Below are 57,671 nucleotides of genomic sequence, written 5' to 3'. Positions count from 1 at the left end.
GGTAATTGAGCGTCGTATTGTTGCTCTAAGCGTTCAAAAAAAGCTGACTCGCTCATCTACTTCTTTTTAGGCAACGTAATGGTTGATAAACGGCAAATAGAGACTAAGTTATCATCCTCATCAGTCACGCGGATATCTATAAGTTGCGTTGTACGCCCACGGTGTAGAAATGACGCTTTTGCGTAAATATAACCTTCTGTTACACTCTTTAAATGGTTTGCTGTAATCTCCAATCCACGTACAAAAAACTCTTCAGTATTTATAAAAATATGAGACGCGAAACTGCCAACACTCTCTGCTAAAGCTGCAGTAGCACCACCATGTAACACACCATCTGGCTGATGTACTCTAGGTGTTACGGGCATACGTGCCGTCAGCGTCTCTTCAGTAAAATCTACAATTTCAATCTCTAAGGTTTCCATCAGCGTATTTTTTCTTGCTGCGTTGGCCTTTTTGAGCAATTCGTCTTTAGATATTTGCATAGTAATGCCTACTTTTAATGTCGGAATGCAAAAATACTGAAAGTGCAAGGAAAAACGAATTTGGAAGAGAAAGAAATCATATACACAACTAGCAACTCATATACTACGTTAAATACAATGTCTAACAACACAAAAAATGTCTGGTTGGTTTTTCATGGTATGGGTTATCTAAGTAAGTATTTTTTAAGATATTTTAAAGACCTAAATCCTGACGAAAACTACATCATAGCTCCGCAAGCGCCAAGTAAGTACTACATTCAACCAAAAATGCATGTTGGCGCTAATTGGCTCACACGTGACAATACGGAAGTTGGTATGCAAAATATACTCAACTATTTAGATGCTGTCCTAGAAGCTGAACAAATTCCAGAGGATAAAAACCTTATTGTCTTCGGTTATTCTCAAGGTGTCAGTATTGCGACTCGATTAGTTGTTAAACGTCAGTTACAACCGTGTCAATTGGTATTGCACTCTGGCGGAATCCCAAAAGAATTAGTAGCGAAAGATTTTGATTATCTACCTGAAGACACCAAAATAAAACTGATTTACGGGACTAAAGATGAATATTTAGATGCCGAAAGAATTGAAATAGAACGTCAACGTGCTAAAGAATTATTCGGAAATCGGTTAGAGGTTTTACCTTTTGATGGGAAGCATGTGGTTAACGTTAATTTTATAAATGCGTTAGTATGATAGTGCCTACGTTAGAAAATAATCGTGTAAAACTTAGCTTACTCGATTTGAGCAATTACGAGCATCTTTTATCTATCGCTCAGCAAAAAGACCTTATCTACTACTCGCCTTCGGATATATCTACACCAGATAAATTACGCAATTATGTGCAGGTAGCTGTAGATGGATATTACCATAAAACTATTATTCCGTTTATTGTTTATGATAAAGAAAAACAAGCCTACGCAGGTTCTACCAGATTTGGATTAATTAATTGGAAAAACAAAATCTTACATATTGGTTGGACATGGATTGCTCATGAATTTCAAGGTACCAAATTAAATGCCAATATGAAGTTTTTAATGTTACAGTATGCCTTTGAAACTTTAGAATTTGAGAAAGTAGAGTTTAGGATTGATGAACGTAATCAGAAATCACGTCGTGCAGTAGAAAAACTAGGTGCTACACTTGAAGGTATCTTAAGAAAAGATACTGTAATGAAAGATGGCTTTCGACGAAGTACGTGTTGTTATGGTATTTTAAAAGAAGAATGGCCGACAATTAAGTCGACCATCTTTAAAAATTTCTAGCTTGGTTGTTGAAGCGTTTTATTCTTCGCTTTAAGAATGGCTAATTGCTTTTCTAAAAACATTATAGCTTTTTCTGCTTTTTGGCTTGCTTTTACTTTTAATTCTTCAATCTCATCACTTAATTTTTCTTTACCTGAAGCTGCTGCTTTGGAAACATCTTCTTTTACTTCTTTAAAATCTGAAACGATTTGCTCTTTAACGTCTTTACCTTCTTTTTTTAATTTAGCTCGCGTATCGCTTCCTTTTTCTGGAGCGATTAACATACCAATACCTGTGCCTATTGCAGTTCCTAATAATAATGCTGGAATATGAATCATAGCTTTTGTTTTTTTTATTGTTGTGTATACTTATAAGACGCTAGAAACTTTAATTTGTTACAAATAAAGACTTTAGCTTTTACTTTTCCTTTTTAAACACAAAACTCTGTCCGCCTTGAGTGAAGTCAATAGTATCATCTTCTAAATTAAAAACCAAGGAAATTCGCGCAGGGTCGAACTTAAAGGTATGATTAGCATAGTTATCTAAAGGAAATGCACCTTGACCATCGCCTTGACCCATTAAGACACCGTCTTTTACGAAGAATTCAATTTTAATAGGAAAGTTTTCGTTTGAAAAAATACCCGTGTATTTCTCTAGTTCTTCTGCTGTAAGGTTAATGGTTTTCTTAATCTCAAGCGGTTCGTTATTAAGAATTTTTCGTACTTCTTTGCTAGGCACAACGTTTAAACCTGTATCGTTATTCTGAAGAATAATAAAGGTTTTGTCATTATCCAATTGACGCTCTATAAATGTAAGATTTCCTGCCCATGACCCCGAGTGGTTAGCTATTCTTCCATATTTCTCAGATTTACCAACGCCCCATCCGAATCCATAGCCAGAGCCTTTTCCGTCTTTAGTGTCTGCTTCATTAAAAATTTGTGCTTTATCGGCATCGTTAACCAATTTATCTGTATACAAAGCTCTATCCCATTTTAGTAAATCGTCTAAAGTAGAATTGACCATACCATCACCTACAATTCCATCGAGATAGTAAAACGGAATCTGATTACCAAAATGCTCTGGTCGCACTTTATTTCCACTATTATCTGCGATATAGCCCAAAGCAATATTGTCGATATCTCTTGGCTCATAACGACTTCTATACACAAAAGTGTTGGTCATCCCAAGTGGTTTAAAATTAGTTTCTGCCAAATGGTCTGTAAAGGATTTCCCTGAAGCACGTTCAATAATACTCGCCAAAAGTGCATAACCTGTGTTGCTATACTGAAACTTTTCGCCTGGCTGAAAATTGGCCTCTGGCCTATGCTCTGCCACAAGTTTTACAATATCTTCATTGGTGGCAAATTTTGATTTATCCCATTTTTGCTGAAACAATCCCATATAATCTGGAAGACCGCCTGTGTGGTTTAATAAGTTTCTAACCGTAACATCACCGTAAAAATCTAACTCAGGAATGTACTTCGAAATTTTATCATCATAATCCAATTTCCCAGCTTTTTGAAGCGTTACAATTCCCATGGCTGTAAATTGCTTGGAAACAGATGCCAACTCAAAAATAGTATTGTTATTAATTTTTTGCTGAGTTTCTTCATTAGCAATACCATAACTCTTTTTGAAAATCACTTCGCCTTTGTCGGCCACTAAAACATTACCGTTAAATTGCTTTTTGGCATATAACGCGGTAAACAAGCTATCTAAACGCTCAGGGCGTTTGTCTTGAGCGATAAGTGTTTGAAACAAAGCAATAGTAAGTAGTAGTAATAATGACTTTTTCATTGATTTTAATTTGAAGATGAATGCAACGCTAAGTTAAGACTTTATATAATAATTTTAATCTTGGGAATTTCTTTTGCGCTTATCGTGTTTGCGTATGATTAGTAGCGTGTTTAAGAACCTAATTTAGCAAATAAAAACCGAATAGACACGAACGAAGTGAACTGTGCATAGCAAAAATCCGCTAGACACGAGCACGAAGTACGAACTGTGCGAAAGCAAATTTTCGTAAGTAGGCGAGAACAAGACATTGATTATACACGGTGTTGTAGCCAGTTATTTTATTCGATTTATTGGATTTTCAATTTGTAATTCTATGTTCTTGAGTTGGTTTTGCCAAGTCGATTTTTCTATAAAAGAGATATATTCTATCATTACCTATCATCTTTTTTAATTATTTCTGAAGCTGTTACTTTATCAGTATATAGGATATGTGTATATTCATTTTGCTCTTCAGGAAATTTCTTATATAAAAACATATCATGGGATAAGGTAGTATTATAGATATTATTCTCTCTTTCAATAGTGCGAATTTTTAAACCTGTACCGTCATTATTTAACATGCTGCCTTCACTAAATACATGATTAATGGACATGATTTTTTTAGAATTAAAATTAAGAGAATCTTTTAACAAGTAACCTCCAATTCTTACTTTGTCAAAAAGGGGTGTAAAAGAATTATGTACATTTCCTGTTAGAGTGACGATTTTGGTATTCGGATATTTATTATGGATGTTACGTATTTCCCTGTACATGGACGAATCTCTGGGTGAAGACGGGTAAGAATTATCAATGAATTTTAAAATGATTCTTTCATTTTTAATGCTCTTATGTACTAAATCAAGCCATGCTACACCATTTCTACCATCAAAATTTTTTCTGCGGAAGAAATCCAATTCTTTTAATTGGGAAATTGACATATCGTCTGACAAGTTATTCATAAGTGAAGAACGAATTTCCATAGCCATTATCACATTGTCTTCGTGTTTAGTAATAAGTTCACATAACCCATAAGCAAATTCAGCAGGTTCATTGGTTCCGTGCATTTCCCCAATCATTAATATTTCAAAATTTGCAATTTCATCATATATCTTGTTGCTCAACTTTGATAAGCTCTTAATTGGTATCGCATTCTCTTTCAAATCCTTTTGCTCTTCTGTCATTTCTGCAGAATTTTCAATAGTATTTGATGTTTCATCAGATGTTGTTTGTTTTTCTGTATTTTCTTTACAAGAAGTTAATCCAAGTAGAATAATAAATAGAAGTAAGACTTTTTTCATTTATAATGATATTTTAATTCTACAAACGTAGAGATTTCATTTAACTTCTACAAATGTAGAATAAGATTTTTTTAAGTCTTGATTTTCAATTGGCTACAATGTTAAGACATGAATCGTTAATAATGATATATATCGATTGATAAGCGAAGCTAGATTTTTGCATTCTAAATATCAATAAGCAAAAGTCATGACTTATAAACAGTTATCAACAATAACGCACACTAATCAAACACATGGTCTTTGTAATCTGCCTACCATTTTGGGATATCAACTTTAGGTTTCCGGCAGATGTAAAGATGTTAAAAAGAAGAAAAAAATACCAAAATTTCGTTGATACTTAAATCTGTCCTAAAATAAATTTGTTAGTTAATAAGCTTAGCCACAATATCTTTTACAGGAAGTATTTCCTTAGTATGCTCTATACTTGGTCCAGCCACCCAAACGGTTTTGTAAGTCGCTTTCTTGGCAGCTTTTTCTGTGGCTTTCATACCAATTGAAAACCGTATCATCTTCACCCATTTTTTGAGTTTTCGGTTTTTATTTAAAACAGATTCTAGCCAAGTTTGCTTAGTTCCTATTTTCTGAACATAAGGTGTATTAATCACCGTACACGGTGTACCAGAAATGCGCTCTGTCATTACAATATCGTCTGCGCCGTAATCTACACAGGCTTGCTTGTACTCGTCAGTTACTCCTGCCTCTATTGAAGCTATAAATGGGCTACCAACGGAAACACCTTCCGCGCCGTAACTTAACATTTTATCAATATCTGCTTTACAACCTACACCGCCTGCAGAAATCACAGGAATGGACAATTCTTTACTTAGTAATCCTGTTAACTCTTCTGGCGTCATATTACCGCGGTGACCACCAGCTTCGTTATTAACAGCAATGGCTGCATCTGCACCTAAACCTTCTACCTTTTTAGCAAATTTTAAATCTACTACATCACAAAATACTTTAATTCCAGCTTTGTGTGCTTGTTTAATGGTTTCCTCTGGGCTTCCTAATGATGTAATGATAAAGTCGCAACCTTCTTCGCATAGGACTTCTAATTGCCCTTTATACTTTACGTTAGATTTATTTACAATTAAATTAAATCCAAATGAACCGCCTTCAACCTTGTTAGCATGTAACTCTTTTATCGCTGCTCTTAACTCTTCTAATGTTCTATAATTTAAAGCTGGAATACAACCTGCAATACCTGCATTCATAGCTTCTGTTACCATAGCTACGTTAGAAACTAAAAACATAGGTGCTTGGATTATTGGGTATTTTATGTTGAGTAATTGGGTAAGTTTTGTTTGCATATTTATTTCTCACGGAAGTGAGGATTTTTAAATGTTACACACTATTTATTTTAATTATGAAGACCTTTCGACTGCGCTCAAGGTGACAGAGTTAATTTATTTACAAATATAAATTAAATTTTATTATGCATGCATAATAATTTTATTCTAAGAAGCGGTAATATCCACACTTTAAATAAGCGCCTTCAGCAAAGGTTACTGGATGGTCAATATCATGTTTGGTTTTGAGTTGTGTTTCAAACAATCTCGGCTGCGCATTCAGTACACGTTGATTTAAATCAAAAAAAGACTGCGCTAATATTCTAGATGAACAAGAGGCTAAAACCAATACCCCTTTTTTAGCTGTGAGACGAATACCTAAATCGGCTAGTTGTGCGTACTTCTTTTTAGCTAAATCAATTTCAGATTTTTGTTTTACAAAACTTGGTGGGTCAATCACTACAACATCATATCGTTTTCCACGTTTAATGAGGTCTTCCATTTCTTGAAACGCGTCTCCTGAAATGGTTTTATGAATGCCTTGGTAGTCATTCAACTTTCCGTTTTCTACAGCCATGTCTAAAGCCTGCTTGCTAATATCTAAACTCGTCACCTCATCAGCGCCATTAGCCAGAGCATGTACCGAAAAACCTCCGGCATACGAGAACACATCTAAAACCGTTTTACCTTTGCTCAGCTCACCTACACGTCTGCGATTATTGCGATGGTCTAGAAAGTAACCTGTTTTATGACCTTTGATAACATTTGCTGAAAAATTAATGCCATGTTCCACAAAATGAACGACTTCATTTTCTAGGACGCCATAAACCACATCACCATCTTTCAAATTATAATTATTGCTATTTTGAAGATTACGACTCAGACGAATTACAATGGTTTTTGCTTCAGAGACATCTTGTAAACTTTTTAAAATGGGTTCGAGATACGGTAACCAAATTTCAGAATATAATTTAATGACTAAAACCTCAGCATATACATCAGCTATCAAACCAGGAAAACCGTCATTTTCTCCAAAAAGTAAACGGTAACTATTGGTATTGGTTGCTAATAATTCAGCTCGTAAGGCAAAAGCCTTTTCAATTTTATCATGAAAAAATTCAGCATTTATTTCTGCCTTAGTCTGTGCATTATGAATGACTTTTATTCGGATAGGCGATTTCTCATCATACAAACCTATACCAACAACTTTATTTTTATTCTTGCTGAAAATAATAGCTAAATCACCCGTCTTTGCATCTTCATTAACCTTAACAATACTATTAGAAAACACCCAAGGGTGACCTTTTACAACAGACTGTTCGCCTTTTGCATTTAATTTTACGGCCAAGCGCTTAGGCTGATAATTAGATTTTATTTTTAATGAAAAAGACATTTCTTTTAGTTTGAATGCAAAGTAAAACTAATAAACGAAAAAAGCGTAATCGTTTGGACTACGCTTGTGACTTAGTGAGCATTTATTTTAGGCTTTAAGAACCAGCCTAAAACGGGCTTTCCCATCATGCAGATGCTTAATTGCTTTATTAACGTCTTCCATTTTAAATTCTTCAACCGTAGGGTAAATATCATGACGCACACAGAATTCTAGCATTTTTCGTGTAAGCGCTATACTTCCTAATGGACTTCCTCCAACAGATTTTTCGCCAGAAATCATACTAAAGGCTGGTATTTCCATAGGCTCTAATACGGCACCAACCGTATGTAATTTACCTTGTGGCGCTAATGTGGTTAAATAGGCATCCCAATCTAATTTTACATTGGTTGTATTTAAAATAAAATCTAAAGTTCCTGCGATACGTTCTAACTCATCGGAGTTTGTCGAATCTACAACATTATGAGCACCCATTTTTTTAAGAGCATCTTCTTTACTCTTATTAGATGTAAATGCTGTAACCTCACATCCCCAAGCTTTTAAAAACTTTAGAGCCATGTGTCCTAAGCCTCCAATACCAATCACACCAACCTTGTCTGTTGGTTTAACGCCTGATAAAACAATTGGATTAAAAACCGTTATTCCACCACAGAATAAAGGTCCGGCTTTTGACATATCGATGCCTTCTGGTAAGATTGTTGCCCATGACCAATGACCACGAACCACATCTGCAAATCCACCATGACGACCTACAATTGTGGCCTCTGCCGTATTACACAAATGTTGCTTTCCATCCATACATTGATTGCAATGCATACAAGATGCACTGTACCATCCCATGCCTACCTTATCTCCTTTTTTTAAGCCTTTGACCTCGCTACCAACATTGATAACCTCACCTACAATCTCGTGCCCTGGAACCAACGGATACTCGGACATGCCCCAATCGTTATTAATCATACTTATATCGCTATGACATAAGCCACAATAATCCACCTTAATATCTACTTGCTCTTTACCGATATCACCGAGCTCGTACTCGAATGGTTGTAATTCTCCTTTTGCTTCTTTTGCTGCGTATGCTTTTACTTTCATGTGTTTAATTTTTGTATTAGTTTCTTTTAATATAAGGATATGCTGAAATGTATGTATTAATATCGTGTTAAGATTAGTAATAAAAAAACGCAACCGAATTAACGGTTGCGCTTTTAATTTTATGAGATGCTGAAATAAATTCAGCATAAGTTCGATAACGCAAATCACAGATTTGCTATCTCACTTACTTTACTTCCTCAAAGTCTACATCCTCCACATCACTACTCTCATCAGCTGGCTGACCTTGTGTACCAGCATCTGGTCCAGGTTGAGCGCCACCTTGAGCTTCGGCTTGTGCTTTGTACATCTCTTCAGAAGCGACTTTCCAAGCTTCATTTATTTTCTCTAAAGCTGGCTCGATAACAGCGATATCTTTAGTCTCGTACGCTTTCTTTAATTCTTCTAGCGCATCTTCGATTGGCTTTTTCTTATCATCTGATAATTTATCACCAAACTCAGACAACTGATTCTCTGTTTGGAAAATCATAGCATCCGCTTGATTTAACTTTTCAGCTGTTTCTTTTGCCTTAGCATCTGCATCTGCATTAGCTTCTGCTTCAGCTTTCATTTTTGCAATTTCTTCTTCTGTCAATCCAGAAGAGGCTTCGATACGGATATCTTGTTTCTTTCCTGTTGCTTTATCTTCAGCAGACACTTTAATGATACCATTGGCATCGATATCAAAGGTTACTTCAATCTGAGGTACGCCTCGTTTTGCTGGTGGAATTCCATCTAAGTGGAAACGACCGATTGTTTTGTTATCTGCTGCCATAGGACGTTCACCTTGTAATACGTGAATTTCTACCGATGGCTGATTATCTGCTGCAGTTGAGAATACTTGTGACTTTTTAGTTGGGATTGTTGTGTTAGCTTCAATCAACTTTGTCATTACATTACCCATAGTTTCAATACCAAGCGATAATGGTGTAACATCTAATAAAAGAACATCTTTAACATCACCTGTTAATACACCACCTTGAATACCTGCTCCTAGAGATACAACTTCATCTGGGTTTACACCTTTACTTGGCGCTTTTCCGAAGAATTTCTCTACAGCTTCTTGTACTGCTGGGATACGTGTAGAACCACCAACTAAGATAATCTCATCAATATCTGATTTTGATAAACCTGCAGCTTTTAACGCTGACTCACATGGCTCTATAGTTCTTTTAATTAAATCGTCAATTAACTGCTCGAATTTAGAACGTGTTAATGCACGTACCAAGTGCTTTGGTCCACTTGCCGTTGCAGTAACGTATGGCAAGTTAATTTCAGTTTGAGACGAAGACGATAATTCAATCTTAGCTTTTTCAGCCGCTTCTTTAAGACGTTGTAAAGCCATTGGGTCTTTACGTAAGTCCATATCTTCATCTTTGATAAACTCTTCTGCTAACCAATCGATAATTCTTTCATCTACATCGTCACCACCTAAGTGCGTGTCACCATCTGTAGATAATACTTCGAATACACCATCTCCTAACTCAAGAATAGAAACATCGTGTGTACCACCACCAAAATCGAAAACTACGATTTTTTGGTCAGTACCTTTTTTGTCCATACCGTAGGCTAAAGCTGCTGCTGTAGGCTCGTTGATGATACGCTCTACTTTAAGACCTGCAATTTCGCCAGCTTCTTTAGTCGCTTGTCTTTGTGCATCGTTAAAATATGCTGGTACGGTAATAACTGCTCTAGATACATCTGCACCTAAATAATCCTCAGCAGTTTTCTTCATTTTCTGAAGAATCATAGCAGATAATTCTTGTGGTGTGTATAAACGACCATCGATATCTACTCGTGGAGTATCATTATCTCCTTTAACCACTTTATAAGGTACGCGTTCTGCTTCATTCTTAGATTCAGAATACTTATTACCCATAAAACGTTTAATAGAATAAACTGTTTTTTGTGGATTTGTTACGGCTTGTCTTTTTGCTGGGTCACCAACTTTAATTTCACCACCTTCGACGAAAGCAATGACCGAAGGCGTTGTACGTTTACCTTCTGCATTAGGGATTACAACAGGCTCATTACCTTCCATTACTGAAACGCAAGAGTTGGTTGTTCCTAAATCAATTCCAATAATCTTACTCATAATTTGTTTATAGTTTTAATAGTTTCTACCTCGGTAGAAATTGTAATGTGATTCATTAAATAATTCGATTTCTATAAGTCAATGATTATGCCATCGAAAAAAATATGACATGATGTCACATTTGTGAATTTGAATTCGAAACGGAACTTGAAATTTGAAAAATGTATTATCCAATTTCGACTTCGATTTCATATTCGACTTTATTTATGGTATGACATTTGATACATCTAAGAAAAACCTTAGAAATTATGAAACGTATACTTACACTTATTACCGCATTTACTCTAGTATTTACAGCATGTGAAGGTCCGCAAGGTCCTCCAGGATTTGATGGCTTTGATGGTCAAGATGGACGCGATGGGATAGCCATTCCTCCATCTTTTGAGATAGTGGTAGATTTTAACGCTGCGAATAATTACGAATATGTAGAAGCTTATGGTTTTGACGTATCACAAACAGATATTACACTTGTTTATATTTTATGGGATACTCTTGATGATGGTACAGAAATTTGGCGTTTGATGCCGCAGACTGTAATTTTTGAAGATGGTAATGATTTAGTGTATAATTTTGATTTTACACTATTTGATGTAAGATTCTTTTTAGAAGGTTCTGATTTAGATGGTTTGGCTAATGTATGGACCCAAGACCAAGTTTTTAGAGTTGTTGTAATACCAGCAAATAATGTGGGTCGTGCAGATTATTCCGATATTAATAGCGTTATAGAGACATACAATATTGAAAGTTTTCCTAGACGATAATTAATAACTACAGAAACATTAAAAGTCTGAATAAAAATTCAGGCTTTTTTTATTACAACAAGCTGTATATTTGCCGCGAAACTAAATCGATTTCGTTGATGGAAAGTATTTCTGTTTTTGATATGCTAAGTATTGGTGTTGGGCCATCAAGCTCTCACACTTTAGGGCCATGGCGTGCTGCAAATACTTGGATAGACAAATTGCAACGTTTAGAGCAATTTACTATGGTAGATTCTATTTCTGTAGAACTCTACGGTTCTTTATCATTAACAGGTAAAGGTCATGCAACCGATGTTGCCGTAATTATGGGGTTGTTAGGAACGGACCCAGTAACTTTCCCCATACATGAGATAAGCCATCAGGTTGAAATTGTTAAAAGTTCAAAAACACTTCATTTAAATTCAGAAAAACCAATTCCTTTTGATTTTGAAAGCGCTATTAGGTTCAACAGAAAGTTTTTAAAATTTCATCCTAACGGAATAACGTTTAGAGCCACACTCAGAAATGGTAAAAAAGTATCTGACACCTATTACTCTATCGGTGGCGGATTTATAGTTCAACAAGAACGAAAACGCGCCAAACGCCAAATCGAAAGATTCTCTTTATTCCCATATCCTGTTGAAAAAGCCACTCAGCTTATAGATTATTGTCACGCAGAGAATTTATCAATAAGTCAATTAGTTTTAAAAAACGAATTATCACTAAGAACACTCGATAGAATTGATGAAAAATTAAAAGCCATCTGGGATGTGATGTTAGACAGCATGTATGTGGGTTGTCATACACAAGGTATTTTACCAGGAGGACTTAATGTAAGGCGTCGTGCTTTTGAGTCTCACGAAAAGCTTAAAGGTGACATTGCCTATACTAATCCTGTAGAATGGATTAAAGCCATAAGAAATACTGAAGTAAAATTTAGACAAATACTTAAGTGGGTGTCCTGTTTTGCTTTAGCAGTTAACGAAGTTAATGCCTCACTAGGTCGTGTTGTAACGGCACCTACCAACGGAAGTGCTGGTGTTATTCCTGCAGTATTGATGTACTACCTCGTAATTGAAAACCACGATGGTAATTTTGATGATATTAAAAAGTTTTTATTGGTTGCTGGAGAAATAGGTAGCTTATTTAAAAAAGGCGCTACGATTTCTGCAGCAATGGGTGGTTGCCAAGCCGAAATTGGTGTATCTTCTGCCATGGCTGCTGGAGCACTAACGGAACTTATGGGCGGTACACCTGAGCAAGTTTTAATGGCAGCAGAAATTGCTATGGAGCATCATTTAGGATTAACCTGTGACCCGATTGCAGGCCTCGTACAAATCCCATGTATAGAACGTAATGCTATGGGCGCCATTAAAGCTATAAATGCCTGTGAAATGGCACTAGATGGCGACCCAAAAGATGCAAAAATTCCATTAGACAAAGTAATTGCTACCATGTGGGAAACCGCAAAAGATATGACAACCAAATACAAAGAAACCAGCGAAGGCGGCTTGGCAGTTCAGGTTAATATTAGTGATTGTTAATCTTTTAGGATTATAAGACCACTAGATTTTTAGATTAATTAGATTTTTGTCTGTTTGAAGAAGTATTTTCTAATTTATCTAAGCTTCTATTACTGACATCCTTGACGTCGTCGTGTGTCTACCAAATAGATAATTTTCCAATCGTTGTCTTCCTTAACTAATTGAAAGGAGTTAACACCGCAGTGACTAAAATTACCATTAAACCAAAACTCGTAAGGCGTCCAAGCATTAGCCATTTTACCATCTACTTGAATTTTATAGTCTAAGAGCTTTTCTTCAAAGGTCTTATCCTTTGGTATGCCTGCGATATTTTTTATAAAAGCGTAATAATCGTTTTCATCTAAACGTGTTTTACCTTCTTTGGTAACAGAGATTGATTGCATAGTTATATTGCCCTTTGCCATTGATTTTAACTTTACAGTATCTTGTTTATGGAAAGCATCAAAAAAATCAATTATAGTCTGTTTGACATCCGCTTCTTCTGAGTTTTGGGCAGAGCCAACCAAAAAAGCCATAAGAGTTATTAGTGTGAGTATTTGTTTTTTCATAATACAGATTGATTTATTTGATTTCAAAGTACCTTCAAAATGGTATTTCATCTTAAAGTTAAACAAAAGTTTAACAAATCTGATTATTTTTACAGCAGATAGAGATTAAACCTCTACTTAGAAAATTAAAAAAACACTGTCGCTTTAAACGGAATTGAAACTCATCTTTTAACCCTAGTTTTTAAAAGACCTTTCGACTGCGCTCAAGCTGACATTATTAAACAACATATGTCTGTAGCCAAAAAAGAATATAAAAGAATTACTGTAAAGACTTTGGTAGATATGAAGTCTAAAGGCGAAAAAATATCTATGCTTACTGCTTACGATTATACCATGGCAAAGATTGTAGATGGTGCAGGGATTGATGTTATTTTGGTCGGCGACTCTGCAAGTAATGTTATGGCTGGTCACGAAACGACGTTACCAATAACTCTAGACCAAATGATTTACCATGCATCATCTGTTGTAAGAGCTATTGAGCGTGCTTTAGTGGTCGTTGATTTACCCTTCGGAACCTATCAAAGTGACCCGAAAGAGGCGTTGCGTTCTGCAATTAGAATTATGAAAGAATCCGGAGGTCACGCCGTAAAACTCGAAGGTGGTAAAGAAATTAAAGAATCTATAAAACGAATTCTAAATGCTGGTATTCCTGTAATGGGTCATTTAGGTTTAACGCCACAATCCATCTATAAATTTGGGACGTATACCGTAAGAGCCAAGGAAGAACAAGAAGCGCTTCAACTAAAAGAAGATGCCCTAATGCTTGAGCGTGCTGGCTGCTTCGCTATCGTTTTAGAAAAGATTCCTGCCGCTTTGGCAAAAGAAGTTGCTAAAAGCGTTTCTATTCCTGTAATAGGCATCGGTGCTGGTGATGGTGTGGATGGACAAGTATTAGTGCTTCATGATATGATTGGAATGACACACGAGTTTAATCCTAGATTTTTACGTCGTTATATGAATCTTTACGAAGAAATGACAGCCGCGATTAGCCAATATGTCCAAGATGTGAAGTCGATGGATTTCCCAAATGAAAAGGAGCAGTATTAATAAAGATTGTTGGATTGTTAGATTTCTCAAGTAAACCTTTAAGTAATAACTGAAAGAACATTTAATTCTGAATGCATAGATTTAAAGATTTAGAAATATGGAAGAAAAGCAGGTTATTTTGCTCTACCATATATGAAATAACCCCTAGTTTTCCAGAATCTGAAAAATTTGGATTAACAAATCAACTTAGGCGTGCTGCTGTCTCTATTCCTTCAAACATAGCTGAAGGTTCCTCTAGACTATCAAATAAAGATTTTTCAAGATTTTTACAAATAACTTTAGGCTCTGCTTACGAAATCGAAACACAATTGTTAATTGCTTTCGATTTAAAACTTATAAATGATGGAGAATTAAATACGCTTCTGAAAGAATTAAATGCCATCGTTAAAATGACTTCAAAGTTTAAATCAACTCTTAAGGTCTAAAAATCTAACAATCCAGAAATCTAAAATGTCGAAGACATTATCTAATATATCTAACCTCGAAGTTCTCTACGAAGACAACCATATCATCGTCGTAAACAAACGTGCTGGAGATATTGTACAAGGTGATAAAACGGGCGACAAACCCCTTAGCGACGTTGTAAAAGACTATATTGCCAAGAAATATAATAAGCCTGGTAATGTCTATTTAGGTGTTGTACATCGGTTAGATAGACCTACAACTGGCATTGTATTATTTGCTAAAACAAGTAAAGCGTTACCAAGATTAAATAAATTGTTCGCAGAGAAAAAAGCGAATAAAACCTATTGGGCATTGGTAAAGAACGTTCCTCCAAAACCTAAAGATACTTTAACGAACTGGTTACGAAAAAACCCTAAAAACAATAAGTCTACAGCTTATAAAAAGGAAATTGAAAATAGTAAAAAAGCCATACTTCATTACCAGACCATAAGACACCTAGATAATTATATTCTTTTAGAAGTAAATTTAGAAACTGGCAGACACCACCAAATACGTTGTCAATTAGCCAGTATCGGATGCCCAATTAAAGGTGACTTGAAGTATGGTTTTGACAGAAGTAACCAAGACAAAAGCATTAGTCTTCATGCGAGAAAACTAGAATTTATACATCCTGTAAAAAAAGAACCCATCAGCATTATTGCTCCGCTTCCAAAAGACCCAATTTGGGATGCCTGCCTCTAATCGATAAAATTAAAAACTACAGTATCATTTTCCTTTTTCTGAGCTAATAAGTTTATTGAAGACTCTGATAATTGCAACACTCTGGGATAACCGCCTGTTGTTTGACAATCGCGCATCAAAACAATCAAACCTCCAGAAGGTGTTAACTGCACAGTACCAGGTAATACAGGTCCTGTTAAGATAGAGGGCAAATCATTTTCTATCTGAGGTAACAACTGATAAGCCATTCTATTGTAAAGATTAGACACTTTAAATGAAGAATTAAATAACTGGTCCTTTTGCTGAGTTGACAGTAAGCTAAACTCTGGCCCCAAGAAAACATTTAATACTTCCGAAGAGAAATTAAATGGCTTTAATTTAGAGTATTGTTTTTCGAAATTTCCTTCTGTACTGAAAGTGTATATCTTTAGTACGTCCCCATTTTTAATGACACTTTGAGGTGTAATTCCTGAATAATAACTTCTGCTACCTAATAGCACATCTGTATTAAAACCACCTTTGACTGCTAAATAGGTGTGCAAACCATTTTTTGAAGCGCTAAAAGTTAAAATATCTTCACTTTCGATTGCGTATAATTGATTGTTAGCAATAGCTTGTCCGTTAAGCGTCGGTGACATATTTGCACCAGTAATCGCAATTTGGGTAGGTACTAAAAATTGAAGTTTTGTACCAATAAGTGCCATTTCTAATACAGCATCGCTATCAGCGTTTCCTAAAAGTGCATTGGCTAATTTTGAAGAATATAAGTCCATAGAACCAGCAACCGGCACACCAAATTCTCTAAAACTAGTTCTTCCTAAATCTTGGATAGATGATGAGATTCCCGCCTTTAAAACCTTAATCATAACTACTAGATTTAAGTTTAAAAATGCCCTGCTTTACCTCTTCACTAATTCGCAAATATTCGAATTTTGAAATAGCCTTAAATCTTATTTTATCTCCAGCTTTTGCAAAGCAAATACAATCGCTTTTTGGGTCAAAAAAATCGATTGGTGATTGCCCAATAATATGCCACCCACCAGGACTGTTTTGAGGATATATTCCAGTCTGATTTCCACCGATACCAACAGCACCTTTTTTGATGTTTAAATGAGGTGTAGATTTACGATTTATATGTAAGGATTTATCCAGGCCACCTAAGTACAAAAAGCCAGGCAGAAAACCTACAAAATAAACGGTGTATATTTGTTGAGAATGTAGATAAATAATTTCAGATTTAGAAAGTGATTTTGCACTGGAGAGGTTTTCTAAATCAATACCAAATTCATCATGATAGCAAACCGGAATTTCCCAAAGTGTAGAGCTGCGTTGCTTGCTCGTATCTATTTGTAAATACGCCTCTTTTAAGTCTGAAATCTTATCATTGATGTTTTCTATAGTAAAGTTATAACTTACTAATATTGAATTGTATGTGCTAACTATCTCAACTTTTAATTTAACTAATTTATTTTGAAGGTATTGTTTGTAATTTATAATATCACTGAGTATACTTTCATCAATTTTTGATGGCCATTCTATAAGAATTGAGCGTTCTCCAAAGCGACTATATTTTAATTGAAATTTCAAAATTACCTATAAAACAATGATGGAATTTTCTTTAAACTTTTTGTGTAAAAACTTCAAAATTTCTGAAACATTTTCTGTATCGCCATGCACACAAATTGTCTCCACAAAAAGGGGTACTTCTACCCCATTTACTGCCTTTACTTTTCGATTCGAAATCATATTAAAAACATGTTCAAATACATGCTCTTTTCTGGTGATTAAAGCCTTGGGGTTTTGACGTGAAACTAACGATAAATTCTCGTTATAATTTCGGTCTGCGAAGCCTTCAAAAATAACTTGGATATTCTTGGATTTTGCAACCTCTGAAATTACAGAATTTGGAGGGACATAAAGTTTTAAATTCCTATTAAAATGTTGTAAAACGTCAGCTACAGTTTCGGCTGTCATTTTATCTTTTGCAGCCAAATTATAGAGGGCGCCGTGCGGCTTAATATGATGCATTTTTAATCCTTCAGATTCAAGTATCATTTGTAGGTCTTCAATCTGAGATTTTAAACTTTCAAATAAATCCTTCGGCGTCATATTTAATTCTTTACGTCCAAAATTAATTTTATCAGGAAAAGAAGGATGCGCTCCAATTTTTACGTTATAGCGTTTAGCCAGGTGCACGACTGTTACCATAGTATCGAAATCGCCTGCATGGGCTCCACAAGCGATATTACAAGATGACAAAAACGGCATTAAAAGCGACTCGTTGTTCAAACCTTCACCGACATCTGCGTTTATATCAATTTGCAATTTAGATAACATTGAATACGCTTAAAATTGTTTTTCCACCCAAAAAAATTGTCACTGCTAAAATTAGCAATCCAAATACATTCTGAAGCTTGGAATTCTTGTAATCTCCAAGAATACTGCTTTTATTCATTATCCAAATTAGCGTGCCTGCAATTATTGGCAACAACAAACCATTTGCCACTTGCGCAAATTTTATAATCTCTATTGACTTAAAACCTAAAGACGAAAAAACCACTCCTAATAGCAGGATAAAAATCCAAACCATTCTAAATCTTTTAGCCTTTAAATCACTTCCCCAACCTAAACATCCAGAGGCAACAAAGGCAGCAGCCAAAGGTGCTGTTATTGCACTGGTAATGCCTGCAGAAAACAACCCGATAGACAAAAAATAGGTAGCATAATCACCAAACAAAGGTTTTAACGCCAGTGCCAAATCTGACGCGTTATTTACATCTTGAAACGGTACTGAACTTGCCGAAACTATAACACACATGGATACTATACCACCGAGAATAACGGCTATTACCGTATCTTTTCTGGCATATTTTAAATCCGCTTTCGATGTCCATTTTGTCTTTGCCAAAGAAGCATGTAAGAATAGATTATAGGGCACAACCGTGGTTCCTATTAGCCCAATAATTGTTAAAATACTCTGCTCTGGAATCCTTGGTATTAAAGCTCCTTTGAGAATTTCAACTAGATTTGGTTTAGTAACTATTGCCGTAATCAAAAACGCCAAACTCATTAGTATAACCAAAGCAATTAATACACGCTCCAACATTTTATAACTTCCCATATACAGAAGAAAAAAAGCGATAGCGCCTATAATTAGTGGCCAAAGTTTCAGTTCAAAACCTAAGTCGCTCATCACACCAGAGCCAAAAAGCGTTTCCATTCCTAAGGCACCACCAGATATGTTACCAGCCTCGTAAGCGGCATTACCAACTACAATTGCAGATAAAACAAGTATAATAATTGTTGATTTAAGGAGTGGATTTTTAATTTCAGTTTTTAAAATTTCCGACAAACCTTTTTGGGTAACAACACCTAATCGCGAAGACATTTCTTGCAAAACAATAGTCGCTATTATAGAAAGTGACATTGCCCAAAGTAATGCGTAACCAAAATTTACACCAGCCAATGTACAAAGTGTTACTGTGCCAGGACCTATAAATGCAGCTGCAATCAATGGTCCTGGGCCGATATTTTTAAATATGTTTTTAATCATCATCTAAAAATACAATATACAATTTATCCCATTTAGCTAATATTATATATCTTTCAGTTTATTTTAGAAAAGTACACCGCCAAACAGTTTTAGTAATACATGGAAGAACAGTCTAGTAAACAAAAGTGGATTAAAACCTTAAAGTTTTTAGCGGCATATCTAGTAGCGGCATGGACATTTCTTCAGTTTATAGACTGGGTTCTTAATCGATACGATATTTCACCAAACTGGGTAGATTTATTGCTTTGGGTATTTGTTGGAGTTATACCGTCTGTGCTTATCTATTTTTATAATCAAGACCGCATTAATGATGGCATTTTAAAACTTCGTGAGAAAATAATTTTTCCCTTAAACTTAATTCTCCTGGCAGTAATCACTTATTTAGGATTTGGAAATAGCGATTTAGGGGCAACCACCAAGGAAATAAGTTACACGAACGATGCTGGTAATTTAGCAACACAAGTTATTACCAAAGAAGAGTTCCGGGTTGGCCTACCTATATATGCATTTGAAGCTAAAACGCAGGATACCGCTTTTTCTTGGCTGCAAGATGGCATTCAAGAATTGTTATATCAAGATTTATCACAAGACAAAAGCATCTCACCTTACATGTCGGATTCCGAAGGTATAGTCAACAAAGTTGCAGAAGCTCGTATTTTTAATGAGTATTATCTCGATGGTACTTACGAAGTAACCGATAGTGTTTTTAAAATTATCCCAACTATACGAAACGCAAAAAACGGAAAAATACTTAAGCAACAAACCTTTGAAGGTAAGGATCTCCTAAACCTATTAGATGATATCAGTATTTTTACAAAAAGCAATATCGGTCTTACGGAAAACATGCGTGACTTCTATATAGACTTGAATCTAAAAGATTTTTACAGCAACTCCTTAGAGGCTGTAAAGTATAATATTGAAGGTGATTACCAAAAAGCTCAAGAAGCAGATTCTACATTTGCCATTTCTTATTTTGAAAACGCTTTTAGGTTTATTCGATATAGTTTTGGCGAAGAAAGTGAAAAGGAATTAATTAATAAAGCTTACAAATACAGCAACAAATTACCATTACAAAAACAATTACAAATACGCATTCTTCGTCATATTGCTTATGAAGAATGGGAAATTGCAGAAAAATTAATAAAACTACAACTAGAAATTGACCCTAGTAATGAAACGTATAATCAATTACTATATGCGGTCTATGGTGAGACCAAGCAAACTAGAGCTTTTGCAAAACATGCACAAGATAGATTCGACAAAAACAAGAGCATAGACAACGGTACCAACTTAATCAATGCAAGTTTGGTCTCTGGTAATTATGATGAAATTATAAGCGCAATAAAAGGATTAGAATTAATCCAGCCAGACAATCCAGATTTGTTTACGTTTAAGCTACGACCTCAATTATTAAAAGGCGATATTAAAGCCGCTAAAAAAACGCAAGAACGCACAAAATTAATGCATCCTCAGTGGAAAAATTTCACACCAGTTTTTGATTCGGTAATTGACTATTTGTCAGAAAACAAAATTACAGTTGACAAACTAGAGAAGTTTGTTGGAAAATACCGTTATCAAGGTTCTGAACAGACTTATGACTATTGGATTGAAGATGACAGGCTACTTACCTACGTGTCTAATCAACAAATTTATGCCCCTATTTTAGCTGGCGATTATAAGGTTATATTAAGCGGTTACATTACTAGAAACATTAATCATATTGAATTCTTAACAGATTCTATCAAAACAATTTACGGAACAAAAAACATAAATTATAGTTATAAAGACCCAAGTTATTTTTACTATTGGCTGTATGACAAATCTATAGAAGATGCTGAAAATGCCTTAAAAAATAACGAGTTAGACAAAGCCGAATTGTTGTACAAACAAGCTATAGACAAACATCCTAATCACTTTTTCTTAAAGTTAGCGTTACAACATATTACGTACGTAAAATCAACCTCCGAAAAAGAGTTAATACAACAATACCAAAACGTATCTGGCAACTATTCCGCACGAAGATTTTGGATAGAGAATAACCAATTATATTACGAAAGACAAGGTGCGACGAAGCTCCGATTATATCCAATTTCAGAGAATAGATATATTTCCTTAGCACGTTACAGCACGCAATACACATTTGAAGAAACCGAATCAGGTAAATTAGCTTCGGCAGTTTATACTTACAATAACGAGACTAAAACTTGGTCAAAGGATATGGAGAACAATAATTATCTACTCAAAGATGATTAGCCCAGCCAACCATCACGGTCTAAACTACGGTACTGAATGGCTTCGCTTATATGATTGCCTTTTACATCCGTTGCACCTTCTAAATCTGCGATAGTTCTCGCAACTTTTAAAATTCTATCATACGCTCTTGCAGACAAATTTAAACGCTCCATAGCCGATTTTAAAAGCTGAAGAGAAGCGTCGTCTAACTTGCAGTACTCACGGATTTGTTTGGTATTCATCTGTGCGTTGTAATGCACATTTTCTAATGCTTTAAAGCGGTTTGTCTGAACTTCCCTAGCCGCTGTTACACGCTTTCTAATCTCAACCGAAGATTCGCCTTTTCTTTCTTCTGACAATTTTTCAAAAGGTACAGGTGTCACTTCGATATGTATATCAATACGGTCTAATAATGGTCCGGAAATTTTACCCATATAACGCTGCATTTCCGCAGGACTCGAAGTTATTGGTGCATCTGGGTCGTTAAAATAGCCACTAGGACTTGGATTCATACTGGCAACTAACATAAACGAACTTGGATACGTCACTGTAAATTTTGCTCGAGAAATCGTGACTTCTCTATCTTCTAAGGGTTGGCGCATCACTTCAAGAACTTCGCGCTTAAACTCTGGTAATTCATCTAAAAACAATACACCATTGTGCGATAATGATATTTCACCAGGTTGCGGATAACTTCCGCCACCGACAAGTGCGACGTTTGATATCGTATGGTGAGGCGAACGAAACGGTCGCTGTGCCATTAATCCGGCATGCGCTTTTACTCTGCCAACAACGGAATGTATTTTAGTCGTTTCTAAAGCTTCGTGAAGCGTCATCGGTGGTAAGACACTTGGCAATCGCTTAGCCAACATGGTTTTACCAGAACCTGGTGGACCAATCAAAATAATATTATGTCCACCAGCCGCCGCAATCTCCATACAGCGTTTAATACTTTCTTGACCTTTGACATCTGCAAAATCAAACTCCGGGAAATCTAGATTTTTATAGAACTCCTCGCGTGTATTAATAATAGTTTGCTCAAGTTGTTCACCTTTGTCAAAGTGGTTGATGACTTGATTGATATTTTCGACACCAAAAACCTTTAAATCATTAACAATGGCTGCTTCTTTAGCATTTTGAATGGGCAAAATAAACCCTTTGAAACCTTCTTCTCTCGCCTTTACGGCTATGGGCAATGCGCCTTTTATGGGTTGTAAACTGCCGTCGAGTGACAATTCACCCATAATAAGGTAGTCTTCTAAATCTTCTGCTTTTATTTGGTTAGATGCTGCGAGAATACCAATAGCCAAAGTTAAATCATAAGCCGAACCTTCTTTACGCAAGTCGGCTGGCGCCATGTTAATGGTAATCTTTTTACCTGGGATTCTAAACCCATTATTTTGAAGCGCCGCCGCAATACGATAATTACTCTCTTTAATAGCATTATCTGGCAGACCTACCAAATGGTAACCAACACCTTTATCTACATTAACCTCAACAGTGATTGTTGAAGCTTCAACACCAAAAACGGCGGAGGCGAAGACTTTTTTGAGCATAGATTATAATTTGAATTAAAGCTACAATTTAAAGTTTATTTATAAAATCCAAAGCCCGCATCTCATTATAATAAAATTCTCCTTTTTGTATAAACCCTACATGACCGCCATATTTTGGCATTTCTAAATGGAGATTAGAATTGTTTTTGGCTTCTTTTACAGGAAAACAGCCAGAAGATAAAAAGGAATCATTCAACGCATTAATTACTAATGACGGGACTTTAATATAAGGTAAAAACTGTAAACTGCTTGCTTTATCATAGTAATCGTAAGCATCTATAAATCCGTGAGCTTTCGAGGTGTACACATGGTCAAAATCGACAAGCGTTTTAATTGACTTATAGTCGGCTACTGAAATTTTATCTGGAAACTGCTCTAACTTAGGTTTTAGCTTTTGCTTTAAATGGTCTAAAAATCGAATCGCATATGCTTTGTTTTTTAAACTCAGTAATTCATCACAAGAGCCTTTTAAATCACAAGGCGCTGAGATTGCTATAACGGTTTTTATTTGTTTGGGTACCTCTCGTTCTTCGCCTACATATTTCAACGCCATGTTTGCACCCAAACTAATCCCTTTTATGTAAATTTCCTCATACTTATCTAATGAAACAATATGGTTTACAACCGCTGCTAAATCTTCCGTAGCACCAGAATGGTAACTTCTGTAAAGCAAGTTTGGTTCACCACTACACCCTCTAAAATTAACTGCACAAGCATCAATTCTGTTTTGATTAAATAGTTTAGCTGCTCCTGTTAAGTATGGACGTTGCGCATGACCTTCTAATCCATGCAAAAGAATGATACATTTTTGACTTGGCTTTTCAGCATAACTCCAGTCTAAATCCAAAAAATCAGTATCGGGTAGCGTGATGCGTTCTCTAATTTGATTAACGCCATTGACTTTTCTTGCTAAACCAGAAAATACTGTAGACACAAAACCACTCTTTGTCCAAAAGAGTGGTTTGTAATTTGATTCTATTATTGGCATTCTTCAGTCTTAGATTTACATTTTACATAGACCTTTCGACTTGCGGCGCAAGGTGCTTTCAACAAAACATTGTTTTGTCTCAACCAATGCTCAAGGTGACATTTCATTGATTATTTCAAAATTGTAAACTCTATTGAAGAATCATTATACACCTTATGCGTTTGTGTTTTGAAGTCTTCTGCCTTAGCTTCAAAAATATTGTCGACATAAGTTTGAGGATTCGCATCTATGTAAGGAAAAAAGGTACTCTGTACTTGCACCTGAATTTTATGTCCTTTTTTAAACGTATGAAACACATCTTGTAGCTTCAGATTTATCGGTGTTTTTTGGTTTGGCACAAAAGGTTCAGGATTTGTCATGCTGTTTCTAAAACGTCCACGAAGCACTTCACTCCTCACCATCATGTGGTAATTACTTAATTTTAAATGGTCTTGCACGTCATCTGTATTTTCTGTGTCAGCCGGAAATACATCAATAACTTTAACTATCCAATCGGCTGCTGTTCCTGTCGTAGATACATTTAATTTTGCCAAAATATCGCCAGCCATTGTGATGTCGTTTTCTAAAACTTCCGTTTCAAAAGTTAATACATCTAGACGACGAGACGCAAAACGCTGGTCGTCTGTCATAAACTTTCTCGGCGTGAATACCACTTTAATATCTTCCGTATACGGTACAGGTTTTTTTGGATTACTAATAAAATCCGAAGTCGCGATATTTCTAGTTACTTGTTTTGTTAATCGCTCTTCAGGCTGCAAAAACCAGCTTTGCTTTGTTGTATTTTTTGGAGGCCACTGCTCAAAAAATTGCCACTCTTTAGTGCCCGTATTAAACATGTGTGCTTCTGCTAAACCAGTTTCGCCATTGGCTTCACCTTTAAGAAAATGATTAAAGAATTTAGTTTCAATCTCTTTCTGAAAATAATCTGAGATATTATCACCAAAATGAATATTTCCTATCACTTGTCGCTCTCTGTTTCGTGCCCAATCGCCATGACTCCAAGGTCCAAAAACTATAGTATTATAGTTATCACTGTTTTTTTCTATGTTTTTATAAGTGCTATATGGTCCGTATAAATCTTCAGCATCGAACTGTCCGCCAACAATCATCGTCGCTGGTTTAATATCTTTTAAATGCTGAATAATACCGCGGCTCTGCCAAAATTCATCATAAGTGACATGCTCTTTTAGCTGCTCCATAAATACATTATCCTCACCATAATACCCATCTAATTTACTTAACGGCATATTATCAAGGAAAAATTGATATTGGTCTTCTGTGCCAATATCCGGAAACTCGTACCATGCTTCTTTTGTTGGCTTGTCTTTCATATATCCGAATACCGAAGTTGCTCTCCAATAACTCAATAAATACGCACCGTTATGAATAAAATCATCAAAAAAGAAATCACCGATACAGGCTTGTGGTGATACTGCTTTTAGTGCAGGATGCGAATCTAATAGTGAATATGTAGCATAAAAACCTGGATAAGAAATTCCGTATGTTCCAACGTTTCCGTTGTTGTTTTCAACATTATTTACTAACCATTCAATGGTATCGTAAGTATCACTCGCTTCATCCGTTTGGTTACCCGTTTTATTAGGAATGTAAGCACGCATATTATCGTAAACACCTTCACTATTCCAACGTCCGCGCACATCTTGATAGACCATAATATTACCTTCTTCCATCAGGTATTTGTTCGGTCCTAATTTAGATTTGTACTCATTTTCGCCATAAGGTCGGCAACTGTACGGTGTACGCATCATTAAAATTGGGTATGTTTTAGAGGTATCTTTTGGCGAATAAATCGTGGTGTGAAGCTTAATACCATCACGCATTTCTATCATTACCTCTTTTTTATTGTAATGTTCTTTTGCGTAAGTATCATCGGAACTACTAATTTTATTTGAAGCTGTTTCGGCTTCGGTAAGATTGATGTCTTTTGTGTCTTTGCAACCTAAAATAGCGATTGAAAACACTGCAAGTAGTAAAATTCTTTTAATCATGGTGGTTAGTTGGTTTGAATTTAATGCTTAAAGATAAATCTTTAGATTCACAAAAGTTTGAATGAAATGTTAAGGTGAAAAAAAGATTTGAGACCGCTGCGCTGTTAGATATTAGATGATAGACTTCTCGACTGTCGCTCGAAGTTGAAAAGGCTTTTAAACTTCCAAATCTGTAAACTGAAAGGAATTACCATCAAACAAGCCTTTATCACCCAATTTTAAAGACGGAATAACGAGCAAAGCCATAAAGGACAAACTCATGTAAGGCGCGTGTAATTTGCTTCCTAAATCTTTTGCCATTTTATCGAGTTCTGCGTAAGCTTTGCCAATGGTTTTGGCATTTTGGTCACTCATGATTCCTGCAACAGGAAGAGGAACTACTTTTTCGTCTTTATCAGAAACAGCACAAATGCCGCCTTTGTTTTCAATAAGCAGATTTACAGCTTTGCAAATGGCTTTGTCAGAAACACCAACGGCAATAATATTATGGGAATCGTGACCGACAGAACTGGCAATTGCGCCTTCTTTTAAACCAAAGTTTTTTATAAATGCTACCGAAGGTTCTGCATTTTCGTATCGATTTACAACCGTCATTTTTAGTATATCAGTTTCGGTGTTGGAAATTAAATTGCCGTTTTCAATCGTTGCGTTTTCTATAATTTCATTGGTGACTAATTCGCCATCCAAACATTCGATAACTCGTATTTTAAATTTATTAGTCTCAAATCTGAAATCTGAAACGTTCTTTTTTTTGGTATTGAAATTATTCAGAATTTCGAAATCGACATGTTTTATTTTTGATACGCCATTATCAAATACCAATTCACCATTAATATAGGTTTGAAGTGTTTTAAAAGCCTTTAAATCTTGAACGACTATACAATCAGCCTCGTCGCCAACTTGAAGTAATCCAACATCTAAATTGTAATGCTTAACAGGATTAACACATGCCACGTGAAGCACTTTAAAGACGTCCATACCTTTTGCAACAGCGCGTTCTGCGAGTTGATTAATATGTCCTAAAAGCAAATCGTCTGGATGTTTATCGTCACTACATAACATCATATTCTCATAATGTTCAGGTAATAAATCGATTAAAGCATCGAAGTTTTTGGCTGCACTTCCTTCGCGGATAATGACTTTCATCCCTTTTTGAAGCTTTTCCAAAGCTTCATCATTAGTAAAACATTCGTGGTCTGTAGAAATTCCTGCGGAAATGTATTTGTCTAAATCATCGCCTCGTAAACCTGGAGCATGACCATCAATTGGTTTATCAAAGTGTTTTGCCCATTCAATTTTTTTATGAACCTCTGCATCGTCATTAATAACGCAAGGATAATTCATCATTTCCGCCAAATATTTAATATCTGGATGAGATAGTAAATGCTTAATATCATCGGAATCGATGATAGCTCCAGCAGATTCAAACGGTGTGGCCGGAACACAACTTGGCGCGCCAAAATTGAATTTAAAAGGTGTTTTTTTGCCGTTTTCTATCATAAACTCCACACCTTTCACACCAAGTACATTGGCGATCTCGTGTGGGTCGGATACTGTAGCAACTGTTCCGTGTTTTACAGCAATCTTAGCAAACTCTGAAGGCACTAACATTGAGCTCTCGATATGAATATGCGCATCTACAAAACCTGGAAGTATGTAATGGTTTTCTTCACAATCTTTTTCTATGATTGATTTTATTTTACCGTCAGCAATATGGATTTCGCCTTTAAAGATTCTACGGTCTTGGATATCTACTATGTTGCCTTTTAAGACTTTTTTTGACACGAATTTCACGAATTATCACTAATGCTTAGTGGTTAAAATTTCAATCTTTAAAAAATTAGAAGTACTATCTGTCACTTTAAATCGTTCATCAGCTCGATGTCCGATAACCCAAACAATTTTTTCTTCAGACAGTAAAACCCAAGTATTTACTTTTTGATAAGGTGTTAGCTTTTCATCTTTTAGATATTTACTTACCTTCTTTTTACCAGTCATACCTATCGGACAAAACACATCACCTGCTTTCCAAAGTCTTAATTCTAAAGGAAATACAAGCTTATCCTTATTTATATAAATACTACTGCCTGTATTGTTTGAAGATTCTGAGACCATTTCAAAAGATAAAGTTCCTATAGAAAATTCTGTAGAGTTTAAATCATTAATTAGGTAAGATTCTGAAACATCTCGAGGATTCGGGACAGAATGACTGGCATTCGTTAAAATAAGCATATCACGATGCTTAGTGAGTTTATGCGTATGAGATTGCACATACTTTCCAGTTTCGGCATCTAATAACTTAACAACGTCATTCCACTCGGTGAAACCAAACTCTTTGAACATTTCAAACAGATAGGCTCTGGAATTATTTACTTTTTTGAATTCGGATACTTTGTAAGTTATCCCGTTTTCGTTAATCTCTACGATAGCACGTTTTGCAACTGCATTAAGACTTTCTTCAACAATATCCGCAGTATCATTCAAATTGTCGAGCGTGCTCTCAAAACTATCTAAAAGCTGTGGATTGATTTCTTTCAGAATTGGTACTACCTCATGTCGCAATTTATTTCGTAAATACTTCCGAGAAGAGTTGCTACTATCGTCGCGCCATTCAATATTATTCTCTCTGGCAAAAGCTTCGATAACTTCACGAGAGAATGGCAACAATGGACGTACAATGTTATCGTTAATCATTGGGATGCCAGTGAGTCCGTTTAATCCTGTTCCCCGAGTAAAATTGATAAGAAATGTCTCCAAATTATCGTCGGCATGATGCGCGGTTAAGACATAATCAAAGCCTAATTGCGCTGCTAAATCCTTAAACCAATCGTATCGTAGCTCACGAGCTGCCATTTGGATGGAACGCTTATTTTCTTTGGCATAAGCTTCGGTATTAAAACGCTGAGAAAATACTTCGACATTTATGTCTTCTCCTAATTTTATAACAAATTCTTCATCTGCATCACTTTCATCTCCGCGAAGTGAAAAATTACAATGCGCCAAAGCAAAATCAAAACCCAATTTTTTACATAAATGTGCTAATACTACGCTATCAATTCCGCCTGAAATAGCAACAACTAATCGCGCGTTTTTTAGAAAGCTGAGTTTCGATAAAATATGTTCAGAAAACAGTTGTAACATAATGTAAATATACAATATTGATAGTGCCGAACAATTGTAGAATTTGAAATTAAAATGACAAATATCATAGTAATATCTCAATGTTATAGGTAGCTTTAGAAAACTTAATTAAATTTTTGGTTATGAGCACTTTTAAAGAACTTTCATCAAAATCTGCAAAAACTGCCTTTGACAAAAAGGTACTTTCTGTAGTGCAACATTTACATCCATATGTAAAACACAGAATTTACATTGCTGAAACTACTGGTATCATACCTAAAAATATGTATTCATCTAATGGAATCATTGATGAGTGTGTTATTGAATTATACAGCAAAGGATTTAACATCGAAGCTGAAAAAAATGAAGTAAAACTCGAACTATTTAAGCTCGTAGACAACTATATGAACGTTCTTTTTAAAAAGGAAGCCTATCATAAAAATACGATAAGTACAGACACTATTTTACAAGACGAGATGTCTAAACTTGGTGAGGATTATACTATTGATGCTGATTTGGACTTAGTGTTAAACACAGAATTGAATGACATATCTTACCATCAAGACCATAACAACCATTTGTACTTGTATGAAGATAAAGAAACTTCGATTTTAAAAGCATTTGAGCTAGAAGACTTATCGCCTTCGCAGTCTCCGAAAGTGTTTGGTCGCTTCTATAATTGGCTACCCATCAACATCTCTAATATTGTCGATTTATACATTTTTGGTAAACTGGATTTTGATGCTATTGCAAAGATTAAAAATATCGAAACGTCTAGAGTTGAACTAATTTTTGAAAAAGTAAAGAAAAGTTTTAGACGTCATTTAGAGTAACCTCTAATTTTCTAGAACCTCGCGCATGGCTTTGGCTTTAATCAAACACTCTTCGTATTCTCTAAGCGGATTGCTTTTCGCTGTAATGGCACTTCCTACAGAGTAAGAAACGTATTTTTGAGATTGATTATAGAGAATACTTCTGATAATTACATTAAAATCGAAATCGCCATTTGGTGTGAAGTAGCCAACCGAACCAGAATACAAACCACGCTTGGTTTCCTCTAAATCTTCGATGATTTGCATGGCCGAAATTTTTGGAGCACCAGTCATACTTCCCATTGGGAATGTTGTTTTTAATAAATCCGCTGAAGTCGTATTATCGTCAACTTCAGAAACCACAGTAGAAATCATTTGATGCACTTGTAAAAACGAATAGACGTTGCAAAGTTCTTCTACGTCTACACTACCCTTTTTAGCTGTATGAGATAAGTCGTTACGTACCAAATCGACAATCATAATATTTTCGCTTCGCTCTTTTTCGTCATTTGCCAAAGCTTTCGCAAGCTGCACATCTTCATCTTTGTCTTCTGAGCGTTTTGCTGTTCCTTTTATGGGTTGAGAAATAACTTTATTTCCTTCTTTTTTTAGGTAACGTTCTGGTGATGCTGAAAGTAAGTATTTATCGTCTGTTTTTAGAAACGTAGCAAAAGGTGGTTTAGAAATATCATTAAGTCTATTAAACGTTTCTAAAGGTTGAATATCCGTTTCTTCTGCATAAAACTCTTGACAGAAATTAGCTTCGTAAATGTCGCCACGATGAATGTGAGCGAGCATTTGTTCTACTTTTTTGAAGTAGTCGTCCTTGGTGATGCGGAGTTTAATTTTAATAGACTCGTTATCTATAGCGTCTTCGACAAGCTTAGACTGACATTGAGAAATCAATTTTAAATCGTTATCAATTTCGTCATCAACCATACGCAGATATTGAACTTCAACAGTATCGCCTTTAATTAGAAAAAGCTTTTTAGGCTGAAAGAAATACAAATCGGGGAAATGTAAGCTATCGAAATTTTCGGACTTTAAATCTTCAACAGCATTCTTTAAATCGTAAGTGAGATAACCGAAAATCCAATCTTTTGTGGTGTTTTGATACTCATTCAGTTTATCAAAAGCATCAAAATAATCGGTTTTTAAACTCGTAAATGCATCTACAGCAAGTACAGCGTCATACGTACTGTATTTCTTATCATGATTATTGGAATCTAACCAGACCACATCATCAAACTGCTGTGCCCAATTCAATAGCTTCTCTTTAAAGCTATCTATATTTTTTGGATGATAAAACTGCTGTGTTCTCAATAAAAACTTAAACTACAAATACCAATAATTTCGCAATACAAATATACCTACACCATTTTAAATATCAGTGCAGGAAAGAATACTATCTTTGTGCCATAAATTAATATTGTGACTTTTAGAGAACTTAATTTAAATACGCCTTTATACAACGCCCTTGACGATTTAGGGTTTACAACACCAACACCTATCCAAGCGGAATCCTTTAATGTGGTGGCCTCTGGAAAAGATGTGGTTGGTATTGCACAAACAGGTACTGGTAAAACCTACGCCTATATGTTGCCTATTCTTAAGAATTTAAAATATTCGCGTCAAGAAAACCCTAGAGTTCTAATTTTAGTACCAACTCGCGAACTCGTAGTGCAGGTCGTTAACGAAATTGAAAAACTCTCTAAGTACATTAACAATCGTGTTCTTGGTGTTTATGGCGGAACTAATATCAACACCCAAAAACAAGCCGTAGCCCAAGGTTTAGATATATTAGTCGCTACTCCAGGACGTTTGTACGACTTAGCTGTGAGTCGCGTATTACAATTAAAATCAATACAGAAATTAGTGATTGATGAAGTGGATGTAATGCTAGACCTTGGTTTTAGACATCAGCTGATGAATATTTTTGATATTCTTCCTCAACGTAGGCAAAATATTATGTTCTCTGCAACAATGACGACTGATGTAGACGAATTGATTACAGATTTTTTTATCAATCCGACTAAAATATCCATTGCAGTTTCTGGTACACCTCTGGAAAATATTACGCAACAACGGTATGACGTTCCCAATTTTTATACAAAAGTAAATCTATTAGAAGATTTACTCTCTGATAAAGACACGTTTTCGCGTGTATTAATTTTTGTGGCCTACAAGCGCATGGCAGACCGCTTATTCGATAAATTAGAAGAATTATTTCCCGGCCAAACCTGTGTGATTCATTCTAATAAAACGCAGAATTATAGATTGCGTAGCATTGAGCAATTCCGCGAAGGCGAACATCGACTTTTGGTAGCCACTGACGTTATGGCACGTGGTTTAGATATCGATGACGTGTCTCATGTAATTAATTTTGATACGCCAGATTATCCTGAAAATTACATGCACCGCATTGGTAGAACTGGTCGTGCAGAGCGCAAAGGGAATGCTATTCTATTATCAACTGAAAAAGAACAACAAGCACGAGAAGACATTGAGGCTTTAATGCAAATGCAGATTGAGACGCTTGAAATCCCTGAACATATTGAAATATCAAATGAGCTGATTGAAGAAGAGCGCGACGTTATCAAAGAACGCTATAACCCAACAAAGCGACGTGATGAAGATGCTCCTGGACCTGCGTTTCATGAAAAGAAAGAGAAAAACCAAAAAGTAAATCTTGGTGGTTCGTACCGTCGTGAAATGGCTAAAAAATATAAAAAGCCGAAAACTCGGGGTGATAAGAATTATAATAAGAGGAATAAGAAGCGTAAATAAATAATCCTAGCGATTCTTCAAATCGTCTTCGATGTCACTTAGATGGTGCTTTAATGCTTTTGCAGATATCTGGATTTCCCAAATAAGAAATGCTAGAGACGTTATAAGTAATAACAAAGCCACTCCAAAAACCCAAGCAGCAACTAATCTATTTTCAATATAGATTAAAAACATAGTTAACACGCAAAGCAACAGACTTGTAATGCCAAAAATCTGCATATAACGCGTTAAGTTTAGTCGTAGCTTTAAATTATTGATTTGCCTAATTAAAGAAGCTTCTTGCTGCTGCAAGTATTTGTCCCTTAAGTTTCTTATTACGGCAGCGTATGCCAAAAACCGATTGGTATAAGCTAACATGATTAATGAGATGGCGGAGAATAAAAGCGCAGGTGTGGTAAGTGTAAGTTGTTCCAAAAGCGTGTTTTTATCAAAGTTAGGTATAAAGTAGGAAGCATTAAAAAAAGCGAACTTAAAAGTTCGCCTTAAACAAAATAACCCACTAAGATTAGTAATTAAACTTTTAATTATTTGGCCTTTCAGGAATGTAAGCCATCTCAATTTCGATATCATTACCGTAGTTAACTATCAAGGAACATAATACAGAAACATTCGTCCCATTGTGAATAGCAGGTTTCATAACTGGTATCTTTCTGAGTACTCTTAAGATTTCTGCCTGAATGTTTACTTCTGCATCCCTAACTTTCATCCCAGTTCGGTTCCCGTTTTCATCGATAATAAAAAAAGCTTCTACTTGCTTTTGTTCTGCAAGATTTAAATCTTTAGACACCTTCAAATTAAACTCTCGTTTTATAAATTTTGTCACTTTATTGTTAAAACATGCTTTTGTTTCTTCAGCAGAAAGTTTCTCACAACCCTCGTACACAGGCACTATATCAACATCTTTTAATACCATTCTGTTATCTGGACTATAATCACCTAAACCATCACTCTTTGACATAATACTGCATAAACTTAACATGGCCTGCTCCTCTTCTTCACTTATATTTCCTTGCGACATGACCTGTTGTTGCACAGCATTTATTTTATTTATCAATTCGCTTTCTGATGTATTTGATGATGATTTTTGCTCACAAGAAAAGAGGAAAACTAATGCTAGTATTGAAGCTAGTTGTGTTTTTATAGTATTCATAGTAATGTATTGATTACTTATTATCGCCTGAATTTAAACTCCACTTATAAGCTAAAATGCCTATTCGTGCTACTGTGAAAGAGAATAATCCAAACGTTATGGTCAATAACGATACTTTGATACCAGCGGCAAACAAATCTGGTCTAGTTTCTCCAATAGCTTCTAACATATCAAACAACTCAATAATTCCCATAACAGAAGCTAAACATCCCATGACCAAAGCCACTAAGCTTGATTCGGCAGCCAAACCAATCATTTTATTAGATGACCTCACATTTTTATTCTTTTTTATAAAAGCCAAGACTATAAAAACTATTGATAACAAAAAGGCTATTAAAATAAAATACATACCTGTTCCGCCTTCACTCAGACGTTGTAAAAAAGGATTTGATGTGATTAAAGCAATCATAATTTATATTTTTTAGTTAAACTTAAAACAAACATAAGATGAGATTTGCTTAAAAAAAGTAGAATGCGACCAACGACAAATTTCCATCGGGTTTTAACACAGATGTCAAAACGGGCACAAAATCTGTTATTCGTCTACAAAATAATCTCAGCACCTAAAAATAAACTATTATTGTGCCGAGAATATACAAACGTGAAGACTAACAAAACAACAACTAATAGATTAAAACAGGCGCTTCTGCACGTTTTATTTTGGTTAGCCATACTTTTCTTTTTTACACTCACGTTTAGTGCTGACAATACTATTAATAGTAATATCTTTTATTTTTCTCTGTTTTTAATGCCCATAACTATTGGCACTACTTACATTTCCGTTTACAAACTTATACCCGATTACCTCGTTACGAAACGTTATTTTCTATTTGGGCTTTATAGTTTATACACGATAATTATATCTGTATTTAGCATTATGTTTTCGGTATTTTATGGTATCGCGTTTTTAACCGACTTTATGTTTACCAAGGTGGAATCGTTAACGCGAAACACACTATTTATTATTGCTTGTATTTATCTAGTCGTCATTGTGGTTAGCTCTTTTAAACTCTTAAAGTTGAATTTAAAGCAATCCAAATACAATGCTGAGCTTGAAGCTAAAATACTGGAAGCACAACTAAAATTAAAAGAGCAAGAGCTGAAGTACTTGAAGATGCAAATTCATCCACATTTTTTGTTTAATACACTAAATACGATGTATGGTTTTGCTCTAAAAAAATCTGACACAACACCAGAAATGATTCTGAAGCTCTCTAATCTATTGGATTATTTGTTATATCAGGTAGATAAACCTTCAGTTGCTTTGACTGAAGAAATTAATCACATACAAGATTATATCGACCTCGAACAAATGCGTTTTAATGACACACTAGATGTTAGTTTTACATCTAATAATTGCACAGATACCGTTTCTGTAGCACCAATGCTTTTTTTACCATTTGTAGAAAACAGTTTTAAACACGGTAAGATTCTAGAAGGAAAACTAAACATTGATATCGCTTTTAAATGTAGTGGTAGAAATATAGATTTCAGCGTATCTAACTCTCATGAAAAAAGCCAATCTACGCCAAATGGTATTGGCTTAGAAAACATTAAAAAGCGTTTAGAATTGCTATACAAAGGCCAATACAAACTGGACATTTCAGAAAGCAATGATAGTTACCAAGTACAACTAAATCTAGAGTTACCTCATGGCTAAAGCTATTAATTGTATTATAGTAGATGACGAAGCTGTTGCAAGAGATATCATTGCTTTACACCTTTCTAAAATAGAACGTATTTCTGTGGTGGCGCAATGTAGTAATGCCGTCGAAGCCTTTAATGCCATTAGTCAGAACGCTATTGATTTGGTGTTTTTAGACATTAATATGCCCGAAATTTCTGGAATTGCTTTTGCTAAATCTATAAACAAAAACATCAAAGTTATTTTTACAACGGCCTATCGTGATTATGCTGTTGAAGGTTTTGATTTGCAAGCCGTGGACTATGTCATGAAACCCATTTCTTTTGAGCGTTTATCAAAAGCCATTAACCGTTATTTTGAAATTTCTGACACAACAATTTCTGAAAGCTCAAGTTCTACTGAGACTCAAGATTTTATTTTTGTACGCTCCGATAGACAAATGCAGAAGATAGATTTTGAAAGTATTATCTATATTGAGAGTTATAGCGATTACATTAAAATACACTGCAAAGATAGGTCTATAGTAACTCGCGAAACGATTAGTAATATAGAAGCTAAACTGCCCAAATCTCAGTTTTTACGTATTCACCGCTCTTATATTATAGCTATAAAAGAAATAACAGCCTTTACCAATGAGTTTGTTACTATTGCAGAACAATCCTTAACGATTAGCCGAAGTTATAAACCTGAAGTTTTAAAACGATTAGAACAATTTTAGTCTAAAATTGATTTAGCTCTTTTTTCCAAATCTTTAAAGTCGTTAGGCTCATCAAAACGATTTTTCCCTAGATTTAGGACCATTATAGCATGTTTTTTTACAGCTTCTTTTTGCTCCTTTAATTTCACAAATTTATTGATCGTCGTTAAGGCATCCATAAGTCGAATAACAACAGAAGGTGAATCTTTTGAAAATTGTCTAATTTGATTAAAAGCTGCATCAAGCATGCTCTCGAAGCTAAGATTATGTATAATAGCTCTCAAGTTATTATTTTTATCTAACCTATATTTTGAAGGAAAATCTACTGATGATAGAAACACCATAGATTTAGTTAAGTTATCAATACAAGCAATTGCGGTATAAGGGTCGTTAATACCTGGCGATAGTGCGCGTGATGCTATTTCAACTAATTGGTGAATGCTGTGCTCAGCATCTTGTTCTGAAGTTCTAGTATTTCCTGTAATAAAAAAAGTTTGAAACTGTTGTAGCTGTTTCTCGCTTAATATTTCCTTACTGTATATTAAACCTGCTTTTACACCTTGCACCATGTAATTTCCTGGTCGGCAATCAATTTGTAGAATTACATCAAGTTTCTCTGCTTTGCTTAATAATTTCTCATTATCCATGTATTGCAGATAGCCACTACTTCCTAAAATTAAATCGTGTTTTATAGGATAATTGAGCTTTGTATCCTCTAGGCTTTCTTCAGAAAGTGTTTTATTAGTTTCATCACCAAAAGATTCGGGAAACATTGTATTTAAGTTATCCGAAAGTTCTTTTGAAATTTCGGCAACAACAGAATTAGCCTGGATACTTACTGCGACATTATGAATAAAAAAGATTAGCAATATAATATTAGCAATAGACAAAACTGTAGCGAACAGAATGGTTAGATGCGGAATAAATATGCCGTTATCAAATTTATTAACGACGTTAAGAATAATAACACAACAAACAAATGTTGATATATAACTACCCAACACAAATTGATTGAGCTTGTGATACATAAAATTTCTTATCTGCCGTGACCCTAGTTGAGATGTTGTTAATGATAATGCCACTAAGGTTATAGAAAAAACAGTACCTGCGACACCTATCATAGCTCCTGCAATTGTAGTAAGTAAACTACGCGCAGATTCTATACTATTTACAAAAAAGAAACGTCCTAAACCATCGGTAGAAATAGTAATTACTTCATCTAGTCTTAGAATAAAAATGACGAGAACGATGGATAAACAGATAATAAATGTTGGCAAAAACCAAAAGGTAGTATTTAGCTGTTTCCAAACAAAAAGTAATTTTTTCATAGTGTTAAAATAACAAATCTAATCATATACCTTAACACAAGACAAAGAAGACACAAACATCATTGTTTACTTCTTATGATGTTTGTTCTATTTTTTAATCATTTTAAAAATTGTAAATTTATGCCTGCAAAAATTTGAAATTGTGGTTGTGTGCCCTTGTGCAGCATTGAATACTGAGGCTCAATAAAACAATTAAATACTGTATTTCCAACTTTAATTACTTTACCAATCCCTAATGCAAATGGAACCGAATAGGCATCATTTTTAATATTAAAAAACCATGCTGGAGCTCCTCTAAGGTATGTACCTTTACCTAATTGCCAAAAATAAAATGGCTGAATAATAGCACTATTTGTGCCTTCGCGATTATCATCCCCAGCAACAGAGGTTTGCCATGTCACCAAACCTCCTAATTGAAATTCTCGCGACTTAACTACGAATGCGACTAGCGCTAACCCTACCTGCCATTTTCCAGAGCCTAAGAAGTCATTCGCAGCCGTAGGAGCTATAATTACTGGTCCCACACCGACTGTAGCTGTTGGCTTAGAAATAAAATTATATGTAAATAAAGCATTAATATCGCCTAGTCCATTTTCACTAGAAACTAGACCTGTATCATCAGGAAAAGCTACTGTATTAAATGGTACCGATACCCTTAATAATAGCTTTCCTTTAGAAAATGGTTTGGCATAGCGCAACCAGAACGTATTTAAGTATGCATCTTCTTGGGCATCAGTAAGCCTTGGCACATAGTAATTTTGGATATTTAAGGCAGTCATATTTGCCAATGGATTATTAGCTTGAGTGCCGCTGACATGGTCTTTATTTTGCTCTTGAGCTTCTAGAAAAGCTGAAAGACATAGAAATATCAATAAAGTCAAAAGAGAATGTTTCATACTTTATTTAAAATTAATTTTTTTACTGTGAATACACTAAAATTGTTATTATAGACCCAATATAAAATCAAATTTAGTTGACTAAACACTTTAAGATATAAGCAATGTCTTTTACAAAAAATAGTTTTCAATTACGCATTGAGTGACGTATTATCTAGACGATAAATTTATATCTGCCTTTTTAAAATCGAAGAAGCTCATAAACGTATCTAGTTGATTTACATCACCGTTTGCAGTTCCTTCACCTTTACTAATTGCATCTTTTACACGACCTTTCCCTAGTACAAAATCGTAAACAACATGGCTTGGTATATCTATTACTAAATCAGAATTATCTGGAATGTATCTATAAAATGCAGCAATTCCGTTTCGGACATGAAAGCCATATTTTTCATTTCGGTCTGTAATATTAAATCCAATCTTAAAATCTGCATTTACTGCCTTTGAAGCATCAATTTTTACACGTAGATTTTCTAGAATTGTTCCTATTCCAAACTGTTGTATAATAACAGGATTTGCAAAATCGAACGCACCAGATTTATCTAATGTGCCGTCAAGCTCTTTCGCTCCAGATAATGCAAAATTTCTATAATAAATATTCGCTTGGTCATAACCCCAAGCCTGCATTGCTTTTCCTTTTAAATCTCTTGCTTCTTGGTCTTCTGGATTAGAGCGTACAAGATGTGTAGTTACTTCCATTGCCCAACCATAGTCTTTTGCTTCATAAGCTTTGTTCGCAATATTTAAAACATTATCTCTACCACCCATAGCAGAAATATAAAGATTGGCTTTTCTTTTAAAGGATGGTGTTGCAAGCTCTGTGGCATCTCCCGAATACCAACCTAAATAGCCGTTGTAAACATTTCTAACAACATGCTCTACACTGCCGTAAAACTCTTGTAACCAAGGGTCTTTTTTAAGATGTTCTGGTAGCGAAACTAAACCTACCAATTCTTCTCTGGTAGCACCTTGATTCATATGGTAAATAGACTGGTCGTGGGTAAACTGAATGGCATCTCTATAGTTTTGAATCCGTTCTACAATAAAATCATTTCCAACCCAAGAACGCATATGAGAATGGCTGTAACTATCACTCTTCTTTGCATAGTCTAATAAATTGTCTACACCTTTATACCATTTTACCAAGTCGCGATATTTTGTTCCTCTTAAGGTATATAAATTTGGAAAGGATTCGCCTTGGATGGTTTCGGAACCGTGAACATGTCTTAGTTCAGGAAAATAAACATCTATTTCATCTTCTGCATCACCATAGGCTTCAAACAGCACCATTTTAACTCCAGCTACGTCAGCTTTTAATTCTCCTTTTACAATATCTGTTGGGCTGTAAAATGAAATTTTACCACCTGCAAATGTTGGTCCTAAACCAGCATGAACAAGACCTTTTTCATTTTGACCCAAATATGTAGCACCTCCATAAGCGGTACGTTCTGTTAATATAGACCCAACCACACTAGCATCGTTAGCGAGGTATTCCATAAACTGGTGATGTGCAAAAATTTTAACCTCGCCGTTATCTACTTGCTCTTGTGTTACACCCATTCCAGCCGAACCAAAAGAATGGTCTGGATGTCTGTGGGTATAAACGACAGCCTTAACTGGTAATTGAATATTAGTTTCTTTTCTGAAATCGTTTAAAATTCTTTCTGAGGCTTCATCACTTTCTCCAGGATCTACAACAATTAACCCAACATCTCCAACAACAATCAATGTTGACGTTAATTGCCAACCTGACATTAAAAAAGCCTTATCCTTGACAGGCTCATAAATGGTTTTTGGCATTTGTTTGCCAAAAGACGTCATTCGGTCATTTATAAATTCGCTGTCTTCGGTTATAGCAAAATTGTCGAATCGTGCTCTTATGGGTGCTAAATTTTTCAATATGTTTTCATCTGCATAAGGCTCAACTTTCAAAGGAACATTATGGTCAATGACCTCGGGATTTAGCAAATTGCTGTCGAACGATTGGTTGTTTTGACATCCTAATAGTACTAAGGCTACAACGAGATAAGTGATTTTTTTCATTTTTAATGGTGGTGTTATGGTTGAATAAACGGCTTAATGCACTGAATTTTAGTGCTTACTTATTTAATGTTGCACTAATATATTAAAAGAAATAAGCAATTCCTAGTAAGATAAAACGTACATAAAGTTTTATTAATTATTAAATCATTAAGACTATGAGGAAGGAAAGAACAATTATATTAATGAGGTAACCATGAGTATTCAGCCAAATATTAGTTTTTTCTAGTTTTTCTGGTCCACTTTGGCCTAAAGAAAAATATATAAATAATGGCAGAAGTGCAATAGATAGAACAGCTCCAAAAAACGGAAGAGCCTCTGTAAACAAACTTGCATTAGTATTTAAAAGATTACCGATAGTTAGTGTAATAGCTATATCTGTTGGCATTAATGCGATGAGACAAAAACCAATTATAAAAATTTTACCTAATGAAGCAGTTGAAATACCTTTCATCCATTTTGGCGGTTCTGTTATCTTTTTACGATTTACGATAGAACGTATAATTAAAGCTACAAATACTACAATTAAAATGTGCTTAATTACTGGTCGACCACCAATAGAGATAGTATGAAAATTAAACACACGTGCTAAAGTGTAATACAAATAGGTTGATAATACCAAAGCAAGCATAACGGCAAGAATGTAAATTAAAGAACTTTTAACGGGGTCTTTTCTAGTAATTAATAACATTCCAACCAAAATTTGTGGTCCTAACATCACTGTAAGCGCTAGCGGGATGATTGCGATATCTGTCATGCTTATTTTAAGGCGTTTACAAGGTAAATACATTATTAGCCCTATTTGTAAAGGCTAAATCGTAGTTTGCGAAGTTAAAACTTTTTTATAAGAGGCGTTTAGGTATGAAAAGACTTGGCATTTAATAAAAAAGCGAATCTTAGTGATTCGCTATGTATTCAAATTGATTATCGATTACTGGTAGTTTTAATTTTGATTAGTTCCTAAATCGTAGAAAAATTTAAACAGTTTACAAGAGTCTTCTTTACCTAAATAATTTATTAAATATTTACTAACCTCTGAATTAGAATCGTCCATTTTCTCTTTTAATGCTTCATTTTTCGTAGCAGAAGCGTCGCACCTCTGAAGTTTTATTAAAAAAGGAGATTCCTGCATAGATTGAAAAGATTCCATAAAAGCCTGCTTCTCTGCATCGCTTTCCTCAGCCAGAACTTTAACAACATACTCCTGCATCTTTTGCTCGCCCTCTGAAGCATAAATAGTTATAGCTTCTATAGCTTTTGGATGCAACTCCTTAAGAACATTATTAAAACAGTCGCAAATCTCAAGCGCGTAAGTTTCTATTTCTTCTTTTTCATCTTGAGACACTTGACCAAAAGACAGAAAAGGGATAATTAATAGAGCGGCTAGTAATATCTTCATAGTGAATTTTAAAATTTAAACATGTAATGCTCTATCATCAGTCGCAGCTAATGCCGCTTCTTTAATGGCCTCGGCAAATGTTGGGTGTGCATGAGAATAACGCGAAATATCTTCGGCAGAGGCTCTAAACTCCATAGCGGTTACGGCTTCGGCAATTAAATCGGCACAACGTGCTCCAATCATGTGTACACCTAAAACTTCGTCAGTAGTTTTATCCGCCAATATTTTTACAAATCCATCGATATCTCCACTAGCACGTGCACGTCCTAAAGCTCTAAATGGAAACTGCCCTACTTTATAGTCTACATTATCTGCTTTTAGTTCTTCTTCTGTTTTACCAACAGCAGCAACTTCTGGCCATGTATAAACCACACCAGGTATTAAGTTATAATCGATATGTGGTTTTTGGCCTGCTAAAGTTTCAGCAACAAACACGCCTTCTTCTTCAGCTTTATGAGCTAACATGGCACCGCGCACAACATCTCCAATGGCATAGATATTAGACACTGATGTTTGTAAATGCTCATTTACTTCAACCTGACCTCTATCATTAATTTTAACGCCTGCCGCTTCAGCATTTAAGCCGTCCGTATATGGACGACGACCAACAGAGACTAAGCAGTAATCGCCTTTAAACTCAACAACTTCGCCTTTTTTGTTTTCGGCTTTAACAATCACTTCGTCACCTTTACGCTCGACAGATTGCACTTTGTGAGACATCATCATATTACACTTCGCCTTTTTAAAGACTTTGTTTAATTCTTTAGATAAACCTGCATCCATGGTTGGCAAAATACGGTCCATGTACTCGATTACTGTAACGTCGGCACCAAGTCTGTAATACACTTGACCAAGCTCTAGACCAATAACACCGCCACCAATAACAATCATGTGTTTAGGTACTTCCTTAAGTTTTAAGGCTTCTGTAGAAGTTATTATGCGCTCTTTATCTAGCTTTATAAAAGGTAAGTTACTTGGCTTACTTCCTGTAGCTATGATGATGTTTTTTCCTTCAATCGTTTCTGTAGAACCATCATTTTTAGCAATATTTACATGCGTAGCATCTTTAAAAGATCCTAAACCTTCGTAAACATCGATTTTGTTTTTCTTCATTAAGAAATCAATTCCGCCAGTCGTTTGGTCTACAACCGATTGCTTACGCGCAATCATTTTTTCTAAATTCACCTTGATATCTCCAGGAATTTCAATGCCGTGGTCCGCAAAATGCTTGGTTGCTTCTTCATAATGATGCGAAGAACTTAAAAGTGCTTTACTAGGAATACAGCCTACATTAAGACATGTACCACCAAGTGTTGAATATTTTTCGATTATTGCGGTTTTCATTCCTAGTTGTGCACAACGGATTGCTGCAACATATCCACCAGGACCAGAACCTATAACTACGACATCGTATGAATTCATAAATTTTGTATTTGTGTTTAAAAAAGAGATGCTTCGACAAGCTCAGCAAGACATCTTAACTGTGCACAAAAATACAACTTAGAAAAAGATTTACGAATTTTGAAATGGATATTTATTGATGTTTACAGAGTGAATTACAGAAATATTTTGACACGAATTTCACGAATTTTCACGAATGTTTTCTTTACGGCTTAGCGCTTTTGCGACTTTTCGAAAACTACAATACTTAACTTTAGAGAATTTATGCATAGATACTGTGAAAAGCTTGACACCAATCTCACTAAATTTTCACTAACACTTTTACTGAAAATTTATTTCTGTTACTGCGACTGTCTACTGCTTACTGATTACTACTTCTTACTCTCAATATCCTTTAAAACCCATTCCAATTCTGGGTCGATATTATTTAGACGGTCTTGGTAGGTTGGAATAATCTCTACATCTGGTTTTACACCGTAACCATCTGGCTCTATTTTAAACTTACTATCGATATGCATTAAACCAATTCTAGCGCGGACTTTGGTATTTGGCAACTCATAAACTTTGTAATAGCCCGCAACTGTTCCGTTGTAAGCGCCACCAGTTTCCTCTCCTACAAAAGTGGCTCGGTTACTTCCTTTAAGCTGTGTAGATAAGATTGAAGATGCCGAAAATGAGTTTCCATTAATTAACACATACACGTTACCTTTAAAATTAAGTGGATTTGGCTCTCTTTCCTTTGCTGCTTTAAATTTGTAATACAACTGCCCATCTTTTTTGCTTGTCCTTAGCAAATTATGCACGACAATAAATGGCGACAAAACACTATAAAAAACCTTCTGCCCAACGGAAGATGTATTACTCATTGCTGTTTTAAGAATAGGAATTCGACTGTTAACTTCGCTTTTATTAATCAAAGTGAAGTTTTCATCCGTTAAATACGAATACAAAGTCATGATTTCGTTAAGGCGTCCTCCAAAATTATCTCTTAAATCTATGACTAAATCTTTTGTATCTAAAGAATCCAGCATTGCAAAGGTTTCTTCATAGAAATCTTTGTATTTACCATTACTAAAACCTCTAATTTTTAGTAAGGCTACAGTACTATCTTTACCAACAAAAGAGAGATTTCTGTTGTTTAATTTAGTTGTGTAATTGTAACCATATTTCTGTCGGTCTTTGCGTTGTTTCTTTGCTTTAAGTTTTTTTGCTTTCTTTTCAGCTTTGGTTAATTTTTTCGGCTTAATTTCCTTTAAAGAGTCTAGTTTTATGGAGTCTTTCTCGGTTTTCTTCTTAGCTTTTGGGATGCGCTTGTATTTTTTGAAAAATGTAGAATCTTCATTTTTCAACTTTAGCGTAATACTATCAAAACGTCCAATATCGCGATTGTAATAACCAAAGAAACGCTTACCCGCAACACGTTGATGAAAGGTGATATTATAACCGTCTGAGGCTATAGTTTTCTTGAATTTACGAATTAAATCTCGCGGATTTTTACCATCTACTTCAAGAATTTCAGCGTGTAATAATAGAGAGTCGTTTCCTCTTGCTCTACTTATAATAAGTGCATCATCGACATACTCAGTTTCAAGATTATTGATATCAAATTTTAGTTTATTATTTGCCTTTCGTTCTTGTTTATTAAATCGTTTTGAAGGTGGAGATACGGACATATGACCTTGCCCCACATACTTAGTCACTTTAGCTAACGCTTTATAAAAATCACGGCTGGTCATTGGCTTATCTATCGCCGCTTTAAGACTATCAAATTTATAATCTAAAGTTTCTTTTGGCGTAAATTGATACAGACGTGGATGAAGTCGTTTAAGTTGTTTATAAACTGCATCTACATCGTCTTGTAAGTCTTCGACAGGATGTAACTTTGTTACAGCTTCATTATAACTTTCTATACTTCCGCAGGAAAATATTAGAACAAAAAGGCTAAGTAGTAGTAATAGTTTCTTCATCTTTCTTTTGAATTTATATCTGTATTGTTTTTAAATTGAAAGCCTAAAAATAAGTGCTCTACTCTTAAGACGTCAATTATTTAACAATGGTTGCCTACACAACAAATTAAGTTGGAAATCCAAGCATTTCTCCCATACCAACTGTAAACAACCAACAACCATAGATAGCATGCTCTATAGACACTAGAACAGTTGACTTGGTTTTATTGAAAGTTAGTGCAAACAAAAGCCCTCCAATAAATGTTAAAATCATAACCATCGTATTCTTAAAGAAAATATGTCCTAATGAAAATAAAGCAGCATTAATAAACAGAAATAATGTTTTATTCTGAAAAAGACTGTCGTATCGCTTAAAAAAGAACGTTCTATAAATTAACTCTTGTGGATAAACCGAAAAAAACGAATACACAAACACAATGGCAATCCAAAGTAATGGTTTATTAATTACGACTACATAAAGATTCGTTGAGTCATAAAACCACATATATATGTGAGTGAGCACTGCTATAATTGCTAGTTTTATAATCGTATCTCTCCAAAATTGCTTCCAATTGAGTTGTCTTGAAATTTTTAGTCCAATCCTTTCTATCCTAATTAATACAAATAAAATGTAGACAAACCCAACGAAGCCAACGATTAGTTTTAATATAAGCGCATAATCTAATGCGAAACTAACCGGCACCAACACGAAGGCGATGAACAGCTCTAACGACTTATAATTCGTGGTTTTCATCTTAAACTGAGATTGTTGTGGTGTGCTTAACCTCGTTAATTACAAACATACTATGTGTACTACCAATATGATTTATCTTAGTTAACTTTTCCACCATAAATGTTCTGAATTCCTGCATATCCTTAACCAAAACTTTTAAAATATAATCGTAATCGCCACTAATATGGTAGCATTCGAGAACTTCTTGCAATTTTGCAACTTCACGCTCGAACTTTACGACATAGTCTTGTGAATGTTGCACGAGTTTAACATGGCAAAATGCTACAAAACTTTTGTCAACGCGCTCTTTATTTAGTAATGCAACGTAGTTGTTAATAACTCCAAGATTTTCTAGTTTCCGTATGCGCTCGTAAACAGCAGTTACCGAAAGCCCTAAAACGTTAGATAAAGCTTTATTAGTTTGTTTACAGTCTTTTTGAAGTAGTTTTAAGAGCGTTTTATCTGTCTGGTCTAGATGCATAGGCGAAAAATTTTCGTTAATATTTAAATAAAACAGTATAAATTTAGATAATATGATTAAATAATCAATTAAAAACAGATTTATTTACTATAAAATAAAATATCGGTTGATTTTTATTCTTATTCTACTGAATTTTACATATCAATTTAAACTCTACAATCATGGCTTTTAAACCCGCAAATAATATTCAAGATTTACAATACTTCGGAGAATTTGGAGGTGTCAATCCCTCAATTTCAGATTCTTCTACCTATACTTTTTTGTCCGCAAAAACAATGTTTGATACATTTGAAGGTAATGCGGAAGGTTGCTATCTCTATTCGCGTCACTCCTCGCCTTCAAACCTATATTTAGGTGAAGCTTTAGCTGCTATGGAAGGTACAGAAACAGCCACAGTCACAGCGTCTGGTATGGGAGCAATTACACCTGTTCTTTTACAGCTCTGCGGAAGTGGTGAGCATATAGTTAGTAGCCGAACAATTTATGGCGGAACTTATGCATTTCTTAAGAATTTTGCACCAAGATTAGGCGTTAGCACGTCTTTCGTTGACATCACAAAGTTAGATATAGTAGAAGCTGCTATTACACCAAAAACTAAAGTTTTGTACTGTGAATCTGTTAGCAATCCGCTTTTAGAAGTTGCTGATATTAAGGGCCTAGCAAAATTGGCAAAAAAATATAATTTACAATTGGTAGTCGATAATACGTTTTCGCCTTTATCCATTTCACCAAAAAAATTAGGCGCAGACGTTGTAATTCACAGCTTAACCAAATTCATTAATGGTACAAGTGATACTGTTGGCGGTGTAGTCTGCGGGACTCAAGAGTTTATAGACCAATTACGAAATGTAAATGACGGTGCTGCCATGCTCTTAGGTTCTACGATGGATAGCTTACGTTCGGCTTCAGTATTAAAAAATCTAAGAACGTTACATATTAGAATGCAACAGCACAGTAAAAATGCAAGCTATCTCGCAAAAAAGTTTGAAAATGCTGGACTAAAAACTGTATATCCTGGCCTAGAGTCTCATCCATCACACCAATTATTTAAGTCTATGATGAATCCTGAATATGGCTTTGGTGGCATGCTTACTATAGATGTTGGCTCATTAGATAAAGCCAATACACTTATGGAATTAATGCAAGAACGAAATCTAGGTTACCTCGCTGTAAGTTTAGGTTTCTATAAAACATTATTCTCAGCTCCAGGAAGTTCTACGTCTTCAGAAATTCCTGAAGATGAACAAGCCGAAATGGGACTGAGCGACGGATTGATAAGATTCTCCATTGGTTTAGATGCTGATATAGAACGTACTTTTGATATGATGCATCAATGCATGACTGAACTTGGTATTTTAGAAACTGAAATAGCCTAGTTAGAATGTTATTTCCCTTTTAAACGGTCTATCATAGCTCCAAAAACAGAAGAGAACGATGCGTCTTCATTAATTTCTGGCCGATTATTTTTTAAATCCCAACGCCCGTTATTGTTAAATACACGAAACGTAAATAATGATGTTTTTGCATCATTAGGGTCAAGTAGTGGATAACGCAAATCGCTATAGATAAACTCATTTTGGTTTTCAGAAGGTCTAATACTGAAATAGTTGTTACTAAACCATGCTAAGGTTGACAAGTCTTCATCCGACATTGGCAAAAGCTCATGCTGTTTATCTATTTTAGCCCAATCGGTAATTACTTTTTTGTTGTCTAATAACGAATAGAATGCAACGTAATATGCCGTGTCATTTTCGGCAACACCATACCAGAGAATATTATTAAAAATAGTAGGTTGCGTCTGAAAACGTTTAAATTTAATAGCATTAGTTTCTAATGATGATCTATAAACCGAACTGACGTAAAACTTATTAAAAACCGTCAATAGTAAATAAACTGAACTTACTATAACACCTGTTCGCCACCATAATTTTCTTTTAATTTGTGTGCGCTTAAAAAACATAAGTACAATGAGGCTAATGAGAAAAGGTATTGTGTAAAGCGGGTCAACAACGGCGATAGTATTAAATGCCACCCTGTAATCTGAAAAAGGCGAAAATAGCTGTGTGCCATATGGTGTAAAGCTATCTAGAATGGGATGTGTAAATAGCGACCAAAAAAATAGTTTTTGCCAATCTTGTAATATTGTAGTCTGTTTTCGTTTTCCCTTGTTATAGAGCTTAAAAAATAGCCATCCAAAAGTAAATGCACCAATGACTGAAAATAATATAGAATGCATAAATCCACGATGAAAGGCCATTGCCTGGATTTCGTTACTATGCAATAATGCGCCAACAAAAACATCAAAATCGGGTATTGTACCGCCAATAGCCCCAAACAACAAAGCCTTATTGCCAATCTTTTTCCCTAAAACCGCTTCTCCACAGGCGGCTCCTAGCACAATTTGAGTTAGTGAATCCATCGCTTAACGAAATTACAAACTACAACCTCTAAAAAACTACAAATTGTCAAAAAAGTATTGTTGAAGAAAAGCTTTGACCAGAATTTCAATTTGCATATCGTTCTTCAAAATCGTAACATTACGCAACTAAACTAATAACAAATGCAAGACCAAAACGATAAGAACTTTAAAGCCAATGACCAAAATATCGTTACCAATAAAGAACTGAATATTTGGGAAGCATTGGTGCCTGTAATTATTTTAATGGCACTTTTAGCTTATAATATCTTTTTTGTTGATGGTCAAGAATGGTTTGGGGCATATACAAATCAAATCATATTACTTATTGGTGGTGGTGTAGCTGCTGGAGTTGGTTTCTTTAATAAGGTCTCTTTTAGTACAATGGTCTCTGAGATTTGGGAAAATCTTAAAAGTGTATTTGTACCGATATTAATTTTATTTTTAGTTGGCGCTCTGGCAGGAACCTGGTTAATAAGTGGTGTTATTCCTGCAATGGTCTACTACGGTTTACAAGTACTAAGTCCAGAGATATTTTTACCCGCATCGGTTATTATCGCAGCCATAATTTCGATAGCCACAGGTAGCTCTTGGACAACTTCGGCAACAGTAGGTATTGCTTTAGTGGGTATTGGTACGGCACTAGGTATTTCACCTGGTATGATTGCTGGAGCTGTAATATCTGGCGCCTATTTTGGTGATAAGATGTCACCCTTAAGTGACACTACAAATTTGGCTCCTGCAATGGCTGGCACCGATTTATTTACACATATTAAATATATGTCTTTAACTACTGTGCCCACAATAGTCGTTACGCTTATTGTATTTGGAATCATTAGCGCATCGATTGAACCAACAGGAAACGCCGATATTAGCAACTTATTGACTTCAATTAACAACACCTTTAATATAACACCATGGTTATTTCTTGTTCCTATTGTAGTTATCGCCTTAATATTGGCTAAAACCAAACCTCTAATAGCGCTACTTTCTGGCGTAATTTTGGCTGCGATTTTCGCATTAATTTTTCAGCCAGAAGTTTTATCTAAATTGTCGGACTCTAACTTTTCTGCCATTATAAATGCCATTTTAACTGATACATCGGTTGCAACCGATAATACAGCTTTAAATGAACTGTTTAGTTCTGGTGGTATGAATGGCATGTTATGGACTATATTTTTAATCATATGCGCTATGGTATTTGGTGGCATTATGGACGGAATAGGTGCATTATCAAGAATAACAAATGCCTTGTTGTCCGTTGCATCTAGTGTATTTGGATTATTCGCCAGCACAGTGATTAGCTGTTTGGGCTTAAACGCCATTGCATCAGACCAATATTTAGCCATCGTTATTCCTGGTAAAATGTTTAAAAAAGCTTATGAAGATAAAGGTTTAGCGCCCCAAAATCTAAGTCGTACATTAGAAGATTCAGGTACGGTAACCTCTGTTTTAATTCCTTGGAATACGTGTGGTGCTTACCAGAGTGGTGTACTTGGGGTTGATGTTTCGCAATACTTCTTCTATGCTATTTTTAACTGGTTAAGTCCTTTTACAACACTACTTTTTGCTGCTTTTAGAATTAAAATAAAAATGTTAAAAGAATCGAAGTAAGAATCTGACAAAATTGGCTACTCTTTTTTGCTAATCTTACAATTTTAACACTATTAAATTATCATCTTAACAGGTTTAATGCTTTAACACTAAATCTATTGCAAACCCTTATTTTACAATAAGTATTTCCTATTCACCTATCCTTTTATAAGGCGTGTTTTAGTTGTAATTTTGCACTTTAATAATAAATCAACAATTTAAAACGTAAAAATATGTCATTTGTAGGAAAAAAATTCCCAAATATTAGTGTAGATGCTATGAACGAAATGGGAGATACATTTAAAATCAATGTATTAGAAGAAGCAAAAAAGAACAATAAAAAAGTTGTATTATTCTGGTACCCAAAGGACTTTACATTTGTTTGTCCAACAGAATTGCATGCGTTTCAGGCAGCATTAGGAGAGTTCGAAAAAAGAAATACAATCGTAATTGGTGCGTCTTGCGATACGCCAGAGGTACACTTTGCCTGGTTAAGCACGTCTAAAGACAATGGAGGTATTGAAGGTGTTACGTATCCAATCTTAGCCGATAGTAACAGAAACTTATCTAGTATCTTAGGTATTTTAGACATTACTAATGAAGTTTACGACGAAGAAACTGGAACAGTTCAAGTAGAAGGTGATAACGTAACTTATCGTGCTACTTATATTATCGACGAAGAAGGTACCGTACAACACGAGAGTATTAATAACATGCCTTTAGGCAGAAACGTACAAGAATATATTCGTTTAGTAGATGCTTTAACACATGTACAGGAGAAAGGCGAAGTTTGTCCTGCAAATTGGGAAGAAGGTAAAGAAGCAATGCAAGCTAACGCAAGTAGTACAGCGCAATATTTAGCTGCACAATTAAATTAAGATTAATAAGCTATGATTCAAGAATTAAGTCAAGATAATTTGCAAGACATCGTTGCAGAAAACGATACTGTTGTTGTGCAGTATTCTGCATCATGGTGTGGCAATTGTCGTATTATGAAGCCAAAATTTAAAAAACTAGCTTCAGAAAATGAGAATACGGTTTTTATTATCGCTGATGCCGAAAAGTTTCCTGAAAGTAGAAAACTAGCAACAGTTGATAATCTGCCAACCTTTGCAACATTTAAGAAAGGTGAATTTAAAAACCAAGTACAAACTAACAAGTTCGAGGTTTTAAAAGACTTAGTTGCCGAAGCTATTTAATTATGAAGTTACCTGTTATTAAACATTTGACGCAATTTATCAACGAAAATGACGAAGATTTTGTTGTCGAAACGATAGAAACTCTAGAAAACTTAACCGAAATCCCTTCTCTTAAAGACGAGGAGTTAGATGTCATCGGTGAGTTAATTTCTAACATGTATGGTGCTCTAGAAGTAAATAAAATGATTAAAGAAGGAACACCACAAAAAGACGCTTTAAATAGTTTTATGCAACGCGTCATGGGTTCGATTGACAACTAATTATCTATCGCTAAACAAAAAAGCCGCTGGTCACTTAGCTGAGTCGAAGTGTAGCGGCTTTTTTTATTTAAGAAATTCTGCAATTGCACTATATCCTTTTTCACTAGCATAATCCTTTGCTGTCTTACCAGAGTTATCTTTAATAGAAACATCGGCTTTATGCTTTAATAAAAGTTTAACTACAGCTTCATGATTATACATTACGGCATAAATTAATGGTGTTACGCCTTCATTATTTGTAGCATTCACATCTGCTTTATAGTCAATAAGCTTATTCGCTAAAACAGCATTACCTTTAAAACAAACACCTAGTAAAGCTGTATTTCCTGATGCATCTTTAGCATCCACATCTGCTCCGTGCGCTAACAAAATATCAGCTGCGCTTTCATTACCAAAATACGTGGCAAATATCAACGGCGTAAAACCCCTAGCATCTTTGGAATTAACCACATTTGGACTATGAGCAATTTGAGCTTCTAATCTATCGTTAAAACCCTTTCTAATCGTATCGAAAAATAGTTCTGTAGCATTCATAATAAACAGTTAATAAAAAAAGGAATGTATCCGTTAAAGATACATTCCTTTTTTGTTAAGTTACATCGGTTTATTTAATATCAAAACGGTCCGCATTCATCACTTTAGTCCAAGCAGCAACAAAGTCGTTAACAAACTTTTTCTCACCGTCTGAAGCACCATAGACTTCACAAACTGCTCTTAATTCTGTATTAGAACCAAAAATTAAATCTGCACGAGTCCCTTTAAATTTTACTTCGCCCGTTCTGCGGTCGCGACCTTCGAAATGTGTTTCTGCGTCCGAAGTTGCACTCCACGTATATGTCATGTCTAAAATATTCTTAAAAAAGTCATTAGATAGCTCACCTACACTATCGGTAAACACACCGTATTCAGAATTATCATAATTTGTACCTAAAACTCGCATACCACCAACAAGTACTGTCATTTCTGGTATAGTAAGCGCCATAAGGTTGGCTTTATCTACAAGTAAATCTTCGGCTTTTACATCTGCGTTGGCGTTCTGATAATTTCTAAAACCGTCACCTACTGGTTTTAAGTAGTTAAATTGTTCTATATCTGTCATTTCTTGAGTGGCATCGCCACGACCAGGTGCAAAAGGAACTTCAATATCGTGCCCAGCTTTGCGTGCGGCTTCTTCAACACCAGCATTTCCTGCCAATACAATTAAATCTGCAAGAGAAATTTCGCCATTAAATTCGTTTTGAATACCTCTATAAACATTTAGTACTTTCTCTAATTCTTCTGGGTTATTAACTTTCCAACTACGCTGAGGCTCTAATGCTATACGCGCGCCATTAGCACCACCACGCTTATCAGAGTCTCTGTATGTCGAAGCGGATGCCCAAGCCGTTTTAACCAGTTCTGAAACTGATAATCCAGACGCTAAAATCATTTTCTTTAATGACTCTATATCCGAGTCGCTCAAGGTATAATTAACTTTAGGCACTGGGTCTTGCCAAATTAAGTCTTCAGCTGGCACTTCTGGACCTATATAGCGGTCTTTTGGCCCCATATCTCTGTGTGTGAGTTTAAACCATGCACGGGCAAAAGCATCTTCGAAAGCTTTATGGTCTTTATGAAAACGCTTAGAAATTTCTAAATAAGCAGGGTCTGTTTTTAAGGCAATGTCTGCGGTTGTCATCATCAAGGCTTGCTGTCCTTCTCCACCAGCTCTAGGTGCCATACGCGCCTTAGATTCGGCAGTAGGTGTCCACTGATACGCTCCCGCCGGACTTTTAGTTAACTCCCAATCGTAGTTTAAAAGCACATCAAAATAATCGGCATCCCATTGTGTTGGATTTGGCGTCCATGCACCTTCAATTCCTGATGTAATTGCATCTTCTAAAACGCCTGACTGGTAACTATTTTTCCAACCTGTGCTCATTTCTGCCATTGTTGCACCATGAGGCTCAGCACCTACATATTTACCTGGGTCTGCCGCGCCGTGTGCTTTTCCAAAGGTATGACCACCAGCAACTAAGGCAACAGTCTCTTCATCATTCATTGCCATACGACCAAAGGTTTCGCGCACATCGTGTGCAGAACCTATTGGGTCTGGATTTCCGTCTGGTCCTTCTGGGTTTACGTATATCCAACCCATCATCACAGCTGCGAGTGGGTCTTCTAAATCACGTTTTGTAGGGTCTTTTTCACCATCGTAACGTGCGGCATTTTCTCCCCATTCGGTTTCGCTTCCCCAATACACATCTTGCTCTGGTTCATAAATATCTTCGCGTCCTCCGGCAAAACCAAAGGTTGGGAATCCCATTGACTCTAGAGCCACATTTCCGGCTAATATCATTAAATCTGCCCAAGATAATTTAGCACCATATTTTTGCTTTATTGGCCATAATAATAAACGTGCTTTATCTAAATTACCGTTATCTGGCCAACTGTTAATTGGTGCAAATCGTTGGTTGCCTGTACCTGCGCCTCCTCGACCATCACCAACTCTATAAGTACCAGCACTGTGCCATGCCATACGAATCATTAATCCGCCGTAATGTCCGTAATCTGCTGGCCACCAATCTTGCGAATCGGTCATTAAGTTGCGTAAATCTTGCTTTAATTCGTCGTAGTTAATACTGCTAAACGCTTTTGCGTAATCGAAATCTTCACCATAAGGGTTATTTTTCTTAGCATGTTGACGAAGAATATTCAATTTTAGCTCATTAGGCCACCAATCTCTATTTTTGGTACCATGACCCGCACTATTCTTTTGCTTCCCGCTTAAAAAAGGGCATTTGTCTGCATTGCTGCTATTAATGTCGAAATTATTCTTGTTATCCATAGGTGTTAGTTTTAAAATTCGATTTTTTAAGATTTCTAAAATTATTAAATAATGAAGCTCCTTTTATAAAGTGACATATTATCTCTTTATTTTTTTATAAGTGTTTTCTATAGTAGATACATTTACGATTGCCTATACAAATCTTATAATCGAATTTTGTTTAACCAATCGTTTATATTCTCCCATAAATTTAAGCATTAATTAAACACGAATGTTAAAGACTTGCTCGCTATTATTTTGATACGTACTTTTATAAATAAAAACGCTATGTTATTGAAAAAGACAAACATTGAGGAGAAACTTAAGCGCTTAAAAGAGAAAAATAAATCCCCAGAATCCATTTTAGAAGCTGTAAAATCTATTTTAGAAGAAGACAATAATCTCGAAGCAAGGATTGAGGATACACTTTCTAATGGGCGCGCAAATGACAGAAATGCTTTTGATTTCGATTTGCTAGAAACAGAACATATCTATCATTTAGACGATATTAAAAAAATATGTATTGATTATCGTCTCCGCTTTTTAGACTCGCGCTTTTTTAAAGGCAAGCTGCCTTACGAAGCAATTACAAAAATTAAAGACTTAGAAAAGAAACATAAAACCGAATTAAAAGGTTTTAAAATTATTGCACCTTCTAAACTTTTTAAACTCGAAAATGCAGACGACCCGCTTCTTTTTGCACCAATAGGAAATGGGTATTATTATTTGGTACACAAGTGGGGAAATGACCTTAATCCTTTTAGAAAGCTATTGATGTGGCCTTATAAAAATTTCGGTAATCTTATTTTTACTGTTTTTTTAGTAAGCATTTTGGCTACAGCCTTATTTCCTGAAGGTGTTTTTTCTAACAAACCAAATGCGTCACAGGCAGGAATGATTTTCTTTTTTATTTTTAAATCGATAGCTGCTATTGTAATATATTATGGCTTTGCTGCTGGAAAAAACTTTAATCACGCCATCTGGAATAGTAAATATTTTAATGCTTAGTAATATGTAACATTCTGATATTTTTTGTAACTTATATGATATAATTTTAAATCGTTAGGTTATGGATACTTCAGAATTTGTGAAAGTTTACGGCGGGAATTTTATTTTAGTAACACGGGTTAAAGCTGAACTTGAAGCTGCGGGAATTATCCCTATAATAAAAGATGAAGGTGAGTCGCAAAGACTTGCTGGCTACGGCTCTATAAATCAAGGATTCCAAGAAGTTTTTGTGAATAACGAAGAATTAAATAAAGCACTTGAGATTGTTAACCGTGTTGTTTCAGAGATGCAGGCATAAAAGAAATTTTAAATAAAAAAAGGAACATCAAAATTGATGTTCCTTTTACTTTTCTTGCAAATTGGTTTATGCCTCAACAGCATACATCTTTTCGCGTTGCTCCTTAATCTTTTTGTCACTCATATACTCATCAAACGTCATATAACGGTCTATAACGCCATTTGGGGTTAACTCTATAATACGATTACCTACAGTTTGTGCAAACTCGTGGTCGTGTGTGGTTAAAAGCACAGTGCCTTTAAAATTAGTTAATGAGTTATTAAATGCTGTAATACTTTCTAAGTCTAAATGGTTGGTAGGCTCGTCTAACATCAATACATTAGCACGCATCATCATCATGCGACTTAACATACAACGAACTTTTTCGCCTCCGGATAAAACATCAGCTGTTTTAAGTGCTTCTTCTCCACTAAAAATCATTTTCCCAAGGAAACCTCTTATGTTTACTTCCTCACGCTCTTCTTCGGTTTGTGCCCATTGACGTAACCAATCTACTAAAGTTAGCTTTTCCTTAAAATATTCGCTATTGTCCAGCGGAAGGTAAGATTGTGTTGTTGTAACGCCCCAATTAAACTTACCTGAGTCTGCCTTTTCTTTTCCATTTAAAATTTGGTAAAACGCGGTAGTGGCTCTAGAGTCCTTAGAATAAACAACCACTTTGTCTCCCTTAGCTAAGTTGATGTTTACATTTTTAAATAAAACTTCGCCATCTAAACTTGCTGATAAGCCTTCAACATTTAAAATTTGGTCACCGGCTTCACGGTCACGCTCAAAAATAATAGCAGGATATCTACGACTAGATGGTTTAATGTCTGCAATATTTAGCTTATCAATCATCTTCTTACGACTCGTTGCCTGTTTAGATTTGGCAACGTTAGCCGAGAAGCGGCGGATAAACTCTTCTAATTCTTTCTTCTTTTCTTCGGCTTTTTTATTCTGCTGCGCACGCTGTCTTGCTGCCAATTGAGATGACTCGTACCAAAACGTATAGTTACCAGAGAAGTGATTGATTTTTCCGAAATCTATGTCAGAAATATGTGTACAAACGGCATCTAAAAAGTGACGATCGTGAGATACAACGATTACACAGTTATCGTAATTTGCAAGGAAATTTTCTAACCAAGAAATGGTTTCGTAATCCAAATCGTTGGTAGGCTCATCCATTATTAATACATCAGGATTTCCAAAAAGGGCTTGTGCTAAAAGCACACGAACTTTTTGTTTACCATCTAAATCAGCCATTTGGGTATAGTGTAAATCCTCTTTAATCCCCAAGTTAGAAAGCATTGCGGCGGCATCGCTATCGGCATTCCAGCCATTCATTTCTTCAAATTGCACTTGAAGTTCGCCTATTTTCTCAGCATTTTCATCTGTATAATCCGCATAAAGGGCATCGATTTCAGATTTCAACTTATACAAAGGTTTGTTCCCTTTTAAAACTGTTTCTAGTACTGTATCCTCATCGTGTTTGTTGTGATTTTGCTCTAATACAGACATGCGCTTGCCTGGCTCTAAATGTACATGTCCAGATGTTGGGTCCATTTTTCCGGCTAAAATCTTTAAAAATGTAGATTTTCCAGCACCGTTTGCGCCAATAATGCCATAACAATTACCATTGTTAAATGTGGTATTGACCTCGTCGAACAAAATA

General features: G+C 35.3%; 55 protein-coding genes (2 of these 55 only partly in view). 19 read left to right on the top strand and 36 right to left on the bottom strand.

The window, feature by feature from the left end; translation table 11 throughout:
• On the bottom strand, positions 1-56 hold the 5' end (the start) of the coding sequence (locus tag DFQ05_RS02665; protein ID WP_132703308.1) for a chorismate-binding protein. Its footprint begins 1,060 nt before the window's first position; the window shows 56 of its 1,116 coding nt (coding positions 1-56); it begins with the start codon at positions 54-56; its stop codon lies beyond the left edge, outside the window.
• Positions 57-482 (bottom strand): PaaI family thioesterase, encoded by a 426-nt coding sequence (locus DFQ05_RS02660; RefSeq protein ID WP_132703306.1) that lies wholly within the window; start codon positions 480-482, stop codon positions 57-59.
• A gap of 42 nt (positions 483-524) precedes the next feature.
• Between DFQ05_RS02660 and DFQ05_RS02655 the strand changes: the two genes are divergently transcribed.
• Together DFQ05_RS02655 and DFQ05_RS02650 are read left to right on the top strand one after the other, a co-directional pair.
• Positions 525-1,175 carry an alpha/beta hydrolase gene (locus tag DFQ05_RS02655; protein WP_338419696.1) on the top strand — a complete coding sequence of 217 codons (651 nt, stop codon included), beginning with the start codon at positions 525-527 and terminating at the stop codon, positions 1,173-1,175.
• The gene (locus DFQ05_RS02650) at positions 1,172-1,744 is read left to right on the top strand and encodes a GNAT family N-acetyltransferase (protein WP_132703304.1); all 573 of its coding nucleotides are present in this window, start codon (positions 1,172-1,174) and stop codon (positions 1,742-1,744) included. The genes DFQ05_RS02655 and DFQ05_RS02650 overlap by 4 nt, the downstream gene beginning before the upstream one ends.
• Here the strand turns inward: DFQ05_RS02650 and DFQ05_RS02645 are convergent.
• The 7 genes from DFQ05_RS02645 to dnaK all read right to left on the bottom strand — a co-directional run bounded on the left by DFQ05_RS02645 (position 1,741) and on the right by dnaK (position 10,663).
• A complete protein-coding gene (locus DFQ05_RS02645; RefSeq protein ID WP_132703302.1) occupies positions 1,741-2,061 on the bottom strand; it encodes a YtxH domain-containing protein in 321 nt (106 codons plus the stop codon). The genes DFQ05_RS02650 and DFQ05_RS02645 overlap by 4 nt on opposite strands.
• A 79-nt stretch (positions 2,062-2,140) precedes the next feature.
• Positions 2,141-3,520 (bottom strand): serine hydrolase domain-containing protein, encoded by a 1,380-nt coding sequence (locus DFQ05_RS02640; RefSeq protein WP_132703300.1) that lies wholly within the window; start codon positions 3,518-3,520, stop codon positions 2,141-2,143.
• 371 nt (positions 3,521-3,891) lie between these two features.
• On the bottom strand, positions 3,892-4,797 hold the full coding sequence (locus DFQ05_RS02635; RefSeq protein ID WP_132703298.1) for a hypothetical protein: 906 nt from the start codon (positions 4,795-4,797) through the stop codon (positions 3,892-3,894).
• A 362-nt stretch (positions 4,798-5,159) separates the two neighbouring features.
• Complete coding sequence (locus tag DFQ05_RS02630) at positions 5,160-6,107, bottom strand: NAD(P)H-dependent flavin oxidoreductase (RefSeq protein ID WP_132703296.1); 948 nt, start codon at positions 6,105-6,107, stop codon at positions 5,160-5,162.
• Positions 6,108-6,249: 142 nt separating this feature from the next.
• The gene (locus DFQ05_RS02625) at positions 6,250-7,479 is read right to left on the bottom strand and encodes a class I SAM-dependent rRNA methyltransferase (protein ID WP_132703294.1); all 1,230 of its coding nucleotides are present in this window, start codon (positions 7,477-7,479) and stop codon (positions 6,250-6,252) included.
• A gap of 87 nt (positions 7,480-7,566) precedes the next feature.
• Positions 7,567-8,571: an NADPH-dependent aldehyde reductase Ahr gene (gene ahr, locus DFQ05_RS02620; RefSeq protein ID WP_132703292.1), complete on the bottom strand. Its 1,005-nt coding sequence runs from the start codon at positions 8,569-8,571 to the stop codon at positions 7,567-7,569.
• A gap of 184 nt (positions 8,572-8,755) precedes the next feature.
• The gene (dnaK, locus tag DFQ05_RS02615; protein ID WP_132703290.1) at positions 8,756-10,663 is read right to left on the bottom strand and encodes a molecular chaperone DnaK; all 1,908 of its coding nucleotides are present in this window, start codon (positions 10,661-10,663) and stop codon (positions 8,756-8,758) included.
• 248 nt (positions 10,664-10,911) lie between these two features.
• Between dnaK and DFQ05_RS02610 the strand changes: the two genes are divergently transcribed.
• Positions 10,912-11,424, top strand: coding sequence for a collagen-like triple helix repeat-containing protein (locus DFQ05_RS02610; protein WP_132703288.1), 513 nt, complete (start codon positions 10,912-10,914; stop codon positions 11,422-11,424).
• Positions 11,425-11,522: 98 nt separating this feature from the next.
• A complete protein-coding gene (locus DFQ05_RS02605) occupies positions 11,523-12,947 on the top strand; it encodes an L-serine ammonia-lyase (RefSeq protein WP_132703286.1) in 1,425 nt (474 codons plus the stop codon).
• An 89-nt stretch (positions 12,948-13,036) separates the two neighbouring features.
• On the opposite strand, the gene DFQ05_RS02600 is transcribed toward DFQ05_RS02605, so the two are convergent.
• Positions 13,037-13,495 carry a nuclear transport factor 2 family protein gene (locus tag DFQ05_RS02600; RefSeq protein ID WP_132703284.1) on the bottom strand — a complete coding sequence of 153 codons (459 nt, stop codon included), beginning with the start codon at positions 13,493-13,495 and terminating at the stop codon, positions 13,037-13,039.
• A gap of 228 nt (positions 13,496-13,723) precedes the next feature.
• Here DFQ05_RS02600 and panB point away from each other — a divergent pair, with 228 nt between their 5' ends.
• The 3 genes from panB to DFQ05_RS02585 all read left to right on the top strand — a co-directional run bounded on the left by panB (position 13,724) and on the right by DFQ05_RS02585 (position 15,688).
• A complete protein-coding gene (panB, locus tag DFQ05_RS02595) occupies positions 13,724-14,542 on the top strand; it encodes a 3-methyl-2-oxobutanoate hydroxymethyltransferase (protein WP_132703282.1) in 819 nt (272 codons plus the stop codon).
• 71 nt (positions 14,543-14,613) lie between these two features.
• Positions 14,614-14,967: a four helix bundle protein gene (locus DFQ05_RS02590; protein WP_132703280.1), complete on the top strand. Its 354-nt coding sequence runs from the start codon at positions 14,614-14,616 to the stop codon at positions 14,965-14,967.
• A 25-nt stretch (positions 14,968-14,992) separates the two neighbouring features.
• Complete coding sequence (locus tag DFQ05_RS02585) at positions 14,993-15,688, top strand: RluA family pseudouridine synthase (RefSeq protein WP_132703278.1); 696 nt, start codon at positions 14,993-14,995, stop codon at positions 15,686-15,688.
• On the opposite strand, the gene DFQ05_RS02580 is transcribed toward DFQ05_RS02585, so the two are convergent.
• The 4 genes from DFQ05_RS02580 to DFQ05_RS02565 are packed head-to-tail and all read right to left on the bottom strand — an operon-like array spanning position 15,685 to position 19,220.
• Positions 15,685-16,533 (bottom strand): 5-oxoprolinase subunit C family protein, encoded by an 849-nt coding sequence (locus DFQ05_RS02580; protein ID WP_132703276.1) that lies wholly within the window; start codon positions 16,531-16,533, stop codon positions 15,685-15,687. The genes DFQ05_RS02585 and DFQ05_RS02580 overlap by 4 nt on opposite strands.
• Positions 16,526-17,254 (bottom strand): 5-oxoprolinase subunit PxpB, encoded by a 729-nt coding sequence (gene pxpB / locus DFQ05_RS02575; protein ID WP_132703274.1) that lies wholly within the window; start codon positions 17,252-17,254, stop codon positions 16,526-16,528. The genes DFQ05_RS02580 and pxpB overlap by 8 nt, the downstream gene beginning before the upstream one ends.
• 6 nt (positions 17,255-17,260) lie before the next feature.
• Entirely contained in the window at positions 17,261-18,004 is a 744-nt protein-coding gene (gene pxpA, locus DFQ05_RS02570) for a 5-oxoprolinase subunit PxpA (RefSeq protein WP_132703272.1), read from the bottom strand.
• Positions 17,994-19,220: an Nramp family divalent metal transporter gene (locus tag DFQ05_RS02565; RefSeq protein WP_132704130.1), complete on the bottom strand. Its 1,227-nt coding sequence runs from the start codon at positions 19,218-19,220 to the stop codon at positions 17,994-17,996. The genes pxpA and DFQ05_RS02565 overlap by 11 nt, the downstream gene beginning before the upstream one ends.
• A gap of 99 nt (positions 19,221-19,319) precedes the next feature.
• Here DFQ05_RS02565 and DFQ05_RS02560 point away from each other — a divergent pair, with 99 nt between their 5' ends.
• Entirely contained in the window at positions 19,320-21,473 is a 2,154-nt protein-coding gene (locus tag DFQ05_RS02560; protein ID WP_132703270.1) for a hypothetical protein, read from the top strand.
• On the opposite strand, the gene DFQ05_RS02555 is transcribed toward DFQ05_RS02560, so the two are convergent.
• The 5 genes from DFQ05_RS02555 to tilS all read right to left on the bottom strand — a co-directional run bounded on the left by DFQ05_RS02555 (position 21,470) and on the right by tilS (position 29,146).
• On the bottom strand, positions 21,470-23,008 hold the full coding sequence (locus DFQ05_RS02555) for a YifB family Mg chelatase-like AAA ATPase (protein ID WP_132703268.1): 1,539 nt from the start codon (positions 23,006-23,008) through the stop codon (positions 21,470-21,472). The genes DFQ05_RS02560 and DFQ05_RS02555 overlap by 4 nt on opposite strands.
• 28 nt (positions 23,009-23,036) lie before the next feature.
• Positions 23,037-23,996: a YheT family hydrolase gene (locus DFQ05_RS02550; protein WP_132703266.1), complete on the bottom strand. Its 960-nt coding sequence runs from the start codon at positions 23,994-23,996 to the stop codon at positions 23,037-23,039.
• A gap of 110 nt (positions 23,997-24,106) precedes the next feature.
• Complete coding sequence (locus DFQ05_RS02545) at positions 24,107-26,005, bottom strand: CocE/NonD family hydrolase (RefSeq protein ID WP_132703264.1); 1,899 nt, start codon at positions 26,003-26,005, stop codon at positions 24,107-24,109.
• Between the two features lie 156 nt (positions 26,006-26,161).
• Positions 26,162-27,799 carry an adenine deaminase gene (gene ade, locus DFQ05_RS02540; RefSeq protein ID WP_241974196.1) on the bottom strand — a complete coding sequence of 546 codons (1,638 nt, stop codon included), beginning with the start codon at positions 27,797-27,799 and terminating at the stop codon, positions 26,162-26,164.
• Positions 27,800-27,808: 9 nt separating this feature from the next.
• Positions 27,809-29,146 (bottom strand): tRNA lysidine(34) synthetase TilS, encoded by a 1,338-nt coding sequence (gene tilS, locus DFQ05_RS02535; protein WP_132703260.1) that lies wholly within the window; start codon positions 29,144-29,146, stop codon positions 27,809-27,811.
• Between the two features lie 122 nt (positions 29,147-29,268).
• Here tilS and DFQ05_RS02530 point away from each other — a divergent pair, with 122 nt between their 5' ends.
• Positions 29,269-29,958 carry a hypothetical protein gene (locus tag DFQ05_RS02530; protein WP_132703258.1) on the top strand — a complete coding sequence of 230 codons (690 nt, stop codon included), beginning with the start codon at positions 29,269-29,271 and terminating at the stop codon, positions 29,956-29,958.
• A gap of 3 nt (positions 29,959-29,961) precedes the next feature.
• On the opposite strand, the gene pabB is transcribed toward DFQ05_RS02530, so the two are convergent.
• A complete protein-coding gene (gene pabB, locus DFQ05_RS02525) occupies positions 29,962-31,203 on the bottom strand; it encodes an aminodeoxychorismate synthase component I (protein WP_241974195.1) in 1,242 nt (413 codons plus the stop codon).
• Positions 31,204-31,368: 165 nt separating this feature from the next.
• On the opposite strand from pabB, the gene DFQ05_RS02520 reads away from it, so the two are divergent.
• Positions 31,369-32,724 carry a DEAD/DEAH box helicase gene (locus tag DFQ05_RS02520; protein WP_132703254.1) on the top strand — a complete coding sequence of 452 codons (1,356 nt, stop codon included), beginning with the start codon at positions 31,369-31,371 and terminating at the stop codon, positions 32,722-32,724.
• A 6-nt stretch (positions 32,725-32,730) separates the two neighbouring features.
• Here the strand turns inward: DFQ05_RS02520 and DFQ05_RS02515 are convergent, their stop codons facing one another.
• The 3 genes from DFQ05_RS02515 to DFQ05_RS02505 form a co-directional block, all read right to left on the bottom strand.
• Positions 32,731-33,138 carry a DUF2721 domain-containing protein gene (locus DFQ05_RS02515; protein ID WP_073087394.1) on the bottom strand — a complete coding sequence of 136 codons (408 nt, stop codon included), beginning with the start codon at positions 33,136-33,138 and terminating at the stop codon, positions 32,731-32,733.
• Between the two features lie 106 nt (positions 33,139-33,244).
• Positions 33,245-33,874, bottom strand: coding sequence for a hypothetical protein (locus tag DFQ05_RS02510; protein ID WP_132703252.1), 630 nt, complete (start codon positions 33,872-33,874; stop codon positions 33,245-33,247).
• Between the two features lie 13 nt (positions 33,875-33,887).
• Positions 33,888-34,283: a MotA/TolQ/ExbB proton channel family protein gene (locus tag DFQ05_RS02505; protein ID WP_132703250.1), complete on the bottom strand. Its 396-nt coding sequence runs from the start codon at positions 34,281-34,283 to the stop codon at positions 33,888-33,890.
• 192 nt (positions 34,284-34,475) lie between these two features.
• Here DFQ05_RS02505 and DFQ05_RS02500 point away from each other — a divergent pair, with 192 nt between their 5' ends.
• Positions 34,476-35,534, top strand: coding sequence for a sensor histidine kinase (locus tag DFQ05_RS02500; protein WP_241974194.1), 1,059 nt, complete (start codon positions 34,476-34,478; stop codon positions 35,532-35,534).
• Positions 35,527-36,237, top strand: coding sequence for a LytR/AlgR family response regulator transcription factor (locus DFQ05_RS02495; RefSeq protein ID WP_132703246.1), 711 nt, complete (start codon positions 35,527-35,529; stop codon positions 36,235-36,237). Before DFQ05_RS02500 ends, DFQ05_RS02495 begins: the two co-directional genes overlap by 8 nt.
• Here the strand turns inward: DFQ05_RS02495 and DFQ05_RS02490 are convergent.
• The 9 genes from DFQ05_RS02490 to DFQ05_RS02450 form a co-directional block, all read right to left on the bottom strand.
• The gene (locus DFQ05_RS02490; protein ID WP_132703244.1) at positions 36,234-37,544 is read right to left on the bottom strand and encodes a DUF2254 domain-containing protein; all 1,311 of its coding nucleotides are present in this window, start codon (positions 37,542-37,544) and stop codon (positions 36,234-36,236) included. The two genes, DFQ05_RS02495 and DFQ05_RS02490, sit on opposite strands and share 4 nt — an antisense overlap.
• A 98-nt stretch (positions 37,545-37,642) precedes the next feature.
• Positions 37,643-38,440, bottom strand: coding sequence for a hypothetical protein (locus DFQ05_RS02485; protein ID WP_132703242.1), 798 nt, complete (start codon positions 38,438-38,440; stop codon positions 37,643-37,645).
• Positions 38,441-38,590: 150 nt separating this feature from the next.
• A complete protein-coding gene (locus DFQ05_RS02480; protein ID WP_132703240.1) occupies positions 38,591-40,483 on the bottom strand; it encodes an alkyl sulfatase dimerization domain-containing protein in 1,893 nt (630 codons plus the stop codon).
• A gap of 139 nt (positions 40,484-40,622) precedes the next feature.
• The gene (locus DFQ05_RS02475) at positions 40,623-41,237 is read right to left on the bottom strand and encodes a GAP family protein (protein ID WP_158281887.1); all 615 of its coding nucleotides are present in this window, start codon (positions 41,235-41,237) and stop codon (positions 40,623-40,625) included.
• 186 nt (positions 41,238-41,423) lie between these two features.
• On the bottom strand, positions 41,424-41,879 hold the full coding sequence (locus DFQ05_RS02470; RefSeq protein WP_132703236.1) for a hypothetical protein: 456 nt from the start codon (positions 41,877-41,879) through the stop codon (positions 41,424-41,426).
• A 15-nt stretch (positions 41,880-41,894) separates the two neighbouring features.
• Positions 41,895-43,301 carry a dihydrolipoyl dehydrogenase gene (gene lpdA / locus DFQ05_RS02465; RefSeq protein ID WP_132703234.1) on the bottom strand — a complete coding sequence of 469 codons (1,407 nt, stop codon included), beginning with the start codon at positions 43,299-43,301 and terminating at the stop codon, positions 41,895-41,897.
• 350 nt (positions 43,302-43,651) lie between these two features.
• Positions 43,652-45,247, bottom strand: a complete 1,596-nt coding sequence (locus DFQ05_RS02460; protein ID WP_132703232.1) for a S41 family peptidase — start codon at positions 45,245-45,247, stop codon at positions 43,652-43,654.
• Positions 45,248-45,353: 106 nt separating this feature from the next.
• Positions 45,354-45,980, bottom strand: coding sequence for a CPBP family intramembrane glutamic endopeptidase (locus DFQ05_RS02455; protein ID WP_132703230.1), 627 nt, complete (start codon positions 45,978-45,980; stop codon positions 45,354-45,356).
• Between the two features lies 1 nt (position 45,981).
• Positions 45,982-46,440 carry an Lrp/AsnC family transcriptional regulator gene (locus tag DFQ05_RS02450; protein WP_132703228.1) on the bottom strand — a complete coding sequence of 153 codons (459 nt, stop codon included), beginning with the start codon at positions 46,438-46,440 and terminating at the stop codon, positions 45,982-45,984.
• Between the two features lie 161 nt (positions 46,441-46,601).
• On the opposite strand from DFQ05_RS02450, the gene DFQ05_RS02445 reads away from it, so the two are divergent.
• Complete coding sequence (locus DFQ05_RS02445; RefSeq protein WP_132703226.1) at positions 46,602-47,816, top strand: aminotransferase class I/II-fold pyridoxal phosphate-dependent enzyme; 1,215 nt, start codon at positions 46,602-46,604, stop codon at positions 47,814-47,816.
• 8 nt (positions 47,817-47,824) lie between these two features.
• On the opposite strand, the gene DFQ05_RS02440 is transcribed toward DFQ05_RS02445, so the two are convergent.
• Positions 47,825-48,859, bottom strand: coding sequence for a metal-dependent hydrolase (locus tag DFQ05_RS02440; protein WP_132703224.1), 1,035 nt, complete (start codon positions 48,857-48,859; stop codon positions 47,825-47,827).
• A gap of 141 nt (positions 48,860-49,000) precedes the next feature.
• On the opposite strand from DFQ05_RS02440, the gene nhaC reads away from it, so the two are divergent.
• The 4 genes from nhaC (at position 49,001) to DFQ05_RS02420 (ending at position 51,908) form a co-directional block, all read left to right on the top strand.
• Positions 49,001-50,470, top strand: coding sequence for a Na+/H+ antiporter NhaC (gene nhaC, locus DFQ05_RS02435; RefSeq protein WP_132703222.1), 1,470 nt, complete (start codon positions 49,001-49,003; stop codon positions 50,468-50,470).
• A 212-nt stretch (positions 50,471-50,682) separates the two neighbouring features.
• Positions 50,683-51,327 carry a peroxiredoxin gene (locus DFQ05_RS02430; RefSeq protein WP_132703220.1) on the top strand — a complete coding sequence of 215 codons (645 nt, stop codon included), beginning with the start codon at positions 50,683-50,685 and terminating at the stop codon, positions 51,325-51,327.
• Between the two features lie 12 nt (positions 51,328-51,339).
• Complete coding sequence (locus tag DFQ05_RS02425) at positions 51,340-51,648, top strand: thioredoxin family protein (RefSeq protein WP_132703218.1); 309 nt, start codon at positions 51,340-51,342, stop codon at positions 51,646-51,648.
• 2 nt (positions 51,649-51,650) lie between these two features.
• Positions 51,651-51,908 carry a DUF6952 family protein gene (locus DFQ05_RS02420; protein ID WP_132703216.1) on the top strand — a complete coding sequence of 86 codons (258 nt, stop codon included), beginning with the start codon at positions 51,651-51,653 and terminating at the stop codon, positions 51,906-51,908.
• 63 nt (positions 51,909-51,971) lie between these two features.
• Here the strand turns inward: DFQ05_RS02420 and DFQ05_RS02415 are convergent, their stop codons facing one another.
• Complete coding sequence (locus tag DFQ05_RS02415) at positions 51,972-52,442, bottom strand: ankyrin repeat domain-containing protein (RefSeq protein ID WP_132703214.1); 471 nt, start codon at positions 52,440-52,442, stop codon at positions 51,972-51,974.
• A 70-nt stretch (positions 52,443-52,512) separates the two neighbouring features.
• On the bottom strand, positions 52,513-54,735 hold the full coding sequence (katG, locus tag DFQ05_RS02410) for a catalase/peroxidase HPI (RefSeq protein WP_132703212.1): 2,223 nt from the start codon (positions 54,733-54,735) through the stop codon (positions 52,513-52,515).
• 267 nt (positions 54,736-55,002) lie between these two features.
• Between katG and DFQ05_RS02405 the strand changes: the two genes are divergently transcribed.
• Both DFQ05_RS02405 and DFQ05_RS02400 read left to right on the top strand, forming a co-directional pair.
• Positions 55,003-55,722: a hypothetical protein gene (locus DFQ05_RS02405; RefSeq protein ID WP_132703210.1), complete on the top strand. Its 720-nt coding sequence runs from the start codon at positions 55,003-55,005 to the stop codon at positions 55,720-55,722.
• A 61-nt stretch (positions 55,723-55,783) separates the two neighbouring features.
• Complete coding sequence (locus DFQ05_RS02400) at positions 55,784-56,020, top strand: putative signal transducing protein (protein ID WP_132703208.1); 237 nt, start codon at positions 55,784-55,786, stop codon at positions 56,018-56,020.
• 66 nt (positions 56,021-56,086) lie between these two features.
• Here DFQ05_RS02400 and DFQ05_RS02395 read toward each other — a convergent pair whose 3' ends face one another.
• Positions 56,087-57,671 carry the 3' portion of an ABC-F family ATP-binding cassette domain-containing protein gene (locus tag DFQ05_RS02395; RefSeq protein ID WP_132703206.1) on the bottom strand. 41 nt of this gene lie beyond the right edge of the window, so the window shows 1,585 of its 1,626 coding nt (coding positions 42-1,626); its start codon lies beyond the right edge, outside the window — the gene reads right to left on this strand; it ends in the stop codon at positions 56,087-56,089.

Source organism: Winogradskyella wandonensis (assembly GCF_004346845.1).
Classification (GTDB): domain Bacteria; phylum Bacteroidota; class Bacteroidia; order Flavobacteriales; family Flavobacteriaceae; genus Winogradskyella; species Winogradskyella wandonensis.
Note: the sequence above shows the minus strand (reverse complement) of the source record. Positions and strands in the feature narration are given on the sequence as shown.

What these genes read in the sequence shown, in the direction of transcription:
- DFQ05_RS02660 (WP_132703306.1), bottom strand. Translation starts at nt 482, where the DNA reads ATGCAAATATCTAAAGACGAATTGCTCAAAAAGGCCAACGCAGCAAGA.
- DFQ05_RS02650 (WP_132703304.1), top strand. Translation starts at nt 1,172, where the DNA reads ATGATAGTGCCTACGTTAGAAAATAATCGTGTAAAACTTAGCTTACTC.
- DFQ05_RS02645 (WP_132703302.1), bottom strand. Translation starts at nt 2,061, where the DNA reads ATGATTCATATTCCAGCATTATTATTAGGAACTGCAATAGGCACAGGT.
- DFQ05_RS02640 (WP_132703300.1), bottom strand. Translation starts at nt 3,520, where the DNA reads ATGAAAAAGTCATTATTACTACTACTTACTATTGCTTTGTTTCAAACA.
- DFQ05_RS02635 (WP_132703298.1), bottom strand. Translation starts at nt 4,797, where the DNA reads ATGAAAAAAGTCTTACTTCTATTTATTATTCTACTTGGATTAACTTCT.
- DFQ05_RS02630 (WP_132703296.1), bottom strand. Translation starts at nt 6,107, where the DNA reads ATGCAAACAAAACTTACCCAATTACTCAACATAAAATACCCAATAATC.
- DFQ05_RS02625 (WP_132703294.1), bottom strand. Translation starts at nt 7,479, where the DNA reads ATGTCTTTTTCATTAAAAATAAAATCTAATTATCAGCCTAAGCGCTTG.
- ahr (WP_132703292.1), bottom strand. Translation starts at nt 8,571, where the DNA reads ATGAAAGTAAAAGCATACGCAGCAAAAGAAGCAAAAGGAGAATTACAA.
- dnaK (WP_132703290.1), bottom strand. Translation starts at nt 10,663, where the DNA reads ATGAGTAAGATTATTGGAATTGATTTAGGAACAACCAACTCTTGCGTT.
- DFQ05_RS02610 (WP_132703288.1), top strand. Translation starts at nt 10,912, where the DNA reads ATGAAACGTATACTTACACTTATTACCGCATTTACTCTAGTATTTACA.
- DFQ05_RS02605 (WP_132703286.1), top strand. Translation starts at nt 11,523, where the DNA reads ATGGAAAGTATTTCTGTTTTTGATATGCTAAGTATTGGTGTTGGGCCA.
- DFQ05_RS02600 (WP_132703284.1), bottom strand. Translation starts at nt 13,495, where the DNA reads ATGAAAAAACAAATACTCACACTAATAACTCTTATGGCTTTTTTGGTT.
- panB (WP_132703282.1), top strand. Translation starts at nt 13,724, where the DNA reads ATGTCTGTAGCCAAAAAAGAATATAAAAGAATTACTGTAAAGACTTTG.
- DFQ05_RS02590 (WP_132703280.1), top strand. Translation starts at nt 14,614, where the DNA reads ATGCATAGATTTAAAGATTTAGAAATATGGAAGAAAAGCAGGTTATTT.
- DFQ05_RS02585 (WP_132703278.1), top strand. Translation starts at nt 14,993, where the DNA reads ATGTCGAAGACATTATCTAATATATCTAACCTCGAAGTTCTCTACGAA.
- DFQ05_RS02580 (WP_132703276.1), bottom strand. Translation starts at nt 16,533, where the DNA reads ATGATTAAGGTTTTAAAGGCGGGAATCTCATCATCTATCCAAGATTTA.
- pxpA (WP_132703272.1), bottom strand. Translation starts at nt 18,004, where the DNA reads ATGTTATCTAAATTGCAAATTGATATAAACGCAGATGTCGGTGAAGGT.
- DFQ05_RS02565 (WP_132704130.1), bottom strand. Translation starts at nt 19,220, where the DNA reads ATGATTAAAAACATATTTAAAAATATCGGCCCAGGACCATTGATTGCA.
- DFQ05_RS02560 (WP_132703270.1), top strand. Translation starts at nt 19,320, where the DNA reads ATGGAAGAACAGTCTAGTAAACAAAAGTGGATTAAAACCTTAAAGTTT.
- DFQ05_RS02555 (WP_132703268.1), bottom strand. Translation starts at nt 23,008, where the DNA reads ATGCTCAAAAAAGTCTTCGCCTCCGCCGTTTTTGGTGTTGAAGCTTCA.
- DFQ05_RS02550 (WP_132703266.1), bottom strand. Translation starts at nt 23,996, where the DNA reads ATGCCAATAATAGAATCAAATTACAAACCACTCTTTTGGACAAAGAGT.
- DFQ05_RS02545 (WP_132703264.1), bottom strand. Translation starts at nt 26,005, where the DNA reads ATGATTAAAAGAATTTTACTACTTGCAGTGTTTTCAATCGCTATTTTA.
- tilS (WP_132703260.1), bottom strand. Translation starts at nt 29,146, where the DNA reads ATGTTACAACTGTTTTCTGAACATATTTTATCGAAACTCAGCTTTCTA.
- DFQ05_RS02530 (WP_132703258.1), top strand. Translation starts at nt 29,269, where the DNA reads ATGAGCACTTTTAAAGAACTTTCATCAAAATCTGCAAAAACTGCCTTT.
- DFQ05_RS02510 (WP_132703252.1), bottom strand. Translation starts at nt 33,874, where the DNA reads ATGAATACTATAAAAACACAACTAGCTTCAATACTAGCATTAGTTTTC.
- DFQ05_RS02505 (WP_132703250.1), bottom strand. Translation starts at nt 34,283, where the DNA reads ATGATTGCTTTAATCACATCAAATCCTTTTTTACAACGTCTGAGTGAA.
- DFQ05_RS02495 (WP_132703246.1), top strand. Translation starts at nt 35,527, where the DNA reads ATGGCTAAAGCTATTAATTGTATTATAGTAGATGACGAAGCTGTTGCA.
- DFQ05_RS02490 (WP_132703244.1), bottom strand. Translation starts at nt 37,544, where the DNA reads ATGAAAAAATTACTTTTTGTTTGGAAACAGCTAAATACTACCTTTTGG.
- DFQ05_RS02485 (WP_132703242.1), bottom strand. Translation starts at nt 38,440, where the DNA reads ATGAAACATTCTCTTTTGACTTTATTGATATTTCTATGTCTTTCAGCT.
- DFQ05_RS02480 (WP_132703240.1), bottom strand. Translation starts at nt 40,483, where the DNA reads ATGAAAAAAATCACTTATCTCGTTGTAGCCTTAGTACTATTAGGATGT.
- DFQ05_RS02475 (WP_158281887.1), bottom strand. Translation starts at nt 41,237, where the DNA reads ATGACAGATATCGCAATCATCCCGCTAGCGCTTACAGTGATGTTAGGA.
- DFQ05_RS02470 (WP_132703236.1), bottom strand. Translation starts at nt 41,879, where the DNA reads ATGAAGATATTACTAGCCGCTCTATTAATTATCCCTTTTCTGTCTTTT.
- lpdA (WP_132703234.1), bottom strand. Translation starts at nt 43,301, where the DNA reads ATGAATTCATACGATGTCGTAGTTATAGGTTCTGGTCCTGGTGGATAT.
- DFQ05_RS02460 (WP_132703232.1), bottom strand. Translation starts at nt 45,247, where the DNA reads ATGAAGAAACTATTACTACTACTTAGCCTTTTTGTTCTAATATTTTCC.
- DFQ05_RS02455 (WP_132703230.1), bottom strand. Translation starts at nt 45,980, where the DNA reads ATGAAAACCACGAATTATAAGTCGTTAGAGCTGTTCATCGCCTTCGTG.
- DFQ05_RS02450 (WP_132703228.1), bottom strand. Translation starts at nt 46,440, where the DNA reads ATGCATCTAGACCAGACAGATAAAACGCTCTTAAAACTACTTCAAAAA.
- DFQ05_RS02445 (WP_132703226.1), top strand. Translation starts at nt 46,602, where the DNA reads ATGGCTTTTAAACCCGCAAATAATATTCAAGATTTACAATACTTCGGA.
- DFQ05_RS02440 (WP_132703224.1), bottom strand. Translation starts at nt 48,859, where the DNA reads ATGGATTCACTAACTCAAATTGTGCTAGGAGCCGCCTGTGGAGAAGCG.
- nhaC (WP_132703222.1), top strand. Translation starts at nt 49,001, where the DNA reads ATGCAAGACCAAAACGATAAGAACTTTAAAGCCAATGACCAAAATATC.
- DFQ05_RS02430 (WP_132703220.1), top strand. Translation starts at nt 50,683, where the DNA reads ATGTCATTTGTAGGAAAAAAATTCCCAAATATTAGTGTAGATGCTATG.
- DFQ05_RS02425 (WP_132703218.1), top strand. Translation starts at nt 51,340, where the DNA reads ATGATTCAAGAATTAAGTCAAGATAATTTGCAAGACATCGTTGCAGAA.
- DFQ05_RS02420 (WP_132703216.1), top strand. Translation starts at nt 51,651, where the DNA reads ATGAAGTTACCTGTTATTAAACATTTGACGCAATTTATCAACGAAAAT.
- DFQ05_RS02415 (WP_132703214.1), bottom strand. Translation starts at nt 52,442, where the DNA reads ATGAATGCTACAGAACTATTTTTCGATACGATTAGAAAGGGTTTTAAC.
- katG (WP_132703212.1), bottom strand. Translation starts at nt 54,735, where the DNA reads ATGGATAACAAGAATAATTTCGACATTAATAGCAGCAATGCAGACAAA.
- DFQ05_RS02405 (WP_132703210.1), top strand. Translation starts at nt 55,003, where the DNA reads ATGTTATTGAAAAAGACAAACATTGAGGAGAAACTTAAGCGCTTAAAA.
- DFQ05_RS02400 (WP_132703208.1), top strand. Translation starts at nt 55,784, where the DNA reads ATGGATACTTCAGAATTTGTGAAAGTTTACGGCGGGAATTTTATTTTA.